Annotated in this window: 56 protein-coding genes and 1 tRNA gene (1 of these 57 cut by a window edge); 32 read left to right on the forward strand and 25 right to left on the reverse strand. The window is 60.2% G+C overall.

The annotated features are described in order from the left end of the window. The first annotated feature begins 70 nt into the window (after window positions 1-70). From LOL23_RS16355 to LOL23_RS16375, 5 genes are all read left to right on the forward strand, one after another. A complete protein-coding gene (locus LOL23_RS16355; protein WP_237173934.1) occupies window positions 71-1,507 on the forward strand; it encodes an aromatic ring-hydroxylating dioxygenase subunit alpha in 1,437 nt (478 codons plus the stop codon). Between the two features lie 21 nt (window positions 1,508-1,528). Beyond that, window positions 1,529-2,485 carry a PDR/VanB family oxidoreductase gene (locus LOL23_RS16360; RefSeq protein WP_237173935.1) on the forward strand — a complete coding sequence of 319 codons (957 nt, stop codon included), beginning with the start codon at window positions 1,529-1,531 and terminating at the stop codon, window positions 2,483-2,485. A gap of 22 nt (window positions 2,486-2,507) precedes the next feature. Next, window positions 2,508-4,103, forward strand: a complete 1,596-nt coding sequence (locus tag LOL23_RS16365; protein WP_160981991.1) for a GMC family oxidoreductase — start codon at window positions 2,508-2,510, stop codon at window positions 4,101-4,103. Window positions 4,104-4,105: 2 nt separating this feature from the next. Then, the gene (locus LOL23_RS16370; protein ID WP_237173936.1) at window positions 4,106-4,894 is read left to right on the forward strand and encodes a GntR family transcriptional regulator; all 789 of its coding nucleotides are present in this window, start codon (window positions 4,106-4,108) and stop codon (window positions 4,892-4,894) included. A 181-nt stretch (window positions 4,895-5,075) separates the two neighbouring features. Further along, entirely contained in the window at window positions 5,076-5,852 is a 777-nt protein-coding gene (locus tag LOL23_RS16375; RefSeq protein WP_237173937.1) for a GntR family transcriptional regulator, read from the forward strand. A 146-nt stretch (window positions 5,853-5,998) separates the two neighbouring features. Here LOL23_RS16375 and LOL23_RS16380 read toward each other — a convergent pair whose 3' ends face one another. The 4 genes from LOL23_RS16380 to LOL23_RS16395 all read right to left on the reverse strand — a co-directional run bounded on the left by LOL23_RS16380 (window position 5,999) and on the right by LOL23_RS16395 (window position 11,136). Continuing rightward, window positions 5,999-7,282 (reverse strand): TRAP transporter large permease, encoded by a 1,284-nt coding sequence (locus tag LOL23_RS16380; protein ID WP_160981996.1) that lies wholly within the window; start codon window positions 7,280-7,282, stop codon window positions 5,999-6,001. Window positions 7,283-7,401: 119 nt separating this feature from the next. Then, on the reverse strand, window positions 7,402-7,950 hold the full coding sequence (locus LOL23_RS16385) for a TRAP transporter small permease (protein ID WP_237173938.1): 549 nt from the start codon (window positions 7,948-7,950) through the stop codon (window positions 7,402-7,404). A gap of 56 nt (window positions 7,951-8,006) precedes the next feature. Next, window positions 8,007-9,023 (reverse strand): TRAP transporter substrate-binding protein, encoded by a 1,017-nt coding sequence (locus LOL23_RS16390; protein ID WP_160982000.1) that lies wholly within the window; start codon window positions 9,021-9,023, stop codon window positions 8,007-8,009. 331 nt (window positions 9,024-9,354) lie between these two features. Then, window positions 9,355-11,136, reverse strand: coding sequence for a M61 family metallopeptidase (locus LOL23_RS16395; protein ID WP_160982001.1), 1,782 nt, complete (start codon window positions 11,134-11,136; stop codon window positions 9,355-9,357). A gap of 29 nt (window positions 11,137-11,165) precedes the next feature. On the opposite strand from LOL23_RS16395, the gene LOL23_RS16400 reads away from it, so the two are divergent. The 14 genes from LOL23_RS16400 (at window position 11,166) to LOL23_RS16465 (ending at window position 26,274) form a co-directional block, all read left to right on the forward strand. Continuing rightward, entirely contained in the window at window positions 11,166-11,939 is a 774-nt protein-coding gene (locus LOL23_RS16400) for an enoyl-CoA hydratase (RefSeq protein WP_160982003.1), read from the forward strand. A gap of 134 nt (window positions 11,940-12,073) precedes the next feature. After that, entirely contained in the window at window positions 12,074-12,544 is a 471-nt protein-coding gene (locus tag LOL23_RS16405; RefSeq protein ID WP_160982005.1) for an ATP synthase subunit I, read from the forward strand. A 58-nt stretch (window positions 12,545-12,602) separates the two neighbouring features. After that, on the forward strand, window positions 12,603-13,481 hold the full coding sequence (gene atpB / locus LOL23_RS16410) for a F0F1 ATP synthase subunit A (RefSeq protein ID WP_160982007.1): 879 nt from the start codon (window positions 12,603-12,605) through the stop codon (window positions 13,479-13,481). Window positions 13,482-13,587: 106 nt separating this feature from the next. Then, complete coding sequence (gene atpE / locus LOL23_RS16415) at window positions 13,588-13,830, forward strand: F0F1 ATP synthase subunit C (protein ID WP_003815363.1); 243 nt, start codon at window positions 13,588-13,590, stop codon at window positions 13,828-13,830. Between the two features lie 126 nt (window positions 13,831-13,956). Further along, window positions 13,957-14,427, forward strand: coding sequence for a F0F1 ATP synthase subunit B (locus LOL23_RS16420; RefSeq protein ID WP_160982009.1), 471 nt, complete (start codon window positions 13,957-13,959; stop codon window positions 14,425-14,427). Between the two features lie 14 nt (window positions 14,428-14,441). After that, window positions 14,442-14,981 carry a F0F1 ATP synthase subunit delta gene (locus LOL23_RS16425; RefSeq protein ID WP_160982011.1) on the forward strand — a complete coding sequence of 180 codons (540 nt, stop codon included), beginning with the start codon at window positions 14,442-14,444 and terminating at the stop codon, window positions 14,979-14,981. A 34-nt stretch (window positions 14,982-15,015) separates the two neighbouring features. Further along, the gene (gene atpA, locus LOL23_RS16430) at window positions 15,016-16,557 is read left to right on the forward strand and encodes a F0F1 ATP synthase subunit alpha (RefSeq protein WP_160982013.1); all 1,542 of its coding nucleotides are present in this window, start codon (window positions 15,016-15,018) and stop codon (window positions 16,555-16,557) included. A gap of 95 nt (window positions 16,558-16,652) precedes the next feature. Beyond that, window positions 16,653-17,564, forward strand: a complete 912-nt coding sequence (atpG, locus tag LOL23_RS16435; RefSeq protein WP_160982015.1) for a F0F1 ATP synthase subunit gamma — start codon at window positions 16,653-16,655, stop codon at window positions 17,562-17,564. 97 nt (window positions 17,565-17,661) lie between these two features. Next, entirely contained in the window at window positions 17,662-19,083 is a 1,422-nt protein-coding gene (gene atpD, locus LOL23_RS16440; RefSeq protein ID WP_160982017.1) for a F0F1 ATP synthase subunit beta, read from the forward strand. 9 nt (window positions 19,084-19,092) lie between these two features. Beyond that, window positions 19,093-19,515 carry a F0F1 ATP synthase subunit epsilon gene (locus tag LOL23_RS16445; protein WP_160982019.1) on the forward strand — a complete coding sequence of 141 codons (423 nt, stop codon included), beginning with the start codon at window positions 19,093-19,095 and terminating at the stop codon, window positions 19,513-19,515. Window positions 19,516-19,712: 197 nt separating this feature from the next. Beyond that, window positions 19,713-20,564, forward strand: a complete 852-nt coding sequence (locus LOL23_RS16450) for a helix-turn-helix domain-containing protein (RefSeq protein ID WP_160982021.1) — start codon at window positions 19,713-19,715, stop codon at window positions 20,562-20,564. Window positions 20,565-20,609: 45 nt separating this feature from the next. Then, a complete protein-coding gene (gene hemE, locus LOL23_RS16455) occupies window positions 20,610-21,689 on the forward strand; it encodes a uroporphyrinogen decarboxylase (RefSeq protein WP_160982023.1) in 1,080 nt (359 codons plus the stop codon). Between the two features lie 350 nt (window positions 21,690-22,039). Beyond that, window positions 22,040-24,115: a primosomal protein N' gene (locus tag LOL23_RS16460; RefSeq protein ID WP_237173939.1), complete on the forward strand. Its 2,076-nt coding sequence runs from the start codon at window positions 22,040-22,042 to the stop codon at window positions 24,113-24,115. Between the two features lie 5 nt (window positions 24,116-24,120). Next, window positions 24,121-26,274, forward strand: coding sequence for a UvrD-helicase domain-containing protein (locus LOL23_RS16465; protein ID WP_160982027.1), 2,154 nt, complete (start codon window positions 24,121-24,123; stop codon window positions 26,272-26,274). 114 nt (window positions 26,275-26,388) lie between these two features. Here the strand turns inward: LOL23_RS16465 and LOL23_RS16470 are convergent, their stop codons facing one another. Beyond that, on the reverse strand, window positions 26,389-26,622 hold the full coding sequence (locus tag LOL23_RS16470) for a hypothetical protein (RefSeq protein ID WP_160982029.1): 234 nt from the start codon (window positions 26,620-26,622) through the stop codon (window positions 26,389-26,391). Window positions 26,623-26,894: 272 nt separating this feature from the next. Between LOL23_RS16470 and LOL23_RS16475 the strand changes: the two genes are divergently transcribed. Beyond that, window positions 26,895-28,121, forward strand: a complete 1,227-nt coding sequence (locus LOL23_RS16475) for a CaiB/BaiF CoA transferase family protein (protein WP_160982032.1) — start codon at window positions 26,895-26,897, stop codon at window positions 28,119-28,121. 180 nt (window positions 28,122-28,301) lie between these two features. Then, window positions 28,302-29,825 carry a 3-hydroxyacyl-CoA dehydrogenase gene (locus LOL23_RS16480; protein ID WP_237173940.1) on the forward strand — a complete coding sequence of 508 codons (1,524 nt, stop codon included), beginning with the start codon at window positions 28,302-28,304 and terminating at the stop codon, window positions 29,823-29,825. Window positions 29,826-29,940: 115 nt separating this feature from the next. Here the strand turns inward: LOL23_RS16480 and LOL23_RS16485 are convergent, their stop codons facing one another. After that, complete coding sequence (locus LOL23_RS16485; RefSeq protein ID WP_237173941.1) at window positions 29,941-30,876, reverse strand: c-type cytochrome; 936 nt, start codon at window positions 30,874-30,876, stop codon at window positions 29,941-29,943. Between the two features lie 305 nt (window positions 30,877-31,181). Here LOL23_RS16485 and LOL23_RS16490 point away from each other — a divergent pair. Then, window positions 31,182-31,256: transfer RNA gene (locus LOL23_RS16490), tRNA-Arg, on the forward strand. 72 nt (window positions 31,257-31,328) lie between these two features. Here LOL23_RS16490 and LOL23_RS16495 read toward each other — a convergent pair. After that, window positions 31,329-33,212 carry a GGDEF domain-containing protein gene (locus LOL23_RS16495; RefSeq protein ID WP_237173942.1) on the reverse strand — a complete coding sequence of 628 codons (1,884 nt, stop codon included), beginning with the start codon at window positions 33,210-33,212 and terminating at the stop codon, window positions 31,329-31,331. 267 nt (window positions 33,213-33,479) lie between these two features. Here LOL23_RS16495 and LOL23_RS16500 point away from each other — a divergent pair, with 267 nt between their 5' ends. After that, window positions 33,480-34,223: a flagellar brake protein gene (locus LOL23_RS16500; protein ID WP_160982038.1), complete on the forward strand. Its 744-nt coding sequence runs from the start codon at window positions 33,480-33,482 to the stop codon at window positions 34,221-34,223. A 16-nt stretch (window positions 34,224-34,239) separates the two neighbouring features. Here the strand turns inward: LOL23_RS16500 and LOL23_RS16505 are convergent, their stop codons facing one another. Beyond that, window positions 34,240-34,668, reverse strand: coding sequence for a PaaI family thioesterase (locus tag LOL23_RS16505; RefSeq protein ID WP_237173943.1), 429 nt, complete (start codon window positions 34,666-34,668; stop codon window positions 34,240-34,242). Between the two features lie 219 nt (window positions 34,669-34,887). On the opposite strand from LOL23_RS16505, the gene LOL23_RS16510 reads away from it, so the two are divergent. After that, window positions 34,888-35,784 (forward strand): Rossmann-like and DUF2520 domain-containing protein, encoded by an 897-nt coding sequence (locus LOL23_RS16510; RefSeq protein ID WP_237173944.1) that lies wholly within the window; start codon window positions 34,888-34,890, stop codon window positions 35,782-35,784. 92 nt (window positions 35,785-35,876) lie between these two features. Here the strand turns inward: LOL23_RS16510 and LOL23_RS16515 are convergent, their stop codons facing one another. From LOL23_RS16515 to gshA, 4 genes are all read right to left on the reverse strand, one after another. Further along, window positions 35,877-36,656: a BON domain-containing protein gene (locus LOL23_RS16515; RefSeq protein WP_160982044.1), complete on the reverse strand. Its 780-nt coding sequence runs from the start codon at window positions 36,654-36,656 to the stop codon at window positions 35,877-35,879. Window positions 36,657-36,783: 127 nt separating this feature from the next. Continuing rightward, window positions 36,784-36,975, reverse strand: a complete 192-nt coding sequence (locus LOL23_RS16520) for a DUF3008 family protein (RefSeq protein WP_160982046.1) — start codon at window positions 36,973-36,975, stop codon at window positions 36,784-36,786. Window positions 36,976-37,069: 94 nt separating this feature from the next. Then, complete coding sequence (locus LOL23_RS16525) at window positions 37,070-37,870, reverse strand: Crp/Fnr family transcriptional regulator (RefSeq protein WP_160982048.1); 801 nt, start codon at window positions 37,868-37,870, stop codon at window positions 37,070-37,072. Between the two features lie 227 nt (window positions 37,871-38,097). Continuing rightward, window positions 38,098-39,663 (reverse strand): glutamate--cysteine ligase, encoded by a 1,566-nt coding sequence (gshA, locus tag LOL23_RS16530; protein ID WP_160982050.1) that lies wholly within the window; start codon window positions 39,661-39,663, stop codon window positions 38,098-38,100. A 64-nt stretch (window positions 39,664-39,727) separates the two neighbouring features. On the opposite strand from gshA, the gene LOL23_RS16535 reads away from it, so the two are divergent. Next, on the forward strand, window positions 39,728-40,231 hold the full coding sequence (locus LOL23_RS16535; RefSeq protein ID WP_160982052.1) for a hypothetical protein: 504 nt from the start codon (window positions 39,728-39,730) through the stop codon (window positions 40,229-40,231). Here the strand turns inward: LOL23_RS16535 and LOL23_RS19005 are convergent. Further along, complete coding sequence (locus tag LOL23_RS19005) at window positions 40,128-40,442, reverse strand: helix-turn-helix domain-containing protein (protein ID WP_160982054.1); 315 nt, start codon at window positions 40,440-40,442, stop codon at window positions 40,128-40,130. The genes LOL23_RS16535 and LOL23_RS19005 overlap by 104 nt on opposite strands. Before the next feature lie 232 nt (window positions 40,443-40,674). Here LOL23_RS19005 and metX point away from each other — a divergent pair, with 232 nt between their 5' ends. From metX to LOL23_RS16555, 3 genes are read left to right on the forward strand one after another with little or no spacing between them, the layout of a single operon-like run. Further along, entirely contained in the window at window positions 40,675-41,934 is a 1,260-nt protein-coding gene (gene metX, locus LOL23_RS16545; RefSeq protein WP_160982056.1) for a homoserine O-succinyltransferase MetX, read from the forward strand. Then, entirely contained in the window at window positions 41,931-42,554 is a 624-nt protein-coding gene (metW, locus tag LOL23_RS16550; RefSeq protein ID WP_160982058.1) for a methionine biosynthesis protein MetW, read from the forward strand. The genes metX and metW overlap by 4 nt, the downstream gene beginning before the upstream one ends. 2 nt (window positions 42,555-42,556) lie before the next feature. Continuing rightward, window positions 42,557-43,810, forward strand: a complete 1,254-nt coding sequence (locus tag LOL23_RS16555) for a muropeptide transporter (protein WP_439652104.1) — start codon at window positions 42,557-42,559, stop codon at window positions 43,808-43,810. Window positions 43,811-43,853: 43 nt separating this feature from the next. Here the strand turns inward: LOL23_RS16555 and LOL23_RS16560 are convergent, their stop codons facing one another. Next, entirely contained in the window at window positions 43,854-44,573 is a 720-nt protein-coding gene (locus LOL23_RS16560; protein WP_202411825.1) for a glutathione S-transferase N-terminal domain-containing protein, read from the reverse strand. Between the two features lie 213 nt (window positions 44,574-44,786). On the opposite strand from LOL23_RS16560, the gene LOL23_RS16565 reads away from it, so the two are divergent. The 3 genes from LOL23_RS16565 to LOL23_RS16575 are packed head-to-tail and all read left to right on the forward strand — an operon-like array spanning window position 44,787 to window position 47,121. Continuing rightward, window positions 44,787-45,089 (forward strand): iron transporter, encoded by a 303-nt coding sequence (locus LOL23_RS16565; protein ID WP_160982062.1) that lies wholly within the window; start codon window positions 44,787-44,789, stop codon window positions 45,087-45,089. After that, window positions 45,086-46,810, forward strand: coding sequence for a PepSY-associated TM helix domain-containing protein (locus LOL23_RS16570; protein ID WP_160982064.1), 1,725 nt, complete (start codon window positions 45,086-45,088; stop codon window positions 46,808-46,810). Before LOL23_RS16565 ends, LOL23_RS16570 begins: the two co-directional genes overlap by 4 nt. Next, window positions 46,807-47,121, forward strand: coding sequence for a DUF3325 domain-containing protein (locus tag LOL23_RS16575; protein ID WP_160982066.1), 315 nt, complete (start codon window positions 46,807-46,809; stop codon window positions 47,119-47,121). Before LOL23_RS16570 ends, LOL23_RS16575 begins: the two co-directional genes overlap by 4 nt. A gap of 111 nt (window positions 47,122-47,232) precedes the next feature. Here the strand turns inward: LOL23_RS16575 and LOL23_RS16580 are convergent, their stop codons facing one another. Beyond that, on the reverse strand, window positions 47,233-48,021 hold the full coding sequence (locus LOL23_RS16580) for an exodeoxyribonuclease III (protein WP_160982068.1): 789 nt from the start codon (window positions 48,019-48,021) through the stop codon (window positions 47,233-47,235). A gap of 38 nt (window positions 48,022-48,059) precedes the next feature. Further along, window positions 48,060-48,467: a DoxX family protein gene (locus LOL23_RS16585; protein WP_160982070.1), complete on the reverse strand. Its 408-nt coding sequence runs from the start codon at window positions 48,465-48,467 to the stop codon at window positions 48,060-48,062. A gap of 263 nt (window positions 48,468-48,730) precedes the next feature. On the opposite strand from LOL23_RS16585, the gene pyrE reads away from it, so the two are divergent. Continuing rightward, the gene (pyrE, locus tag LOL23_RS16590; protein WP_160982072.1) at window positions 48,731-49,402 is read left to right on the forward strand and encodes an orotate phosphoribosyltransferase; all 672 of its coding nucleotides are present in this window, start codon (window positions 48,731-48,733) and stop codon (window positions 49,400-49,402) included. A 107-nt stretch (window positions 49,403-49,509) separates the two neighbouring features. On the opposite strand, the gene ureG is transcribed toward pyrE, so the two are convergent. From ureG to LOL23_RS16635, 9 genes are all read right to left on the reverse strand, one after another. Then, on the reverse strand, window positions 49,510-50,163 hold the full coding sequence (ureG, locus tag LOL23_RS16595) for an urease accessory protein UreG (RefSeq protein WP_160982074.1): 654 nt from the start codon (window positions 50,161-50,163) through the stop codon (window positions 49,510-49,512). 47 nt (window positions 50,164-50,210) lie between these two features. Continuing rightward, window positions 50,211-50,912 (reverse strand): urease accessory protein UreF, encoded by a 702-nt coding sequence (locus LOL23_RS16600; RefSeq protein WP_160982076.1) that lies wholly within the window; start codon window positions 50,910-50,912, stop codon window positions 50,211-50,213. Then, complete coding sequence (gene ureE / locus LOL23_RS16605) at window positions 50,909-51,676, reverse strand: urease accessory protein UreE (RefSeq protein WP_160982079.1); 768 nt, start codon at window positions 51,674-51,676, stop codon at window positions 50,909-50,911. Before ureE ends, LOL23_RS16600 begins: the two co-directional genes overlap by 4 nt. Before the next feature lie 2 nt (window positions 51,677-51,678). Further along, complete coding sequence (gene ureC / locus LOL23_RS16610) at window positions 51,679-53,394, reverse strand: urease subunit alpha (protein ID WP_202411831.1); 1,716 nt, start codon at window positions 53,392-53,394, stop codon at window positions 51,679-51,681. Continuing rightward, the gene (locus tag LOL23_RS16615; protein ID WP_160982093.1) at window positions 53,394-53,699 is read right to left on the reverse strand and encodes an urease subunit beta; all 306 of its coding nucleotides are present in this window, start codon (window positions 53,697-53,699) and stop codon (window positions 53,394-53,396) included. The genes ureC and LOL23_RS16615 overlap by 1 nt, the downstream gene beginning before the upstream one ends. 29 nt (window positions 53,700-53,728) lie before the next feature. After that, window positions 53,729-54,340 carry a HupE/UreJ family protein gene (locus LOL23_RS16620; protein ID WP_237173945.1) on the reverse strand — a complete coding sequence of 204 codons (612 nt, stop codon included), beginning with the start codon at window positions 54,338-54,340 and terminating at the stop codon, window positions 53,729-53,731. Between the two features lie 128 nt (window positions 54,341-54,468). Beyond that, on the reverse strand, window positions 54,469-54,771 hold the full coding sequence (locus LOL23_RS16625; RefSeq protein ID WP_160982097.1) for an urease subunit gamma: 303 nt from the start codon (window positions 54,769-54,771) through the stop codon (window positions 54,469-54,471). Between the two features lie 191 nt (window positions 54,772-54,962). After that, window positions 54,963-55,817, reverse strand: coding sequence for an urease accessory protein UreD (locus LOL23_RS16630; protein ID WP_160982099.1), 855 nt, complete (start codon window positions 55,815-55,817; stop codon window positions 54,963-54,965). Window positions 55,818-56,108: 291 nt separating this feature from the next. After that, window positions 56,109-56,144, reverse strand: partial view of a peptidoglycan DD-metalloendopeptidase family protein gene (locus LOL23_RS16635; RefSeq protein ID WP_237173946.1) — the end only. Its footprint extends 573 nt past the window's final position; 36 of the gene's 609 nt are visible here — the last part of the coding sequence; the start codon falls outside the window, past its right edge — the gene reads right to left on this strand; its stop codon occupies window positions 56,109-56,111.

Genomic DNA, 56,144 nt, shown 5'->3' on the forward strand with positions numbered 1-56,144 from the left:
CCGCCGGGCAGCCATAACGGGCGGCATGACGCGAACCACATCCTCTCACAGGAAAGAAAGGAGACAAAAAATGAGCGATACACCCCAACAGATGGTGGCAACCCAGTTGAAATATTCGGGCTACCGCAAGCGCGATGTTCCGCGCCACGATGAAGAGCTGACCAGCACCATGCCCAGCACGCCGCTGGGCGAATACATGCGCTTGTTTTGGCAGCCTGTCTGTCTTTCGGAAGAGTTGACCGATGTGCCCAAGGCGATTCGCATCATGGGTGAAAACCTGGTGGCGTATCGCGATAAAAGCGGCAAAGTGGGCGTGCTGCATCGCCATTGCGCGCACCGCGGCGCGTCGCTTGAGTTCGGCATCATTCAGGAGCATGGCATCCGCTGCTGCTACCACGGTTGGCATTTCGACAACGATGGGTCGCTGCTGGATGCCCCCTGTGAGCCAGGCGAAACGCGTCTGAAGCAAACCGTCAGCCAAGGTGCCTATCCCGCCTTCGAGCGCGACGGTCTGGTGTTCGCCTACATGGGGCCGCCCGAGAAACAGCCGGCTTTCCCCGAGTACGATACCTATTCGCTGCCGAAAGGTACGCGCCTGGTGCCGTTCTCCAATATCTATCCCTGCAACTGGCTGCAAGTCCATGAAAACATCATGGATCACATGCACACGGCAGTGCTGCACAACCACATGGTGGTCGAGGGGGTCGATGCGGAAACGTCGGCGGGCGTATCGCTGGACGGCTTTGGCGACATGCCTGTGATGCAGTGGCAGCCGACACGCAGCGGCAATGGCTGCATGTTTATTGCCGGCCGCCGCTTGCCCAGTGATCGCGTGTGGGTGCGCATTACAGAAATGAACCTTCCCAATTACCTGCAGATCGGCTCGCTGGTGCCAACCGCCGCGCGCGAGCGTCATGCCACGTCGGGCTGCACACGCTGGCATGTTCCGGTGGATGACACCAACATGATCATCTTCGGCTGGCGTCACTTCAACGACGAAGTCGATCCGGATCACATCGGCTGCGCGGAAGACTGCGGCGTGGACAAGATTGATTTCTTGGTCGGCCAGAGCGGCAACCGATCGTACGACGTTGCACAGCGCGCACCGGGCGATTGGGAAGCGCTGACGAGCCAGCGCCCTATTGCGGTGCACGCGCTGGAAAACCCGGGCACTTCAGACGTAGGGGTCTATATGTTCCGCAAGCTGCTGCGCGAGGCGATACGCGGCAACACGGCGCCCGATGCCAAGCAACAAGCGGCCCTCCGGGCGGGCGAGTCGCTGCCATTGTGTTCGCAGGATAGCGTTCTGTATGCGCCCGTGCAGGACACCGTCGATGCGGATCGCAAATTGATTTTGAAGCTCGGCAAAGAAGTGGCTGCAATCATGCTGCGAAGCGATGATGTGCCGGCCGCGCAGCGTGATGCATTTGTCCGGGCGGAACTCGACAAACTCGACGACGGCATAGGCAAGGAAATCATTGCCGCCAATGCCGTGGCCGAGGTGTGATAGCCAGAACGAGAGGTCATCATGCTGACGCTATGTGTACGCTCCATTACGTACGAAGCTGAAGGAATACGGTCGTTTGAATTGGTCGATCCGACAGGCGGGGAGCTGCCGGTGTTCGAAGCCGGCGCGCATGTAGACGTGCATGTTCCCGGCGGCTACACACGGCAGTACTCGCTCTGCGATCCGGCGTGGCAACGCCGGCACTACCGGATCGCCGTACTCGAAGACGTGAAAGGGCGGGGCGGTTCGCGTGCGCTGCATAGCGCAGTGCGGGCCGGCGACCTGGTCGAGGTATCGGAGCCGCGCAATCTCTTTCCGCGCAGCAAGGCGGCGCGACGCAGCCTGCTGCTGGCGGGCGGCATAGGCATTACGCCTGTGCTGGCCATGGCGCACGAGTTGCTGCGGGAAGATGCGGCCTTCGAACTGCACTATTGCACGCAGACGCCGGCGCGAACGGCCTTTCGTACGCAGTTGGAAGCAATGGCCGAATTACGCAAGGTCGTGTTCCATCACGACTACGGCGACCCCGCCAAGGGGCTGGACATCCCGGCGCTGCTGACGGGTTACGAAGAGGGCACGCATCTGTATTTTTGCGGGCCGCCGGGGTTCATGCGCGCGGTAAAGGAAGCAGCGAGCCACTGGCCCGCCGACGCGGTCCACTTCGAGTATTTCAGCGCGCCTGCGCCGGCGGCTGCGACGGCGACGCCTGGCGAGGCGGGACACACAGAGGTGCGGCTGGCGCGGTCGGACAAAGTGCTGCAGGTCGCGGGCGGGCAGTCCATTCTGGAAGCGCTGCGCGATGCGGGTGTGCCCTGTGAGTCCTCGTGCGAAGCCGGTGTCTGCGGTTGTTGCAAAGTGCGCTATCTGGATGGCGCGCCCGAACACAACGATTACGTGCTGTCGGACGACGAAAAAAATGAGTACGTACTGGTGTGCTGCGCCGGCGTAGGCAGCCGCGAACTAGTGCTCGATCTGTAGAGAACAACGAGGCAAACAGAAGATGGAGACGTTCGATTACATCGTGGTGGGTGCCGGGTCCGCCGGTTGCGCATTGGCGGCCAGGCTTGCTGAACGCGGCGCGGGTTCCGTGTTGTTGCTGGAGGCGGGCCCGCGTGATCGGCATATGTGGATACACATCCCGATCGGCTATGGCAAGACCATGTTCGATCCGCGCTATAACTGGCAGTTCTATTCCGAACCCGAACCTGAACTCAATGGGCGCCGCATCTATCAGCCGCGCGGCAAAACCCTGGGCGGATCCAGCTCCATCAACGGGCTGGTCTATATACGGGGCCAGGCGCAGGATTTCGATGAATGGGAGCGCTTGGGCAATGACGGATGGGGCTGGCGAGATGTGTTGCCCCTGTTCAGGCGATCAGAGCGCAACGAGCGCGGCGAGAGCGAACTGCATGGCGGCAGCGGCAGGCTCGGGGTTTCCAATATACGGGGCCGCCATGAGCTGGTGGAGGCGTTCATCCGATCGGGTGAGGCCCAGGGCATACCTCGCAACGAGGATTTCAACGGTGCCAGGCAGGAAGGCGGCGGTTACTATCAGCTGACCACGCGCAATGGTTTGCGCTGCTCCGCAGCCAAGGGTTATTTGCGCCCTCTGCGTGCCAATCCCAATCTCACCATCGAAACCGATGCCAGAGCCACCAGCCTGGTGTTCGAGGGCAAGCGCGCGGTGGGGGTGAACTATCTGCAAAATGGCAAGCCGCGGCAAGCCACCTGCCGCAAAGAAATCATCCTGTCTTCTGGTGCCTTCCAGTCGCCGCAGTTGCTGATGCTGTCAGGGGTCGGCGATGCCGAAGCGTTGAAAGCGCACGGCATACCCGTAGTGCATCATCTCCCTGCCGTGGGCAAGAATCTTCAAGATCACCTGCAAGTGCGGCTTATATACAAGTGCACCAAACCCATCACCACCAATGATCATCTGCGCACCGTCTGGGGCAGGGCGTCGATAGGCCTGCAATGGCTATTGCGCAAGCGCGGGCCAGTGGCGGCGGGGATTCAGCTTGGCGGCATGTTCGCGCGGGCGCGGTCCGACGCCACGCGTCCGGATGTGCAGTTTCACTTCGGTACAATCAGTGCGGATATGGCGGCCGGAAAACCGCACGACTTCTCCGGTTTTACCTTGTCAATGTGCCAGCTGAGGCCAAAAAGCCGGGGCGCCGTGGTACTGAAGTCCGCCAATCCGCTCGATGCACCAGGCATACATTTGAATTTTCTGTCCGAACAAGAAGACCGCGACACAATGGTGGCGGGCGTGCGCCTTGCGCGGCGCCTGATGGAAGCCGAGCCGATGCGGCCATACGTGGCCGAAGAATACCGGCCGGGGCCGCACATGCGCACCGAAGACGATATGCTCGATTTCGTGCGTCAAAATGGCACAACGATCTTCCATCCCGTGGGCACCTGCCGCATGGGCAGCGACCCGGGCTCGGTGGTTGATACGTCGCTCAGGGTGCGCGGCCTGTCCGGCTTGCGGGTGGCGGATGCATCAATCATGCCATTGCTGCTGTCGGGAAACACAAATGCCGGTTCGATCATGATCGGAGAAAAGGCGGCGGATCTGCTGGTCAGCGCAGGAGGATAGTGATGAGTGCGGAATTGCAGGAGGAGATCTTTGGCACGTTGTGGCGTGCCGATCGCAGCGGCCTGCCCAAGTACCAGCGGGTCGTGAATGCGATCGTCGAGGCGCTGCGCCGGGGCCTCTGGCTGCCCGGCGACCAGCTCCCGCCAGAAGAAGAGCTGGTCAATCTCACGCCGTTCAGTTTGGGCACCGTCCAGCGGGCCTTGCGCGACTTGGTCACACAGGGCCTGGTAATCCGGCGGCACGGCCTGGGCAGCTACGTTGCCGAGCTTCCCCGGCGCCTGCAAGATCCCTGGCATTGCCGCTTTGCGGCAGACGATGGCGTTGGCACCGTGCCCATCTATTCCAAGGCTACCGCGCGCCGCATCGTCGCTTGCGATGGGCCCTGGAACAAGTATCTCGACATGGCATCCGACGAGATCATGCAGCTTGACCGCATCATCGATGTGGCAGATGAATTCAAGGTATACAGCCGCTTCTATGCAGGGCGCTCTGTCTTGCGCGCGCTATGGGAAAAGCCGATGGACATGCTTCATGGCATGAATTTCAAGAAGCTGATTGCCGAAGAGTGCGGCCTGCCCATCACCGAAATGGTTCACCATGTGCAAGTGGCCCAGTTTGATGAGGGCGTCGGCGAGGCGATCGAGGTTGCGTCCGGTACGACCGGCCTGCTCCTGCAAGCGATCGCGCATGCGGGTACGCGGAAAGTGGTCTATTACCAAGAGTTCTACATCCCGCCCGGGCAGCGGGCACTGCAGTTGTTCGAAAAAACCCCCGCCGCCGTTCGGGCGTGAACGGCACTTGCACCACTGCGCCACACGGCGCGCCCACTACCACACCGCACTTATAGGTGCGGTTTTCGTTTTTCCGGCATATGCTGGCCTGGGCAGCGGCGCGCGCCGCCTGCGTCAGCCTGTGGGCCGGCAATTATTCGCGCTATCATGCGCCAGTAGCTGATTGAGATGAGTCGCGAATATGACAAAGAATGCGCTGCCAGAAGTATTTGCCAAGCTGCACAAAGAAGACTATAGCGGCGTGCCCAAGTATCGCCTGGTGCTCAACGCCATTACCGAAGGTATCAAGTCAGGCCACTGGAAGCCTGGCGAACGCTTGCCAACGGAAGAAGAATTGGTGCAGATGATCCCTTATAGCCTGGGTACCGTGCAGCGCGCACTGCGCCTGTTGGTCGATCAAGGTATCGTGGTGCGCCAGCATGGCCTGGGGTCCTTCGTCGCCAAGCAGTCTTTGCAGATCAAGAACCCATGGCACTGCCGCTTTATTGCCGACGATGGCCACAGCTTCGTCCCGGTCTATTCCAAGATTCTTGGTCGTGATGCGGCCCGCGAGCCCGGCCGCTGGTCCAGCTACCTTGGCACAGGCGCCGACACCACCGTGCTGGTAGAGCGCGTCATCAATATCAACCATGAGTTCGACGTCTACTCGAAGTTTTACTTCGACCGTCGCGTCCTACCCCGGCTATGGGAGGTATCACTGGATCGCCTGAATGGTCTGAACTTTCGCGCGCATATCCTGGGTGAGCTCAACATGCCGATCACACATGTCGATCATTACGTGACCCAGGTTCCCATCGAGAACGACATTGCCGGCCACATCAATGTAAAGCCTGCCACGGTGGGTATGCGGTTGGATGTCCTGGCGGGGATGGGTCGTGATACGCCCGTCTATTACCAAGAACTCTACATACCGCCCACGGATCGAACACTGGCCTTGCCTGGTCAGATGCTCGACTGAGCAGCAAGAAGAAAACGGCTCAAGTGAACTGCCCCCCAAAGGTTGGATAGGTGTCCAACTTCTGGGGGGCAGTTCACTTGAGCCGTTTTTTGTTCCGCACCTTCTCCGCTTCGCCGCCCTGATACGTTGATAGGGCGGCGGCGTGTTCAGTAGCCCAGCATTTTGGGCAGCCACATATAGGTCGAAGGCACATATGTCACGATGCCCAGTACGACCAGCAGCCACGCCAGGAAGGGCAGGCTTTCCTTCACCACCGCTTCTATTGGCGTTTTTCCTATACCGGCGGCGATGAACAGACACAATCCCACAGGCGGCGTCACCAAGCCGATAATCAGGTTGACTGTGAAGATCAGGCCAAACTGCAAGGGGTCAATGCCGAACTCGGCCGCCATCGGTATCAGCAGCGGGCCGAACATTACCATGGCGGCGACCGTATCCAGGAACAGGCCCGCGATCAGCAAGATGATGTTAACCAAGAGCAAGAACACCAGCGGGTTGGTGGTGATGGCGGACAATGCTTCCGCGGCAGCCTGAGGCAGTTGCTCGGTCGTCATGATCCAGCTGGCGACGTTGGCCACGCCCATCATCAAGAACACCACCGACGAAATCACGCCTGTGCGGCGCAGCGCCGACCAGATCATAGGGGCAGTCAGCGTGCGGGTCACGAACAGGCCTATCAGCAGGGCATACAACACGGCAACCGCCCCCGCCTCGACCGGCGTGAATACCCCAAACATGATGCCCCCCACCATGATCACCGGCAGAAACGCCCCCACAGCGAACTGACGCGTGATCGCAAGCCGTTGCAACAGGCTGTACGAACCTTTCTCGGCGGGGTAGCCGCGCTTGCGAGCGATCAGGTAAACGATGCCCATCAGGCCGCCGCCTATCAATACCCCAGGCACCACACCGGCCGCGAACATCGCGCCCACCGATACGTTCTGCGCGACCAGTGCGTAGATGATCATCGGGACACTGGGAGGAATAATCGGCCCAACCGTTGCCGAACAGGCCGTGACGGCACAAGCAAAGCCCTTGTTCTTGTACTCGGCCTCCATTTTTGGGATCAGCATTGATCCGACCGCGCTAGCGCCGGCAACGCCCGAGCCATTGATCCAACCGAAAATCATACTCACCAGCACCGTAACCTGTCCCACGCTTCCGCGCACATGGCCGACCAGCATGCGCGAGAAGTTCAGGATGCGGTCCATGATGCCCGAACCGCCCATCAGCTCACCCGCGAGAATGAAGAACGGTATGGCGACGAGGGCGAACATGTCCAGGCCAGTGAAAATGCGCTGCGGCAGCAGCGGCAGAAAATCAGGGTCAATCAGCAGAAACGCCGCGATTGTTGCCAGGCCGAGGGCGAAGGCCACCGGCACCGCAAGCGAAAGCGCGGTAAAGAATGTGAGAATAAGCGCAGCGCTCATCATTGTCTCCTGCGGCGCCATTGCCGTTTGTGTGCGGCTTGGCGTCTATGTTCTGATGGCTGGCAAGTGGCCCGACGGTTGTCTCGGCCCGGTCCGCCAGCCTTCTTTGTGAATGGATTTCAGCTCAGGCTTGCTTCATCCGATGAAAGCGCATGCTCCACACCCTTGCGAGCCACTAGCAGCAACTGCACAATCATCAGCAAGCAGCCAACGGGGATGGCGGCATAGGGGATAGACAGGCTCATGTCCCAAACCATGGGGTCTATCTGGCCCCGGATGTTGTAGATATAGATGAAGCCGTAGGTCATGCATGTCGTCAGGAAAACCAGATTCAGCAGGATGACCAGACAGGCAAAGACTTTTCGTACTTTGGGTGGAAACAAGCCGACAACAAGGTTCACCGAGATATGGGCTCCTTCGCGCAGGGCCAGGCTGGAACCCAGGAACGCAGCCCAGATCATCAAGTACTTGGCAACCTGCTCCGCCCACGGGATTGGGTCTTCCGATACATATCGGGTGAAGACCGACAGCCAAATCACCACCGTCATTGCGGCTATCAGCGCTACGACCAGTGCGCAGGTTCCGTGCGTGACGAGCTTTTCAAAGGGAAGATCGGGGATCAAGGGCAACGTTGCCTGCTTGTCGAGTTGAGCGATGTTTGCTTGCATGAGGGCTCCTTCGCCGTGGCGCCGAGGGCGCCAGTTTCATTGATGGCGCGGTGGGGTCATTCCGTTGCGGTTTTATGCACCAGGTCGATCAGGTCTTGCGGTACATTCGCATTCGCCCATGTCGATTTGCCCAGCTTCACCCAGGCTTGGCGCTGCTCGGGTGTGAGCGTGGTCACCTTGCCGCCCGCTTTGATATAGGCTGCTTCGGCTTTCTTGTCCTCTTCCGCCCAGATTTTCCGGTGGTAGGTTTCAGCTTCCCGGGCTGCGTCCTCCAGCACTTTCTTGACGCTGTCCGGATACTTGTTCCATTGATCGATACTGATCAGCCCGACAAAGCCGTAGTACTGCCAATTCACATCCAGTGTCTGTCGTAATACTTCCTGGTGCTTGGCGCTTACCAGTGTGCCGAAAGGCTGGGCTTCACCATCGACGATCTTGAAGCGCAAGGCGTTGTAGACCTCAGGCCAATCCACCGTCACGGCTGCGGCGCCGAACGATTCCAGGCCGGCAATTTCCAGCGGCGAGCGTGAAGCGCGCAACTTCAGCCCTTTCACGTCCTTGGGCTGGGCAACCTCCCGGCTGGTTGTGTTGATGTCGCGAAAGCCGTAATCGAAGGTAAACAGCCAGCGCAGGCCCACCTTGGCCAGTTCCGCGTTGATGCGTTCGCGCACAGCGGGCGATTGCAAGGCTTTGTGCACTTGGTCAAGATCACCAAAAATAAAAGGCAGGTGCAGCACCTCGAATGCGCGGGTAATGGTCACCAGGTTGGCCGATGAGCCGCTCGCGATCTGGATCAGGCCCTGCTGCGCCGCGCCGAACGTTTCGTTGTCGCTGCCCAGTTGCCCGCCCGGAAAATGTTGCATCTTGATGCTGCCATCCGACTTTTCCTTCACAAGCTTGGCAAAATAATCGACCGCCTTGCTGGTATCGTGGGATGGCGCCATCACGTTGGCAACCTTGATTTTGTATGTATCGGCAGCATGCGCTGTTCCGTTGGACAGCGGTAGCATGAACGTTGCGCTGGCCAGTGCAAAAGCCCCGGCACATCGGGTGAAATATTTATATGTCAGCATGGAACTCCTCCGTATCATTGATGATTTTTAGTCTGGATGAGGATGTCCCGATCACTGTAGACATCATCCTCTCCGGATGTGTTTTGTTTGAGCTATATAGGACTACAGTACAGGCCGTCAATAAAAAATCGACACTTTAAATAAAGCCGCGCTGCAAGAGGCTGGATTGATATCCAGCCTCTTGCAGCGCGGGTGATGGGCGCCAATTTCTTGTTAGGGATTGTGCTGAGTTTTTATGGTCGCCCGCTCATTTGCGCGCGTATGGCGCGCAACAGTAGGCGCCCCGATCATGCCTCCCTTGCGCCCGCCGATGGCGGGCGTATGGCCCCCATCAAGCAGCTTTTCTTTCGAGCGCGCATTGGTTCTGGCGTGGTGACGCAAGCCCAACGGTGAAAGCGCGCAGTTCGTCGCGGCGGAACACATGCAGCACTACGTTCGCCCCCGGCTGGTACGCGCCCAACAGGCGGTCCAGCGATGCGGGATCGGTGATGCGCAGGCCATTGATGGCCACCAGCAGGTCACCCGCCGATAGGCCGCCCCGATGTGCGGCTCCGTCTTCAAAAACGGTTGCCACGTGAGTCGCCCCATGCTCGGCGCGCACGCGGATATCCAATGAGGGCAGGTTAGAGGCCGCTTTCCAGCGCAGCGTGATGCCCTGATGCTGCAGCAAACTGTCAAGCGGCACATCTTCTCTACCGTAGACATAGCGTGCCAGGAAATCGCTGACATCGACACCCGTGGCCTCGCGGATCAGGCGCACCATGGCGCCTTCGGGGATGCCGCGCGCACCGCCGCCTTGGTAGAAATCGCGGCCGAAGCGCGCCCAAAGCAGCCGCATGACGTCGTCCAGCGATCGCGCGCCATCCGTCCCGCGCCGAAGCGTAATATCAAGCCCCAGCGCGACCAGCGAACCCTTGGTGTAGTAACTGACCAGTGCGTTGGGCGAGTTCTCGTCCTGCTTGTAATAGCGCGTCCAGGCGTCGAACGAACTCTCGGCCACGCTTTGCTTGAAGCGGCCGGGTGCCGCGTGCACCGAGGTGATGGTCTTGGCCAGGAGGCGCAGGTAGTCGGCTTCTCCGATAACGCCGGCGCGCAGCAGCATCAGATCATCGTAGTAAGAGGTAAACCCTTCAAACACCCACAGCAGCGAGGTATGGTTGCTTCGATCCAAAACATAAGGCGCGAAGGCCGCGGGCTTGATGCGTTTGACATGCCAGGTATGAAAATACTCATGGCTGACCAGCCCCAGAAAGGTCTGATAACCTTCGCCCGCGTTTGCCTGTCCCAACACGGGAAGATCGCGGCGGGCCGTCATCAGCGCCGTCGAGGCGCGATGCTCCAGGCCGCCATAGCCGGTGTCGGTGACCATGGTCATGAACACATAGCGGTCAGCGCTGTCCAGAAATGGTGCCGCTTTGGTCTCTGGTTCGAACAGCGCGATCTGCTCGGCGCAGATGCGGCGCACATCCGCCGCGATACGCTTGAGATCCAGATTAGGGGCCACGCCCGTAAACACCATTTCGTGCTCCGCGCCGTGCGCCTTGAAGCGCACAACCTGCGGTGTGCCCATTTCGACGGGGTGGTCGATCAGCGCATCGTAATCGGGGGCCAGGTACATGCCGAAGCCATGGCGCGCGGCAGCCTCCGGATGGCCCTGCGCCTCGGGCAGGCTGGTGTATACCTTCCATCCGCGAATACGCGCGGGAGGGCACAGCTTCACGTGGCAGGGCGTGCCTTCCTGGCCCACTGCGCATAAATAGACACTGGTGCCGTTGAAAAAAGCATGGCTTTCGTCCACATGTGCGCCCCGAACAGACAAGTCCCAGGCATAGACTGTGTAGTCGATCACCAGTGGGCCATCGACAGGTTCGCATCGCCATGCATGGTCGGAAATTTTTTGAATGGCCACGTTCTGCCGGCGGTTGCTCGCCTGGATCGACTCGATCTGCCGGGAAAAATCCCGGATCAGGTAGCTGCCCGGTATCCACGCAGGCATGGACAGCACCTGCCCCGTCGCGGAGGGGTTTTGTATCAGCAGCCGCACACTGAGGCGATGGCCGGCCGGATCCGTGGGCGTTACGGTATAAAGTAGAGCTTCTTTTTTCATCCTCATATATTAATGAACTTTAGGAGACCGACGGTATGGAAGCCATGATCAAAACCGAAACCCGCGGCCGCGTGGGCTTGATCACCCTAGATCGTCCCAAGCAATTGAACGCACTCAGCAACGAAGTCATCGGCCAGGTGGCAACGGCGCTGCGCACGTTCGAGGCTGACGATGGTATTGGCGCTATTGTCATTACCGGCAGCGAAAAGGCCTTTGCCGCCGGTGCCGACATTGCCGCCATGCAAGGCTGGAATTTCGTCGACGTCTATATGCAGGATTACATAGGTGGCGAATGGCAATACATCCGCCAAGTCCGCAAACCCATCATTGCCGCGGTCGCGGGCTACGCCCTGGGCGGTGGCTGCGAACTGGCGATGGCGTGCGACATCATCATTGCCGCCGATAACGCCAAGTTCGGCCAGCCCGAAATCAAGCTGGGTGTCATCCCGGGCTTTGGCGGAACGCAGCGCCTGCCTCGGGCGGTGGGCAAGGCCAAGGCCATGGATCTTGTCCTCACTGCCCGCATGATGGACGCCGTCGAAGCCGAGCGCGCCGGCCTGGTGTCGCGCGTGGTGCCCTTGGAGAAGTTGATGGAAGAAGCCATGGATGCGGCCGCCGTGATCGCATCCATGTCGCTGCCCTCAGCCATCATGGCCAAAGAGTGCGTCAACATGGCATACGAAGGCTCGCTCAACGACACACTGTTGTATGAACGCCGCAATTTTCATGCGCTTTTTTCCACCGAAGACCAGAAGGAAGGGATGGCTGCTTTCGTGGAAAAGCGTAAGCCTGGCTTCAAGCACCGCTAGCCAGGGTACGCCGCGAGATCTGTAGGCAGCGCCCCACACGGGGCGCCTGACAAGTTGCTTACGGCTTGAAAAAAAAGCTATACTTCACGGGTTTAACGCCTCGCGGTAATTAATCAAGGTCTGCATTTCGCGCCATGGATACAAACACGGTTGCGGGCAGCGGCAAACCAGGCGAAACAAGGGGATTTGGCGCTGAAAAGCTCGTGCTAACAGAGCAGGATCGCGCTGCCATACATCTGAGAGCAAGTACCGGCCTATTGCGTACGCTGGCTGCCCAGGCGGTCATGCTGGCTGTCGCAGTGCTGGTGTGCGGTCTGGTGGCTGGAAGCGGCGCGGCGATATCCGCGCTGATCGGTGGCGGTGCGTATCTGGTTCCCAATTCCTTGTTTGCCTTGCGTCTGCTCGCGGGCCTCTGGGGGCCGGCAAGGTCTGACCCGCTCACTTTTTTTTGGGGCGAAGCCTTCAAGCTCGCCTCGTCATTGGCGGTGCTTGGTTTGGCCGGCTGGCTGGGTTCAGGTTGGCTTTCATGGCCGGCCGCGCTGGTGGGGTTGCTGTTCGTATTAAAGGGCTATGTGCTGCTGTTGCTGTTTCGCAAGCTGCCATAGCCATGTTTATGTGATTCACGGGCGCCGCGCGTCCTCTTTACGATAAAGGTTCATTCAGATGGCTGCTAGTGATATTTCGCCACAGTCCGCGTACATTCAGCATCACTTGGTTCACCTGAATAACGTTGGCGAGAAGCAGTCGGTCATCGCAGACTTTAATATCGTCAACTACGACTCCCTCTTCTGGGCGATTCTTGCCGGCCTCGTTGTTATTTTCTTCCTCTGGCGCGCAGCGCGCCGCGCCACCGCCGGTGTTCCTGGTCGCTTCCAGGTTGCCGTCGAAATGCTCGCCGACATGGTCGAAGAGCAGGCAAAAGCCATTATCCCCAGTGAAACCACCCGCCGCTTCATTTCCCCGCTGGCGCTTACGGTTTTCCTCTGGATTATCCTCATGAACGCGCTCGATCTGGTGCCGGTCGATTTCCTGGGCTGGGTATTCATCAATACCGGTCTGGGAGACAGCCACCACGATCCGCTCTACTTCCATCGTATCCTCCCCACCGCCGACCTGAACGTGCCCATGGGCATGTCGTTGGGCGTGCTGCTCCTGATGTTCTACTACGGCATCAAAATCCATAACCCGGGCGGCTTCGTGAAAGGCCTGTTCACCGCGCCTTTCCATGCGCACGGCGTTTTCGGTCTGCTGCTCGCGCCGTTTAACTTCCTGCTGAACTGCATCGAGTACGCCGCCAAATCGGTTTCGTTGGGTATGCGGTTGTTCGGCAACATGTTTGCCGGCGAACTCATCTTCATGCTGATTGCCCTGCTGGGCGGTGCATGGTCTGGCTTTAATGGCTCAAGCCTGGGCTTGGGTATCGGTCATGTATTGGCCGGTTCGGTGTGGGCGATCTTCCACATCCTGATCGTGCTGTTGCAGGCCTTTATTTTCATGATGTTGACCCTGGTGTACGTGGGTCAGGCTCACGAAAGCCATTAATGGGTTTCGGCCGGGTGGGCGCCGCCCGCCGGTCGGGGTGCAGGATTTTCTTGCAATGCAGTTTCTTTGACTTTTTGATTACACGGTTATTAACCAAGGAGTTGTCATGACCAACGTTGCTTTCGTTGCTCTTGCTTGCGGTCTTATTATTGGTCTGGGCGCTATCGGTGCTTGCATTGGTATCGCTCTGATGGGGGGCAAATACCTGGAAGCTTCGGCTCGTCAGCCTGAACTGATGAACGCTCTGCAAACCAAAATGTTCCTGCTGGCCGGTCTGATTGACGCCGCCTTCCTGATCGGTGTGGGTATCGCCATGCTGTTCGCGTTCGCCAACCCCTTCGTCGGGTAAGCAGCGCCGCCCGCCACGTGTGGGCCTAGCAGCCGCAACACCCGCCATTGGGCGGGCTTGCGGCTTGGATATCAGGTGTCGTGCGGCCATGGCCGCCTGGCACTAGAGGTTTAAAGGGAAACGACCGTGAATTTAAACGCGACTCTCTTTTTTCAGATGATCGTGTTTTTCGTGTTGGGTTGGTTTACGATGAAATTCGTATGGCCGCCGCTCACGAAAGCAATGGACGACCGCCGCCAGAAAATCGCCGATGGCCTCGCCGCCGCCGATAAAGGCAAGGCAGATCTCGCCCAGGCGCAGGCGCGCATCAGCCTGATCGAAGCTTCCGCCAAAACGGAAAACCATGCACGCATGGTCGAGGCCGAGAAACAGGCCGCTGTATTGATCGAGCAGGCTCGGCGCGAAGCCGAGGCCGAGAAGGCGCGCATTCTTGCCCAGGCCCGACAAGACGCCGAGCAAGAAGTCCAGCGCTTGCGCAACGACCTCCGCGACGACGTTGCCACCCTGGCCGTCAAAGGCGCCGAGCAGATCCTGCGCCGCGAAGTTGACGCCAACGCGCATGCCCAGCTGCTGGATCAGCTCAAGGCTCAACTCTAGACTCAAGGCAAGCCATGGCTGAATTATCGACTATCGCCCGACCGTACGCCGAAGCGCTGTTTGCGGCGGCGCTGAACGACCAGGCGGGCCTCGAGAACTGGTCCGCGCTGCTGTCCGAACTGGCCCAGGTTGCCAGCATGGGCGACGTGCGCGAGGCGCTTACCGATCCGCGCCTGAACGCCGACCAGCGTATCGACCTCTTCACCGGGTTGATCAAATCCCCGCTTTCGGCCCAGGCGCGCAACTTTATCGAGCTGCTGGTCGGCAACAACCGCATCCTGTTGTTGCCGCAGATTGCCGAGCAGTTCGAAAGCCTCAAAAACCAGCGCGAGGGTACGGCGCTGGCGCAGATCACCAGCGCTTTCGAGTTGTCCGACGCACAGGTGGCGGAACTCGTATCCGGGCTGGAAAAGAAGTTCGGCCTCAAGCTCAAGCCGTCCGTTACCGTGGATCCCGCCCTCATCGGCGGCGTGCGCGTGCTCGTCGGCGACCAAGTACTTGACACTTCCGTGCAGGCCCAGCTGGCCCGCATGCGCGATGCTCTGGTCGCCTGACGCGGCCAGTTAACAGGATTCCAGGAGTCTGAACATGCAACTTAACCCGTCAGAGATCAGCGAACTGCTCAAGAGCCGCATTGAAGGCCTGGGCGCGTCCACCGACGTTCGCACGCAAGGCACGGTCGTCTCCGTGACCGACGGTATTACCCGCATCCACGGCCTGTCGGACGTGATGCAAGGCGAAATGCTTGAATTCCCGAACAACGTCTTCGGTCTGGCGCTCAACCTCGAGCGCGATTCCGTGGGCGCGGTGATTCTGGGCGACTATACCGGCGTTTCCGAAGGCGACCCGGTCAAGACCACCGGCCGCATCCTCGAGGTGCCGGTTGGCCCCGAACTGCGTGGCCGCGTCGTCGACGCGCTGGGCAACCCCATCGACGGCAAGGGTCCCATCAACGCCAAGGCAACCGACATCATCGAGAAAGTCGCGCCCGGCGTTATTGCGCGTAAATCGGTGACTCAACCGCTGCAAACCGGTACCAAGGCCATCGACGCCATGGTGCCCATTGGCCGTGGTCAGCGCGAACTCATCATCGGCGACCGTCAAACCGGTAAAACTGCCGTTGCGGTGGACACCATCATCAACCAGAAGGGCCAGGACGTTACCTGCGTGTACGTCGCCATCGGCCAGAAGGCTTCCACGATCAACAACGTGGTGCGCAAGCTCGAAGAGCACGGCGCCATGGCGTACACCATCGTGGTTGCCGCGCCGGCGTCTGAATCGGCCGCCATGCAGTACCTGGCCGCCTACTCCGGCTGCACCATGGGCGAATACTTCCGCGACCGCGGCGAAGACGCCCTGATCATCTACGACGATCTCACCAAGCAAGCCTGGGCCTACCGCCAGGTCTCGCTGCTGCTGCGCCGCCCGCCCGGTCGCGAAGCCTATCCCGGCGACGTGTTCTACCTGCACTCCCGCCTGCTCGAGCGTGCCGCCCGCGTCAACGAAGAATACGTCGAGAAGTTCACCAACGGTGAAGTCAAAGGCAAAACGGGCTCGCTCACCGCGCTGCCCATCATCGAAACGCAGGCTGGCGACGTGTCGGCATTCGTGCCCACCAACGTCATCTCCATTACCGACGGCCAGATCTTCCTCGAGACCGACCTGTTCAACGCCGGTATCCGTCCCGCCATCAACGCCGGTATCTCGGTGTCCCGTGTGGGCGGTTCCGCACAAACCAAGGTCATCAAGAAGCTCTCGGGCGGTATTCGTACCGACCTGGCCCAGTATCGTGAGCTGGCTGCCTTTGCGCAGTTTGCGTCCGACCTCGACGACGCCACCCGTCGTCAGCTCGAGCGCGGCAAGCGCGTGGTCGAACTGCTCAAGCAGCCCCAGTACCAGCCCAACCCGGTATGGGAGCAGGCCGTTTCGCTTTTCGCCGTCAACGGCGGCTATCTCGACGACATCCAGGTCGAAAAGATCCTGCCGTTCGAGAAGGCGCTGCGCGACTTCCTGCGCAGCAAGCACGAGGCGCTGATCCAACGCATCCAGGACAAAAAAGAACTGTCCAAGGACGACGAGGGCGAACTGGTAGCCGCCATTCAAGAGTTCAAGAAGCACGGTACTTATTGAGTGATGGCACGGGCATCCGGGCGGCCGCCCGGGCCCGCGCGTAAGGCGGGGCAGGCGCAAGCCGCTTCGCTATAACGCCCTTTCAGGAAAGAGCGATGGCCGGAATTAAGGAAATTCGAACCAAGATCAAGAGCGTGCAAAACACGCGCAAGATCACCAAAGCCATGGAGATGGTGGCGGCGTCCAAGATGCGCAAAGCGCAAGAGAGGATGCGTGCTGGCCGTCCCTATGCAACCAAGGTGCGCGATATCGCGTCTCACCTGATGCAGGCGCATCCCGACTACACGCACCCCTACATGATTGAGCGGCCCCAGTTGCGGGCGGCAGGGGTGGTTGTGGTCACCACCGACAAGGGTCTGTGCGGTGGCCTCAATACCAATATCATGCGTCTGGTTCTGGCCCGCCTGAGGGAATTCGAGCAGCAGGGCATCAAGACGCAGTTCACCGCTTTCGGCAACAAGGGCGCCGGTACGCTTACCCGTATCAGCGCCAACCTGGTGTCGCAAGAGGTCAACCTCGGTGATGCGCCCAACCTTGAACGCCTCATTGGCGCCGTCAAGGTCCAGCTCGACGACTTCGTTGACGGCAAAATCGACGCTGTCTACCTGGCGACAAACCGCTTCGTCAACACGATGAAGCAGGATCCCACCTTCATTCGTCTGCTGCCGCTTCCTAGCGGTCTCGAGGATCCTTTCCAGTCGCAGGCTGAGAACGCCGAGGCCGAGGCCGGACGCGTGCACTCGACCCATGGTTGGGATTACATCTACGAGCCCGATTCCAGAACTGTCATCGACGATTTGCTGCTGCGTTACGTCGAAGGCCTGATCTACCAAGCGGTGGCCGAGAACATGGCGTCCGAGCAATCCGCCCGGATGGTCGCCATGAAGGCGGCGTCCGACAACGCAAAGAAAGTCATCGGCGATCTGCAACTGGTCTACAACAAGACCCGCCAGGCTGCCATTACCAAAGAGATTTCAGAAATCGTGGGGGGGGCCGCAGCGGTATAAACCCCATCGCTCGGCTGTGCGGCGTCTGTCTCGCAGCCACTCACAGATGGCAATACTCGCAACGCATCCCGTCAAAGATATTTAGCAAGGACTAAACATGAGCAACGGTACCATCGTTCAGTGCATCGGCGCCGTGGTGGATATTCAGTTCCCCCGCGACTCCATCCCCAACATCTACGACGCGCTCACGCTCGCCGACGAAAGCTCCGCTTTCGCCGAAAAAGGCCTGACCTTCGAAGTCCAGCAACAGCTGGGCGACGGTGTCGTCCGTACCATTGCGATGGGTTCTTCCGACGGCCTGCGCCGTGGCATGGAAGTCGCCAACACGGGCGCCGCCATTTCGGTGCCCGTCGGCGAAGGCACCCTGGGCCGCATCATGGACGTGCTTGGCCGTCCCATCGACGAGCGCGGCCCCATTCAAAGCGAAGAGCGCCGCGCCATTCACCAGGACGCGCCCGCATTCGACGAGCTGTCTCCTTCGGTCGAGCTGCTCGAAACGGGCATCAAGGTTATCGATCTGGTCTGCCCGTTCGCCAAGGGCGGCAAGGTCGGCCTGTTCGGCGGCGCCGGCGTGGGCAAGACCGTCAACATGCTCGAGCTCATTAACAACATCGCCAAGGCGCACAGCGGTCTTTCCGTGTTCGCTGGCGTAGGTGAGCGCACCCGTGAAGGCAACGACTTCTACCACGAAATGGCGGAAGCCGGCGTCATCAAAATGGACAACCTGCCCGAGTCCAAGGTTGCGATGGTGTTCGGTCAGATGAACGAGCCCCCAGGCAACCGTCTGCGCGTAGCACTGTCCGGCCTGACCATGGCCGAGAAGTTCCGCGACGAAGGCCGCGACATCCTTTTCTTCGTCGACAACATCTACCGCTACACGCTGGCTGGCACCGAAGTGTCCGCGCTGTTGGGCCGTATGCCTTCCGCAGTGGGCTATCAGCCTACGCTCGCCGAAGAAATGGGCAAGCTGCAGGAACGCATCACGTCCACCAAAACGGGCTCAATCACGTCCATCCAGGCGGTGTACGTGCCTGCCGATGACTTGACCGATCCTTCGCCGGCCACTACCTTCCTTCACCTCGACTCCACGGTCGTGCTGTCGCGTGACATCGCTGCGTTGGGTATCTACCCCGCCGTCGATCCGCTCGACTCCACCAGCCGTCAGCTCGATCCCCAAGTTGTTGGCGAAGAGCACTACGGCATCGCACGTGGCGTGCAGCAAACGCTCCAGCGCTACAAGGAACTGCGCGACATCATCGCCATTCTGGGCATGGACGAGCTGTCGCCCGAAGACAAACTGGCTGTGGCCCGCGCCCGTAAGATCCAGCGTTTCCTGTCTCAGCCCTTCCACGTGGCAGAAGTCTTTACCGGCAGCCCCGGCAAGTACGTCCCGCTGGCCGAAACGCTGCGCGGCTTCAAGATGATCGTCGAAGGCGAGTGCGATGCACTGCCCGAGCAGGCGTTCTATATGGTTGGTTCGATCGACGAGGCTTTCGAGAAAGCCAAGAAGATTCAATAAGGATTAGACATGGCCACTCTGCATGTTGACGTCGTCAGCGCTGAAGAGTCGATTTTTGCCGGCGAGGCAAAATTCGTGGCGCTGCCCGGCGAATCTGGCGAGCTGGGCATTCTGCCCGGCCATACGCCGCTCATTTCCCGCATCAAGCCTGGTACGGTTCGTATCCAGCTGGTTGACGGCGGCGAAGTGGGTATCTTCGTGGCGGGCGGCATTCTCGAGGTGCAACCCGGGGTGGTGACTGTCCTGTCCGACACCGCCATCCGTGCCGAAGATCTCGACGAAGCCAAGGCGCTCGAGGCTCGTAAAAAGGCTGAAGAGGCCCTGCGCACGGCCAAAGACAAGGCAGATATTGCCGTTGTCGAGGCCGAGCTGGCCTTGCTGGCAGCAGAGGCCGCGGCAGCGCGGCGCCTGCGCCACCTGCGCCGCCACTAACGCGGTTTCGCGTGGCGACGGCCAGTTCTTACTAGCTGGTCAACGAAACCGGAGGCTTCTTACAGAGCCTCCGGTTCTTTTTTTCTTGCGCGCATAATTGTCTATTCGTAGTTTCAGAGATGTAAGTTCTGCCGATTGTCGGCGCATAGTCGGGTGTCTATTCTCCTCAGCACGTTTTCACGCATATGGAGAAAAGCATGAGAGAACGACTGGACTGCGCGGTATTGCTCACCACCGAGACCGCCTCGTGGGCTAATCCCGATCATCTAGCCGGCCATAAAGGCAGATTGCAGGTTTTGCCGCTATGTCCCGACATCGATACCCACGAAAGCTATGCATCCACGATCCTGGCGGCCAATGTCATGCAGTTGCGGCGGTTCGATGCATGCCTTTTGCCGGTGGCGCCGCAAAACCTCGCTTGGGCCCGCATGACGCTTTCGGCCGCGCGTACAACATTGCGTACACCGGTTGTGACACTGTGCCGTGATCTCAAGGCATGCGCGCTGCACGATCTTTACCTGTTGGGTGTTGCCGATTTTGTGCGTGTGCCAGTTTGCGTCGAAGAGTTGCGCGTAAGAATCGAACGGCTGTTGGATAAGCAGCGTCGTCCCGCGCCCGGCGCTGCCGCTTCAGGTGTGGGCACCACGGCGCCACAGCCTGCCGTCGCCGCGCTATATCCAGCTACGCAGCAACTGGCGTCTTCCTTGCCCGCTGTGGCCGAACCCTCATCAGACTATGCCATAATCAGTGCCGGTATGACGGCGAGGCATATGTGCGATACCATCCTCGAGCGCACCGGTACCGAGCTCGAGGCTTTCGCTATTGCATCGGCGTCGCGTTATGCCACCTCCGCCGAATCATTCCGGCGGGCCAAAAGCCAGGTTGTCGAGCGCTTCGAGCGCGCATACATCACGGCCGCACTCAGTCGTCATTCCGGCAACATCGCCATGGCTGCACGCGCCGCGCAGAAGCACCGGCGTGCGTTCTGGGCACTGATGCGCAAACACGACATCGATGCGGGCAGCTTTCGGCGGCCTCCCGCCCGGTAATCCCGCCTGAACGGTAAAATCAGCTTCTTGACCAAGAGGATCTCTGTGACACACCCACCCCTGAAGAACGATACGCTGCTGCGCGCGCTACTGCGCGAGCCGGTTCCATACACGCCGATCTGGCTGATGCGCCAGGCAGGCCGCTATCTCCCCGAGTACAACGCAACACGCGCGCGTGCCGGGTCGTTCCTCGGGTTGGCGCAAAATGCGGAATACGCCTGCGAAGTTACGCTGCAGCCTTTGCAGCGCTTCGACCTTGATGCCGCGATCCTGTTTTCCGATATCCTCACCATCCCTCATGCCATGGGCCTGGGGCTCGATTTCGTGGCAGGTGAGGGGCCGAGGTTTGCACATCCACTGCGCACCGAAGAAGACGTACGCCGACTGCGCGTGCCCGACATGAACGACCTGCGCTACGTGTTCGATACGGCCTCTCTGGTGCGCAAAGAACTGGCAGGCAAAGCGCCACTGATTGGATTTGCCGGCAGCCCCTGGACGGTTGCCTGCTATATGGTCGAAGGGCAGGGTACGCGCGAGTACCAAATCATTAAAACCATGCTTTACAGCCGGCCCGACTTGCTGCATCGCATTCTCGACATCAATGCCCAGGCAACAGTGCAGTATCTCAATCACCAGATCGAGGCAGGCGCCCAGGCAATCATGATCTTCGACAGCTGGGGCGGCGTACTGGCCGATGATGCATTCCAGGCGTTTTCGCTGGATTACACCCGGCGGGTGGTGCAAGGGCTCCAGCGTGAAAGTGATGGCCGCAGGGTTCCCATCATTGCATTTACCAAGGGCGGCTCGCCCTGGATCGAAGAAATCGCCGCCTGCGGCTGCGATGCGGTTGGCCTTGACTGGACGGCGAACCTGGCCCAGATTCGTCGGCGTACCGGTGATCGGGTTGCGCTGCAAGGTAACCTCGACCCCATGGTAATGTTCGGCGGCGAAGCAGTGATCCGCGAACAGGCGCGGCGCGTTATCGACGACTTCGGTCGGGTTGGCGGCGGTGGCCATGTGTTCAATTTTGGCCACGGCATTTCGCGCCACACCCCGCCCGACGCAGTGGCCGCGCTGGTTGACGAGGTTCATACCTACAGCCGTGCCCATCACCAATCCGCTTGATACATTTTGTCAAGACCCCCGGAATAAGGGTTATTCCGGGCTTATATTTATCCAGGTTGTACACAGTTCTTGCGGCTTCGCAGCATTTATCCAAATTCCTTAGTTACGATCTCAATATCTGCCATAAGCGTTTGATTTTAAAGAAATAAAAACAATATTTCAGTAATGAGGCGTTATTTTTAGGCCTTTCCTCATTGACTTTCCACATGTTGTCGGCCGTCTTTTCCCCAAAGTTATCCACAGCTAGTCGTTGGAGTGTGGAAAGCATGACGACAGGGGCTTTTCCAATCAAAACCCAGAATTCACTTTAAGTATTCATGCCCACCACGCCCGACTGTTCAGCGTCTGAGATGTCCGCAACGGGCGTCGGCGCAAACCCGTGCGCATGGGTAAGGGTTGCGCTGGACGTCCCGCTTGCCGGCCTGTTCGACTATCGCGCCGCCGAGCCTGTGGTGCCGGGTACCCGCGTGATTGTGCCTTTCGGCCGCCGCAAATTGGTCGGCATCGTTGTGGGCACACCCCTGCAACCTGCGCTGCCCCCCGAGCAGATCCGCGATGTAGACCAGATCCTGGACGATACACCGCCCCTGCCGCCCGACTGGCTGCGGCTGGCCGCCTTTGCCGCGCGTTATTATCAGCGCCCGCCGGGCGAAGTCATGCTGCCGACATTACCGGCACCGCTGCGCCGGGTGGGGGCTTACCAGGGTAAACGCTCCGCAGGCGGGCCGGTTACGCGCATGGACAAACGAGCAGCGCCTCCTGATCCCGCCGTCGCGCCCGACCAAACGCCGGTGTTGAATGATGAGCAGGCAAGTGCTGTGCAGGCCATTGTCTCGCAGCAAGGTCACAAGGCCATTTTGCTGCATGGGGTGACCGGCAGTGGCAAGACGGAAGTCTATCTGCATGCGGCGCAACATATGCTCGGCCTGGGGTTACAGGTGCTGTTCATGGTGCCCGAAATCAACCTTACGCCGCAGTTGGAGCAACTGTTGCGCGCGCGCCTTGCGGCCTTGCCGCATGGTGGCTCTCTGGCGGTGCTGCATAGCGGGCTGGCCGATGGCGAGCGGTTGCGCGCCTGGATGCGGGTGCAGCGCGGGCAGGCGAATGTGCTGCTCGGGACGCGCATGTCGGTATTTGCCCCCATGCCGAAATTGGGGCTGATTATTGTCGACGAAGAGCACGACACGTCGTACAAGCAACAGGAGGGGTTGCGCTATTCAGCACGCGACCTTGCCGTATGGCGAGGTCGCGATCTGGGTATCCCGGTTGTGTTGGGGTCGGCCACGCCTTCGCTGGAGTCCTGGCGCCACGCCGAAACAGGGCATTATATGCGCCATACACTCGCCCAACGGGCGCGGCAGGTCGAGCTGCCGCGAGTCAGTCTAGTGGATACGCGGCGCTTGTCGTTACAGCAGGGCTTCTCGCCACAACTGCTTGAAGCCATCTCGGCCCGCCTCGATGCCGGCGAGCAGTCGTTGGTGTTTTTGAACCGGCGCGGTTACGCTCCGGTGCTCAATTGCGCATCTTGTGGCTGGGTTAGCCAGTGCCCGCACTGTACGGCATACACTGTTTTGCACAAGGGCAGGGGGCGGCACATGCTGCAATGTCACCATTGCGGTTACCACGCGCGCGTACCGCACGCCTGCCCAGACTGCGGCGATCAGGATCTCAAGCCTATGGGGCGGGGCACACAGCGTGTCGAGGAATACCTGGCGGAGTCCTTTCCCGAGGCTCGCATCGCTCGCATCGACGCCGACAGCACACGGCTGAAGGGCAGCGCCCAGGCGCTGTTTGAAAAGGTGCATGCCGGCGAGGTAGATATCCTGGTTGGTACGCAGATGGTTGCCAAAGGTCATGATTTTGCGCGGCTCGGCCTGGTGGGGGTACTTAACGCCGACGCCATGCTTTTTGCGCACGATTTTCGTGCGCCCGAGCGGCTTTTTGCCCAGCTCATGCAAGTATCGGGCCGTGCGGGGCGCCATGTGCGCGGCGGCGAAGTCATTATCCAGACAGACTACCCCGACCAAGCGGTATACCAAGCTTTAATGCGCCATGATTACGTGGGTTTTGCCAACTATGGCTTGGCGGAACGCAAGGCGGTAGGCCTACCGCCCTATGCGTACCAGGCCTTGCTCACCGCCGAGGCACGCGCGTTGGCCGATGCCTTGGCTTTTCTGTCGGCCGCGAGGGAGCTTCCGATGCAGGCTGCCGAGCGCTATCCTGGCATGCACAAGGTTACGCTGTACGACCCTGTCCCGCTACGCGTTGTACGGGTGGCGCAAGTCGAGCGCGCACAGCTACTGGTGGAGAGCGCCAACCGGGCGGTGCTGCAACACTTTCTGGCAGCTTGGTCTGCCGACCTGGCCGCGTGCGCCCGGCACTTTAATATGCGCTTTTACCTTGAGGTCGATCCTCTGGAAATCTGAACACCATGGATACCGCACTTCCCGCAAGGGGCAGTACCGTCCCGACCGATCTCAACCCTGCGCAGCGAGAGGCCGTGCTTTACCTGGATGGCCCCTGTCTGGTTCTGGCGGGGGCGGGCAGCGGTAAAACGCGGGTTATTACGCAAAAAATCGCGTATCTGCTGCGAGAATGCAATTATCGTGCGCGAAACGTGGTTGCGCTCACGTTCACCAACAAGGCGGCGCGTGAAATGAGCGAGCGCGTCAAGCAATTGGTCGACCCCAAGCTGGCCAGGGGGCTCACCATCAGTACTTTCCATTCGTTAGGCTTGCGCTTTTTGCGCGAAGAGGCAGCGCATGTCGGGTTCAAGCCCCGGTTTTCGATTCTCGATGCAAACGACGGCCTGGGCATCATCCAGGAACTACTGGCTACGACCGACAAGGCCCGTTTACGGACAGTGCAGCAAAACATTTCGCTTTGGAAGAATGCCCTGATGGATCCGGATGCGGCCGATCAGGCGGCCGCATCGCCCAGCGAGGCCGAAGCGGCCAAGGTATACCGCAGCTATAGCGCTACCCTGGCCGCCTACCAGGCTGTGGATTTTGACGATCTCATTCGCCTGCCTGCGATGCTGATGCGGGACAATGCCGAGGTGCGCCAGCGCTGGCAAAACCGCGTCCATTATCTGCTCGTCGACGAGTACCAGGACACCAATGTGTGCCAATATCAATTGGTACGGTGGCTTACCGGCTCGCGCGCAATGTTCACGGCTGTGGGCGACGATGACCAGGCTATTTACGCGTGGCGTGGCGCTACGGTTGAAAACCTCGCAAACCTCACGAAAGACTACCCGTCGATCAGGCTTATCAAGCTGGAACAAAACTATCGGTCCGTGCATACGATACTGGCCGCGGCTAACCAAGTGATCAGCCACAACCCGAACATTTTCGGCAAAAAACTCTGGTCAGATCTTGGGGCGGGGGAGCCCATCCAGCTCACGCCCATGGATAATGACGAAGCCGAAGCGGAGTCTATTGCCATGCGGCTGTCGGCCGCCCGTTTCGAGCGTCGCGCAGAGTGGCGCGATTTCGCGGTGCTGTATCGTAGCAACCAGCAGGCGCGTGTCATCGAGCAGGCGCTTCGCAACCTTCATATTCCGTACACCATTTCGGGTGGGCAAAGTTTTTTTGACAAACCCGAGATCCGCGACATCCTGTCCTACATCCGCCTCATCGCCAACGATGACGACGATCCGGCATTTATCCGGGCGATTACCACCCCCAAACGGGGTATTGGCCAGGCTACCCTACAGGTGTTGGGCCAGTTTGCCGCCGAGCGCAAGCTATCGTTGTTCGCTGCGCTATTCGAAATCGGCGAAACAGATCGTCTCGCCGACCGGCAGTTGGAGCCGCTACAGGTGTTTGGCACCTTCATTCAAGGCCTTCAGGCTCGTGCTGGTCGAAAGGGGGCGGCCCGCACGCTGCCAGTGCCTGCTCAGGCCAGCCTGCTGGGCGCCGATACGCGCAGCGGTGACGATGCACGCGTGGGTGCGGATGGTGCGGTAGAGGATTCCGCGGGTGCTGTGCTGGATCATCTTCTCGGCGTCATCCAGTACGAACGCTTTCTGTACGACACGTTGGAGGAGCGGCCGGCACAGAATCGCTGGCAGAATGTACTCGAGCTGACTGGCTGGCTTAAGCGCAAAGCCGATGAAGACGACTACACACTGGTGGAGCTGGCCCAGCACGTGGCACTGGTGACCATGCTTGAGCGCGGCGAGGAGGATGATCCAGACGCCGTCAAGCTGTCCACGCTGCATGCGTCAAAAGGCCTGGAATACCCACATGTTTATCTGGCGGGCGTGGAAGAGGGCTTGCTGCCGCATCTGGGCCGCGACGACGAGGACACCGACCCCGAAAATGCCGCCGACGCGCTGGCATCGCGTATCCAAGAAGAACGGCGCCTTATGTACGTGGGTATAACCCGCGCACGGCGCAGTCTGCACTTGTCATGGTGCCGCAAACGCCGCCGTGCGCGCGAAGATGTTGTGCGCGAACCTTCGCGATTTATTGAAGAAATGGGGTTGGCGCTTCCTGTGGGCGGCGAGCCGGAAGCGGGCGGTGCAATAAGCCCGAAAGAACGCCTGGGGATGCTGAAGGCGCTGCTCACCAAAAAGTAGCGCAATATTTGAGGCCAGACGCACAAAAGCCTGCCGTTGAGGGCAGGCTTCAGCTTTTACAACATGAATGAGCGGGCGGCGATGTAACGCTGCCGCGTTTTATTCAGCTGTGGGTTACCACTGCGAGCCGGAGAAGCGGCTGTCTTTTGCACGCGCTTCGTTGAGCGCCTCGGCGACCTCAACCATGTAATCCCAAAAGGCGACGGTACCGCGTTTAAAAGCAGCCAGCACATTCTTACCCAACTCGATCGCGGAAACGGTCTCGCCGTTGGAGAGCGCCTGCTGTACCAGTTCGCGTTCCATTGCATCGCTGAGACGAGGAGATTGGTTCAAAACGGATGCCGACATGTTTAGCCTCACTATCTAGGTGTCATCAACAAATCCAAATGTTTGTACTGACAAACACATTATAGGGTAAACCCTAGGTCAAAAGCAAGGGTAAACCCTAGTATTTAATAATACCTATGATGTGTGGCGCTTTTGCTACGCTGCACAACAAAAATCCGTCAGGCTGCGGTTTTGCGTTGTGGATCATACGTGACCGTCATGCGGACGCTCGTGGCGACGGTCCGTGCACCTTCAGGCAAAATAGGGTTTTTACTCTTCCAAGTGCGGTTTTCATGTCGTCCCCCCGCCCCGCGCCCTTGACGGGCATCAAAGTGCTGGATCTGACCCGTGTGCTCGCGGGTCCCTGGTGCACCCAGAACCTCGCCGACCTGGGCGCCGAGGTCACCAAGATCGAGCGGCCAGGCACAGGCGATGACACGCGTGGTTGGGGGCCTCCTTATATTCGTGACCAGAACGGCGCTGATACCTCAGAGGCGGCCTATTACGCGTCGGCCAACCGCAACAAGCAGTCGGTGGCACTAGACATCGCCAGCCCGCGCGGCGCCGAATTGGTACGTGAGCTGGCCAAGCAGAGCGATATATTTGTCGAAAACTTCAAGGTCGGTGGGCTGCGCAAGTACGGGCTCGACTACGAAAGCCTAAAGGCCGTCAACCCGGCGCTCATTTACTGTTCCATCACTGGTTTCGGCCAGACAGGGCCATTTGCCAGCCGCCCAGGTTATGACTTCATGATCCAGGGCATGGGGGGCCTGATGAGTATCACCGGTGAACGCGATGACTTGCCAGGCGGCGGCCCCCAGAAGGCGGGCGTCGCAGTCGCCGACCTGATGACCGGCATGTACGCGACGGTGGGTATTCTTGCCGCGTTGCACGAGCGTACCCGCAGCGGCCTGGGGCAACATATCGATATGGCGCTGCTCGATTGCCAGGTGGCCATGCTTGCCAACCAGAATCTCAATTACCTGGCCAGTGGCGCTGCGCCGCGCCGTGCCGGCAATGCGCACCAAAATCTTGTGCCTTACCAAGTATTCGCGGCGGCAGACGGGCATCTTATCGTGGCGGTTGGCAATGACACGCAATTCCGCAGCTACTGTAATGTCATCGATCGGCCCGGGCTGGCGGACGACGTGCGCTTCAAGACCAATTCTGGGCGCGTCATCAACCGCGATCTCCTTATCCCCATGCTTGCCGATGCCATGAGGCTGCAAAGTCGTGATTACTGGCTTCAAGCGCTCGAACGTGCGGGGGTGCCAGCGGGGCCTATTAATACGATCGACCAGGTTTACGATAACCCGCAGGTCAAGGCGCGTGGTCTACGCCAGAGCCTGCCGCATTCGCTGGCCGGTCAGGCGCCGAATGCCGCCAGTCCGCTGCGGCTGTCCGCCAGCCCGGTGGTGCTGCGCCGCTCAGCGCCCCTGTTGGGCGAGCATACCGCGGCAGTGCTGAAAGCCAAGCTTGGCCTGTCCGACGAAGAAATCCGACAACTTTCCGCCAAATAGGCGCTTGCCACGCCCGCCATGCGGCGATGGAGCGGAGCATGCCCGCCGTCTCAAGACGGTGCTACTTGCCCACGCGACGCCTGTGTCCGCGGGCTGGCGCTCACGGTTCGCCGTGAGTAATGCGATTCCGATTTTCAACATCAACGGCGCGGTTTGCGCCACGGCATGCAGGAGACACTCATGCAAATCGATATTGTGGGTATTGTTGGCGCGGGCGCGATGGGCCGCGGGATTGCACAGATTGCCGCCCAGTCGGGCCGCGAAGTGCTGCTGTTCGACATGAGCGCGCAGGCGGTAGAGTCGGCACGCGAATCCTTGAAACAGGTTTGGGCGAGGCTTGTGGAAAAGGGCAAGTTGAAGGCCGAGGAGGGCGCGGCGGCACTGGCGCGCGTGAAGGCGTGCAGTCGGCTGGAGGACATGGCGCCGGCGCAGTTGATTGTCGAGGCTATCGTCGAAAGGCTGGACGTCAAGCAAGATCTCTTTCGCCAGCTTGAAGGGATTGTTTCCGAGGAGTGCATTCTCGCGTCCAATACGTCGTCCTTGTCCATCACCGCCATTGCCCAGGCCAGTAAACGGCCGGGCAGGGTGGTGGGTTTCCATTTTTTCAATCCAGTGCCGCTGATGAAGGTCGTGGAGGTCATTGATGGCTTGCGCGGTAATCGTGAAACAGGCGATGCACTGATGGCACTGGCCCAGGAAATGGGGCACACGCCGGTGCGCGCAGCGGATATGCCAGGGTTCATCGTCAACCATGCGGGCCGGGGCATGAACACGGAAGGCCTGAGGGTTGCCCAGGAGTCTGTTGCTTCGTTCAGCGATATCGATGACATCATGCGTGAGCAGGCGGGTTTTCGCATGGGGCCGTTCGAGCTGATGGATCTCACGGGGCTTGATGTTTCCCATCCGGTCATGGAATCCGTCTACCGGCAGTTCTATGACGAGCCGCGCTACCGCCCTTCGCCGTTGGCGGCCGTGCGGGTTGCGGGCAAGGTGCTCGGTCGCAAGACGGGGGCGGGTTTCTATGATTACCCCGATGGCAAACAACAGAGGCTCGCACCAGCTGTCGTGCCGCCTTTGCCAGCAGGGTTGAAAATATGGCTCGCACCCTTCCATCCGCTGGGCCACCGGCGGGCGGCGACATTGCTCAAGGAGTTGGGTGCGCATGTCAGCTCGGCAGACCAGCCGCCGAACGATGCGCTGATTGTTGTCACGCCGTTTGGCGAGGATGTGTCGACGCTGGTCTACATGCACGGCCTGGATGCATCGCGTACTGTGGCGCTGGACACGTTCTTTGGTCTGGAGCAAGGGCGTCGGCGGGTTGTCATGTGCAGCGCCGCGACGGCGCCGCAGTGGCGGGATGCTGCGCACGCGCTGTTTGCCGGAGACGGTACATCGGTGACTGTCATCCACGATTCGGCCGGCTTTGTAGGCCAGCGCATGGTTGCGATGATTGTGGCGGTGGCCTGCGATATCGCTCAGCAATCCATTGCTACGCCAGACGACATCGACCTGGCGGTATCGCTGGGGCTGGGCTATCCCAACGGCGGCCCGCTGTCGATAGGCGACAAACTGGGTGCGTCTTTGATTCTGGAAATTATGCGCGGCATGCAAGGGGTAACAGGCGATATGCGTTACCGCCCGAGCCTGTGGCTGCAGCGTCGTGTGCAACTGGGCCTGTCGCTTAAGGCGACGGCCGTACATTGACGCTCCGGTACTAAGCTAAAAAGAAACAGGCTCGACATTGTCGAGCCTGTTTCTTATAGGGAGGGCTACCTAACGTGTTCAACCGTGTTCAACCCGCCATATTGCAGTGCAGCGTTTACTGGGCTGCATGCACCATATATTGGATGGCGGCCTTGAGCTCGGCGTCGCTGGCCTGCGAGCCGCCGCGTGGCGGCATGGCACCCACGCCATTGATGGCCTTGGCCAGCATGGCGTCGAGGCCGGTCGCGATGAAAGGCGCCCAGGCTGCCTTGTCGCCAAATTTGGGTGCGCCAGCAACGCCGTCGGCGTGACAGGCAAAGCAGATCGACTTGTAGAGCTTTTCGCCGGCCGGGTCGATGGCTGCGGTGTCTTTGGCAGGCTGGGGCGCGGCGGCAGCCTGCGGTGCCTGTTGTGGCGCGGGGGCGGCGGCAGGCGGCGCAGCAGGTGCGGCGGCTGGGGCTGCGGCAGCTGTTGTAGCCGGTGCGGAAGCAGGGGCAGGTGCCGCTGCATCGCTCTTTTCGCCAGCGGTGGGTTCTTTGGGTTCTTCGAACGAGGCGCCAGACTGGTTTGCGATATAGACAACGGCGCGAGCGACTTCGAAATCATCGAGCGCTGGGTTGCCGCCCTTGGGCGGCATTGCGTTGATGCCGTGTATGGCGTTCTTCACCATTTCTTCGTAGCCCTTGGCGATGAAAGGCGCCCAGGCGTCCTTGTCGCCCAGCTTGGGGGCGCCGGCAACACCAGCCGTATGGCACGCCGTACAGGTGGACTCGAAAACCTGCTGGCCTGTTTTGAAGACTTTAGGTGCGTTGGCATCGACGAGCTTGAAGCCTGCCACCGGTTTGATGCGGTTGGCAATGGCCTCGCCGGTTTGCGCATCGGAGCCTGCATTGTCCCGGATGCCCGCCGTCACCAGGTTGGCCAGCATGATGATGACGACGACCGGCACGATGAAGGCCAGGATCACAGTGACGATAAGCTGTTTGGGCGTTTTGATGATCCCTTCGTGATCCTCGATATGCTCTTCGATGTGCGCTTCCGTGTTGTTCATAATCGAATCCTGCGTATTCCTGTTTTGAGGGGCATCAAGGCCTGTGAGGCGGTGCCGGTTTTATACTGGAAACTGCAGCGGGACAAGCCCGCAAGAAGCGCCGCCCGCATACTGCGGCCGCGGCCCGAAGCCGACGCCCGCGCACACACTTACGCCGGTGGCGCTCCGAATCACGGATTATAGCCAGACTGCCCACTGTATGCATATTCCAGCGGCATTGCACGGTGTGAATTCAAGGCACGCGGGGCGGCTTGTGTGTCTACGTTGGCGCCAGCATCCACAAAACACGCTACAATGTCGCCCTTGCGCCCGTAGTTCAATGGATAGAATGAGAGTTTCCGAAGCTCTTGATACAGGTTCGATTCCTGTCGGGCGCGCCAGTCACATATAAGCCGGGGCATCTCTATTGAGATGCCCCGGCTTGTTTGATCACCCATCAGCCGCCCTGGTTTTCACTCTACCTGATCAGTCCGTGTCGCATGAGGAAGATCGGGGGCGCCCATGCCCAGCAGCGAACGGCGTTCTATGAACATGGCATTGCCAGGGATCTTCTTGGCCTCGATCTTGGCCTGGGCGGCAAACTCGGCGATGCGGTAGCTCGAGTACCCCTGGGCGGCGGTGATTTGCACCGCACCCAGTGAGACCGATACCAAGTTGTGGAACACCTGATTGCCGCGCCGGTCTTCGCCCATATAGCCACCGGCGGCGATATGTTCAGGTTTGTACAGGTGCATGGTGGCGGCAGAAAATTCGTCCAGGACGCGCTGGCAACGCTCGCGCCAGTCGGTGCTCGTGTACACGGCGATGAAGTCATCGCCGCCAATATGGCCGACAAAGTCGGCCTCTGGGTCGCTATGGCTGCTCAATAGGTTGGCCATGATTTGTATAACTTCGTCGCCTTTCCGATAGCTGTACAGATCGTTGAAAGGTTTGAAGTGGTCCAGGTCGAAATAGCAGACCGCAAAGGGTATTTCGCTGTGCAGCAGCGATTCGATATGTTCGTTGATGGGCACATTGCCCGGCAATTGCGTCAGCGGGTTTGCGTAGCGGGCCGCATGAATCTGTATCTGGGTGATTTCGCGGATGAGGTCAAACCCTGTGCCGATACCAATGAAGCGGCCGTTCTCGGTGATGATGAACCCATCATACAGGTCATGGGCGCTGCCATCGGCAATCAATGCACCCAGCTCCTTCAGGCCTGTTTGGTGATCCACGATAAGGGGCATGCGCTCAATGAGGTGCGAGCACGGCTTGTTGCCATACAGCTCGCGATAATACGGGCGGGCGAGTTGATCCAGCAGGCGAATACGTGAGATCAACCCGATCGGTGCGCTATCGCGTACGACGGCCAACGCCTGTAAATCAGGGCTGGCTTCGAAGATCCGGTAGACCTCGTTCGTCAGCGTTGTATCGGCAACGCTTGGTACAGTGCGCAATATGGAATGCGCTGTCGGCTGGCTTTTTTTAGCGGGCTTCATGAGTACACGCGTTTTGGTGAACGTCGATGTGAATAGTTGCCGTGCTTCGACCGATAAGGCCGGCATGCGGGCCGCTGCCGGGCGGCCGAACAAATAACCCTGTCCGTACTGGATGCCGACTTCGCGCAGAAGGTTGAACTGCGCCTCGGTTTCGACGCCCTCGGCGATGACCTGCGCCCTCGACTGGCGCGCGATTTCCAGTATCGAGCGTACGAACTGAACCTTGACGGGATCTAGCTCTATGCCTTGTACAAAATGTTTGTCTATCTTGATGTAATCGGGCCGCAGCTCTGACCACATGCGCAGGTTCGAGAAACCTTCTCCTAGATCGTCGAGGGCGATCTGCAGGCCGCGCTCCCTGAATGCCATGGCAGCCTGCCGCAGGGCGGCATAGTTCGAATTGGCGTAGGCCTCGGTGACTTCGATGACGACACTCGCCGGCAGGGTATCGATCGCATCGCAGCACGTGCAGGAGCTGCTGTCGCAAAGGTGCCGCCGCAGCAGTGCATCGGGGCTCATGTTCAGGAACAGTTTGCCTGGCAGTGCCGCCTCTGCATAGGCTTCGATCTGTTTCTTGCGGCAGAGGCTTTCGAGCTCCAGGTTTCTTTGAGACTGGTGCGCCGCGCGAAATAGCGCCAGTGGCGAATGCAGCGATGAGTTGGCAGGGCCGCGAATCAGCGCTTCGAAGCCGAGGACGCTGCCCGAGCGAAGGTTGACGATGGGCTGGAACACGGGCGTTACCATCTCGTTGCGCAAGATGCCGTGAATGCATGGGATGTCTCTTGTGCTTTGTTCGTAATGCGGCAGACCGGTACCGTCAGTGCTGGTACCGGAGGCTGACAACCTCGCTGCTTCCATTGTTCGTTCCGTAAGGCTGGCCATAAATGGCGTTTCATTGTGGGCGCCGGAAACGCAAGATAGCAAGCATATGTTACTTCCGCGTTTCCTCTTGCAACGCCTAACGGCTGCGGAATTGCTGATCTTTAACATTTGCGGCGCTACATCATGCGTCATGCATCAACAATTGGCTATTGTTGACATTTTCAAGGTAGAAGCAGGCACCGATTTTGAGTAGCATTTTTTCGTGCCGCGCGTAAGTTGCTACGCGCCTGTATGGAGCTCTCCGTGTCTGTTTCGCCTTCCTCCCCCGAAAGCCGCTACGCATTGACGACGGTGCCCGAGATCACCGATGTGCTGCGTCGCGTCCATCAGCAGCGGGTTTTGCTCCAGATGAGCGTCAGCCCCGGTGCAAACGCCATTGTCACCACGTTGCTGCACATCGACGCTCCCAACCGCAGGCTGATTGTCGATGATGCTCCGGGCGCCGATCTCAATGCCCGCATTCTGGCGGCCAGGGCCGTGCGCTTCGAGGCTTCGCTGGATAACGTGCGCGTCAACTTCAGCACGGCCGGCGGGGCGGCATGCAGCTTCGAAGGCGCGCCGGCGCTGTCGATGCCGTTTCCTGATGTACTGATGCGGATCCAGCGCCGCGATTACTTTCGCGTGGCGACGCCAGTCGCCACGCCGGTAATATGCCGCATACCCGTGAAGGGGGAGGCTAACCCCGTACAGCTTCCGCTCGACGACATCAGTGGCGGTGGGTTGTCAATGTTCGACGATGGCGCCGGCCTGGCGCATGAGCCGGGCACTACCTACAAAGATTGTGAAATCGATCTGCCCAGTGTGGGTATCGTCAAGGTCGATCTGCGTCTCACCAATGCGCGCCAGGTCAGCATGCCGAGCGGTCGTGTACGCTTTCGCCTGGGTTGCGCCTTTGTGCCGCCCAGTGGGCCTGCGGTCAACCAAATACAGCGCTATGTCACGCACCTTGAGCGCGAGGCTATGGCACGCAGGCGCGGCCTGGGCTGAACGGGTAGGGCGCCGTCTAGCGCCTTCCTTCTGGCTTGATGATCGCGAATATCCCGGTGGCGCGGAAAATTTCCTTGTTATCCACCTGCAGCACACAATGTGCGAAAGCAAGTCGGCGGCCGGCGCGCGTAACATTGCCCGAGCCGATTACCCAATCTCCAGGCTTGGCTGGCTGCAGGAATTCACTGGTAAGCGATACGGTCACTAGCCCAGTGGGCGCTTCATAGCAGTCGGCAATCAAGTCACCCAGCAGGGTATCGGCCAGCGTCATGAGTGCACCGCCATGCGTGACGCCGCGCAGGTTGCGATGCTTTTCTTGTATCAGCATTGCGAGGGCCGTCAGTTTGCCGTTTTCGAATTTTTCATGGACGGGGCCAGTCAGGCTGATGTAGGCGCTGGTTTCGGTGCGTTCGCGAAAACCAGCAGGCGGGGTGGATAATGTCATGGCGCTTGTGTGCGGAATTATCATCTGGCGCTTGGCCGCGTGCTGTACGCTGCGGATTGAACCGAAGAGCGAAACGCGCCGCCTCACCGCGCCGGCGAGTTGAGTCAAACAGTGCGCGAATTGTAGCGCGCTCATGGGTAATGCCCGGCTCGGTAGAGCCGCGGCTATGGCTGCATGTGGCGTGCAGGGCTCTGCGTATGGGAAAAGCATGGAGGGGGTATGGCAGTCGATGAGGCAATGACAATCAAGGTAGGTTTTATTGGTGCGGGCCGGCTTGGGCAAGCGCTGGCCTGGCGCCTTGCAGCGTGTGGTTTTGATGTACATGCTGTAGCGAGCCGTAGCGAAGCCAGCGCCCATGTATTGGCCGAAGGCGCTCCGGGGTGCCGTGTGGACACGGCCCAGGCGGTGGCAGACACTTGTGACCTGGTTTTCGTTACAACCCCTGATGCGGCGATAGAAGCCACGGCATGTGCGCTGCGTTGGCGTCCGGGCATGGGGGTGGTGCATTGCAGCGGCGCCACTGAGCTCGTGGCCCTGAAGGCGGCCGCCGCACAAGGTGCGCAGATCGGCGGCTTCCATCCCATGCAAACCTTTACAGACCCGCATGCGGCGGCCCGCACGCTATCTGGCTGTGTCATCACCATTGAGGCATCCGATCCGCTTTCCGCTACGTTGCATGATCTGGCCGCTCGCATGGGCTGCAGCGGCCATACCCTGCCAACGGGCATGCGAGGCCGCTACCATGCCGCAGGCGGTTATGCTTCGCAGTTTATCAATGTATTGCTGGCCGAAGCGGTGAAGATCTGGGGTTCATGGGGCGCCGACGAAGCGGATGCCTTGCGTGCGTTGCTGCCTTTGCTAAAGGGCACAGTCAGTGCGATCGAGGCCTCGGGTATTGCCCACGGTATGCCAGGGCCGGTTTCACGCGGGGACACTGCAACGGTGGCTCGCCATGTACAGGCGCTGCAGTCGCTGGATGGCGACGTTGTGGCGCTCTATAGTGCGTTGTGCCGCCGCAGCGTACCGCTGGCGAGGCAGGCGGGGCGCCTCTCCCCTGAAGGGGCGCAGGCTATCCTGGCCCTGCTGCCTGAATGCGGCGGCCCGAGCAGGGCGTAAGTGCACCGCATTGGCATGTCTGCTGCCTGCCGCTCGGCGGGATGCGTGCGTCGCCGGATTCGGGAGCGGCCCTTGGCCGTTGGCTGCATCGCTCAGGTGTCGCCGCCCGATTGGCCGCCTATCGACGTTTCGCCCGGTGTATAGGGCTCCACCACCCGTATCCTGTTGTCCACATCTTTCACCCCGCTGCTCGCATCGGCGCAGTCTTCGATGGCATGTTTGACGCGGCGGTTGCTCACCGTCCCGTCGAGCAATACCCGGCCGTCCTTGACCTCAACGGTGACGTCACGCACGTCCATGCCGCTGAATATCAACTGCTCGCAGATGTCTTCGCGAATACGGTCGTCAGAGCGTATGTAGCCCTTGGGTGCGTAGTGGGGCGTTGGGTCATGCCATTCATGTTGCGAATGATACGGTTGACGCCCGCCGGGCCCAACGGCACGATGCCAGCCGGCCTCGGGGCCGCCATAGGTTTCTTCGTGCCAAGGGCCGCGCTGCGGATACTGCTGGCGTTGAGCAGATTGGCTCCCGCCGCTTGCCATGCCGTGGCCCTGGCTAATGCCGCCTGCGGGTCGTGAGCCTGATTGGGACAGGCTCCGGTGGCTGCCCCAGTCTATATGTTCATCCATCACGTGGCCCTGCGGGTAGCCTGCCTTGTGTGTGTAGGCTCGTTCCGCGTTGAATTCCTGTCCCATGCCAAGGCGAGCAGGGTTATCGAACGGCCCTTCATAACCTTGGTCCTTGGTTGTATTGAGGCGCCGCCGCTCGCCGCGATAGGGTTCGCGGTAGGTGTAGTCTTCTTCGTCCGGAAGATTCTGGTAAGGCTGGCTGCCGCGGTGGCTAATATCACGAGGATCGTCATTGCGTGGCATGATCTGTCTCCTGTTGCCGCGTTTACCGTCCGACTGCGCCCATGATGGCGCGCCGCAAGGATGATGGGGCGGCCGCCCCGACGGTACCTTTACGGCCGTACTCAGCATATACCGTGCCGCCGCCGGCTCATTGCCGGTCTGATTTATGCTCAGGTTTATGCTTGGTGTCGGTCTCGGCAAATTCCCTCAGTTCCTTTTCGCTCATTGATTCATACATCGATTTGGCGGGACCTTTGAGTTCGCCGACTTTCTTTTCACCGCGTTTGGCCGCCAAGGCGATGGCGGCGGCTTGTTGCTGAGCCTTGGATTTTGCGGGCATGCCTGTTCCTCCAGTGATGTGGCGCCGTTTTGGCGCGGGATCCTGGGCATGCGTGGCAAGCAGTGTTCCTGCTGGTGGACGCAATATAGCGTGGCTAGATGTGCAGTTTGCCCAGAGGATGGTGCGTGCAGCCTGGCTGGGCGGTGGGGTGAGGCGTATTGCCAGTGCTGGCGGGCTCGCGGGGATCGTCTGAAGAGGGGGGCGCGGGAATGCCAACGAAGCGGCACAACCCAGGCACATCCAGCAGTATGAGCTGACGTTGCGGTTGCAGGGTGATGAGCCCCGCGCGCTTGAACTGGTTCATCTGCCGCGAGAAGGTTTCGGCGGCGATGTTGAGCTGCCGGGCGAGAATGCCTTGGCTTGATGGCAGCACCAGCGTGGTGCTGTGCTGTTGTATATAAAGATCCATCAGGAAGGTGACCAGCCGCTGGCCTGCGTTGCCGATGGTGAGAAGATCGACACGATTGAGCCAGTGGTTGAACCCGGTGGCAAGGCCTAGCGTCAGGGCGTACGAAAAAGCCGGCGAAGTCCGAGCCAACGATAGTAGCCGCTTGCGCTCGACGCAATATGCTTTGGTGGCCGCAGTGGCACGCGCTGACAATGGATAGCGGGCGGGCTCGAGAAACATCGATGCTTCGCCGACCACATCTCCGCTTTCCATGACACGGAAGATTTTGGTTTCGCCGTTGTAGCAAGGGCGATATAGCGACACCCTTCCCGACTGCACGACGTAAAAATGATTGGCCGGCATACCCATTTCGAAGAGATGGGCGCCATTGGCGACGCTGACCAGGCGGGCTTCGTAGGCCAAGTGTGCGAGTGCATTGCGATCGGCCCTGGAAAATACAGGCGAGGTGGCAAGATGTTGCACCAGCGCTGCGTCAGGTGTCGGCAAGGACGGGCAATTCATCAGTAGACAAAAAATGCACGAGGGATGCGCGAGCGTGAAGCTGGAGATTGTAAGTGTTTCATAACATCTTCCCTATGATAATTATCATGATTCACGATATGGCGGCATACGACCAGGCATGATTATTGTGTTCCGCCGGACGTCGAGGTCCGGCGGTTGCTTTGTGCGCCAGAGTTGGTTGGCGCGTCGAGCTGTGTAGCCGCCTGGTGCCGTCAGGGTCGGCGCAGGGCGGCGTGATACCGTTCGACGTAAGTGTCGAAGCTTTCCGTGTCGCTGTCTTCGAGTTGCTTCTGGGCAGCGATGGAGTCGTCCGCCATCATCTGGTAGCTGCGCAGGGTGGTTGCGTCCAGCGAAGCCGCGCGCATGGCATCGCGATGCGCGAAGCTTTGTTGCAGCGTAAAGCCAACCAGCCCTAGTTTGCTATCGTGGATGTCCCTCAGAAGGGTCGCTGACGGTGTGTTTTCGGTGTCGTCGAGCTTGGGCTGCTGCGCTGCCAGCGCTTGCCGGTAGGCATTGCCGCCATGCGCGGCATCCAGCAGCTCGGCATAGGGAAGGATTCGCTCGAGCAAGTCGCGGCCCCAGTCTGCCAGCGCGATGGGGGTGCCTTCGTCGTTGAGCTTGAGGCCGGGTTTACGGCCTTCTTTGGCGACTCGACTGAAATTATGGCGGCTGTTGGTGCAGAAACCGTTGTTGGGAAAATCGGCGCTGGACTCTGCCGCGCAAAATAGCAGAAAGGCGTCCATGAAATGGGCTGTCTGCACCGAAATGCCGGTTGGCGAGTAAGGGTCGATATCCAGGCAGCGCACTTCGACATACTCGACGCCGCGCTCGGCAAGCGCTGTTACCGGCCGCTCACAACGGCCTGTGGTGCGCTTGGGACGGATACTGGAGTAGTACTCGTTTTCGATCTGGATGATATTGGTGTTGAGCTGTATCCACTCGCCGTTGCGGTGAGTGCCAATGGCCTCATAGGCGGGCCACGGCGTGGTGACCGCCGTATACATGCGCTGCAAAAATGTTTCGAGGTCGTTGTAGCAGAGTTGCAGTTCGGACTGCGCGCGGTTGCTCTGATACCCCATGTCGCTCATGCGCAGGCTGGTGGCATGCGGCAGGTACAGCGTGGTGTCGTCCAGTTTCTCGAGCGCGCCCGCGGGCATGCCGTGCAGAAAGCTGCTGGACAGCGCTGGCGATGCACCGAACAGATACATCAGCAGCCAAGAATAGCGGGTGAAGTTGCGAATCAGCGCCAGGTAACCGCGCGAGCGGCGCTGTTTGTCGTCGCCTTGCATACCCAGCAGCGGCCACATGGCTTCGGGCACCGAAAAATTGTAGTGCACGCCCGCAATGCATTGCATGGTTTTGCCATAGCGCACGGCCAGGCCACGACGATAGACGTGTTTCAGCATGCCGGTATTGGAGGTGCCATACCACGCGATGGGAATATCCGCGTCGGGGGGCAACAGGGCGGGCATGGATTGATTCCACAAGAGTTCGTCGCGCAGCGTGGCGGCCACATAGCGGTGCGTCTGCTCGAGTTCGCTGATCAGGCTTTCTGTAGAATGGTGCGCTGCGGTAATGAGCTCCAGCAGCGACTCTGAATAGTCTGTGGTGATGCGCGGGTGTGTGAGCGCCGCACCCAGCGCGGGAGGGTGTGGGGTGCGTGCCAGCTCGCCGTCGAGCGTGACCCGCAGGCCTTCTTTTTCGATGCCGCGCTTAATCCCCTTGATGAGGTCGGCTTGGCCGGCAAGCGCGTTATAGCCTGGTTTGCGAGTTGTCATGAGGCGAGCATGCTGCTAAGAGTTAATCCCCGAGGATTTTAACTGAGGTATAAGGGTGAGACATTTGATTGCGATTCTGGCCTTGGCCGCGCTTCTGGCGGGCTGTTCGCCCGACTATAACTGGCGCCAGGCCCAGTTGGCCGATGGTGCCGTTACTGCGTTCTTTCCGGATCGGCCCTCGACGCAATCGCGCCAGGTGTCCTATGCAGGGCACGACATCATGTTTACGTTGACCAGTGCGTCGGTTGGGGATGCGCTGTTTACGGTCGCGTATGCTTCTTTTCCGCCTATCATGGCGCGCGACGCCGCCCTGCGCGCTGGTTTTGCCGAGGGCGTGATTGAGTCGCTGTACCGCAATCTGGGCGTGGCGCCGCCGCTTGAAAGGCTCGCTTATGGTGTGCCGTTTACCATTGACGGCAAAGCGCCATCGGGCAAGCCGCTTCGCCTGCAGGCAACGCTATGGCTTACCGAAGGCGCCGTGGTCGAGGCACTGGTAACTTCTGGCACAAGCGCGTTCCCACAGGCTCAGGCGGATGAATTTTTACGCGGGATAGATATGGCTCGCTGATGCCGGGTACGAGGCCGGCGTTCAGCACGATTGTGATCGCGGCCTGCCTGCCATGCACGCCCAACTTGCGGCACGCATTCTGTATATGAAAATTAACTGTCCGCTCGGTAACGCCGAGGATAACGCCGGTTTCCCAGCTCGTCTTGCCCACTGACGCCCACTGCAGGCATGACAATTCCCGTGTGGTAAGCGCTTTGTTTGGTTTCTCCATTGCTATACCTTAATCCTGTAGTCGGTATCAGAATGTATCTGAAGTAGACAGGTTTTATTCATTAAACAGGATGAATTTGCACTGGCAGATCGTTTAATTGCCATCGCAATTCCAGCCGGCGCCGGCCGGAGTGATAAACTATGCAGGCAACTTGTTTTCTGATTCCCCAGTAGTGCGCCGATTTGCTTGATCCGCTTGCGGGCGCCTCATAAATCCAGCTAAAGAGGTCCATATGGCCAATATCACTGCTGCTCCCGTTTCCGACGATTCCGTTTCAACGCCTGTGCCGCCTGCTGCGGTTGCGGTTGAAGTTCCTCCTGGTTCGGTGGGTGTCGTTTCTCCCCAGTTCATCGCGTTCGACGAACCCCTTGCACTGACAAGCGGGCAGGTGCTCCCGTCTTACGAGCTTGCCGTCGAAACCTATGGCACACTCAATCAAGCACGCAGCAATGCGGTGCTGATCTGCCACGCGCTGAATGCGTCGCACCATGTCGCAGGCATTTCGGCCGACAATCCCAAAGACATCGGTTGGTGGGACAACATGGTCGGGCCGGGCAAAGCGGTGGACACCGAAAGGTTCTTTGTCATTGGCATCAACAATATTGGTTCGTGCTTCGGCTCCACCGGGCCTGCCAGCATCAATCCTGCGACAGGCAAGCCTTGGGGGGCGGCTTTTCCCATGCTTACCGTTGAAGACTGGGTGCAGGCGCAGGCGCGTGTAGCGGATTATTTCGGTATTCAGAAGTTCGCTGCAGTCATGGGGGGGTCGCTAGGCGGCATGCAGGCGCTAAGCTGGGCCATCACCTGCCCCGAGCGCGTCGGACACTGTGTCGTCGTTGCCAGCACGCCACGATTGTCGGCGCAGAACATCGGCTTCAATGAGGTAGCGCGCCGTTCCATTATCAGCGACCCCGAGTTCCACGGCGGCGATTATTACGCGCACGGTGTTGTGCCGCGCCACGGCCTGTCAGTTGCGCGTATGGTCGGTCACATTACGTATCTGTCCGACGAAGACATGGCCGCCAAGTTCGGCCGCACCCAGCGCGAGCCAGGGCACAATGGCGATTTTCACTACGGCTACGACGTCGAATTCGAAGTCGAGTCCTACTTGCGCTATCAGGGCGAAAAGTTTTCACGCTATTTCGACGCCAACACCTATTTGTTGCTGACACGCGCGCTCGATTATTTCGACCCCGCGCGTAGCCATGGCGGCGATCTGGCCAAAGCACTCAGGCCAGCACAGGCCGACTTCCTGCTGGTGTCGTTCACCACTGATTGGCGTTTTCCACCCGAGCGCTCACGCGAGATCGTCAGTGCGCTGCTCAAGAACGAGCGCCCCGTTACATACGCGGAAATCAACGCGCCGCACGGCCACGATGCCTTCCTGCTGGATGACGCACGGTATCACGCCGTGGTGCAGGGTTATTACGATCGCATTGCGGCGGGGCTGGGTCTTCCCGAGCGCAAGCACATCACGGGGGTGCTGGCATGACCACATCCGTCGGGGTTCCGAGCCATCTGCGCGCCGATCTGATTCGCATCGCCAGTTGGATAGAGCCTGGCAGCCGGGTGCTTGACCTGGGTTGTGGCGACGGCGCTCTGCTCGCCTACCTGCAGGCCAACAAACAGGTGATCGGCGCCGGCGTCGAACTGAAAGACGAGCTTGTGATTGCATCGGTGCGTCGTGGTGTGAACGTGGTGCAGCAAAATCTCGAGGATGGGCTGGCGCTGTTCGGCGATCAGCAGTTTGATACGGTGGTGCTGTCCAAGACGCTGCAGTCCATGCACCAGACGGAGCATATTCTGCTCGAGATGGCGCGTGTCGCGCGTTATGGCATCGTGTCGTTCCCCAATTTTGGCTACTGGCCCCATGGCTGGTCTATCCTGCGTGGCCGCATGCCTGTCACAGGCGAAATGCCCTATCAATGGTTCGATACCCCCAACATCCACCTGTGCACACTGAAGGATTTCGAAGATTTGGCGCAGGCGTTGCAGTTGAGGATTACCCATCTGGCTACTTTCAACCGCAACAAAGAAGTTAAACTCATGCCGGGCTGGCGTAGTACGCTGGCCGTGTATCGCTTCGAGTCGCCGCACCACCAGGAGTCCTGACCATCGCTGTGTCCCGCCTATACACCAGCCCCCGCGTCTTTCCGCTGCTGATTCTGGGTTTTTCCAGCGGGCTGCCGTTGGCGCTGACGAGCGGCACGTTGCAGGCATGGGCCACGGTCGAGGGTATTTCGCTGCAGAGCATAGGCTTTCTCACGCTCATCGGCACCGCCTATACCATCAAGTTCCTGTGGGCGCCTCTGGTCGACCGCTATGCGCCACCGGTGCTGGGGCGCAGGCGCGGGTGGGTGTTTTTTACGCAATTCCTGCTCGCCGCCGCGATCGCCGGCATGGGTTTTCTGCAGCCGTCGGCGCATCTGGGCCTGCTGGCCGCCGTGGCCGTCATGGTGGCATTCTTTTCGGCCACGCAGGATATCGCGTTCGATGCCTACAGCACTGATGTCCTGCGCCACGAAGAGCGCGCTGCGGGAGCGGCGGTGAAGGTGCTGGGCTATCGACTTGCCATGATTGTGTCGGGTGGGCTGGCGTTGGTGCTGGCGGATCAGTGGCTGGGCTGGCAGGGTATGTATGTCGCCATGGGCGGCCTGATGGCGCTGTGCGCCATTGCCACCGTGCTGGCGCCCGAGCCAGAAGTGCTGGCAAAAGCGCCCCGTAGCCTGCGCGAGGCAGTGGTGGAGCCACTGGCCGAGTTCTTCGGTCGCCCCGGCGCACTGACGGTGCTCTTGCTTATCGTCCTTTACAAGCTGGGCGACGCCTTTGCTGGGGCGCTCTCTACCACCTTTTTGTTGCGTGGCGCGGGGTTCAGTGTTTCTGAGGTCGGCACGATCAATAAAGTGTTCGGCCTGGCTGCCACCATATTAGGGGCGCTGGCTGGCGGCGCCATCATGGCGCGCCTGGGTCTGTACCGTTCGTTGATGCTGTTTGGCTTGCTTCAGGCAGCATCCAATTTCGGCTATTGGTTACTGGCGGTCACCCCGCCGCACCTGTACTTTATGGCATTGGTGGTAGCGGTGGAGAACCTGTGCGGCGGGCTGGGCACCGCTGCTTTTGTGGCGTTGCTCATGGCGCTGTGCAAGCATGAGTTTTCTGCAACGCAGTTCGCACTGCTGTCAGCACTTTCAGCCGTAGGGCGCACCTATTTGGCCGGGCCATTTACGCCGCCCTTGGTCGAAACGTTGGGCTGGCCCGGGTTTTTCGTGCTGACGATCGCCATCGCGATACCCGGCCTGCTGCTGTTGCGGCTGCGGCGCGACGACGTCATACGCCTGGACACGGATGCAGAGCCGCCCGCTGGGTAACCGCATGGTAAAGATGGTCTAGCGCGGGCGTTGGCTGGGCGTGTCAGCTGCGCGGAGGGATGTTCAGCCCTTTTTGCACCGCTGGCCTGGCCACGAAGGCATCCAGGCTGCGGGCCACGTTGCCGAAATCATTGAAGCCCACCAAGTCGCCGGCCTCATAAAAACCGATCAGATTGCGCACCCACGGGAAAATGGCGATATCTGCGATCGTGTAGTCATCGCCCATCACCCACTGGCGCCCCGCCAGCCTGCCGTCGAGTACACCGAGCAGCCGACGCGATTCAGCGACATAGCGGTCGCGCGGGCGCTTGTCTTCATAGTCTTTACCTGCAAAGCGATGAAAAAAACCCAGCTGGCCGAACATGGGCCCGATGCCGCCCATCTGGAACATCAGCCACTGAATGGTTTCGTAGCGGCGAGCGGCATCCCGAGGCAACAGTTTGCCGGATTTTTCCGCCAGGTAGATCAGGATCGCACCGGATTCGAACAGCCCCAGCGGCTGGCCGCCTGGCCCGTTTGGATCGAGAATTGCAGGGATTTTGTTGTTGGGGTTTAGGGAAAGAAATTCTGGCGACATCTGGTCGTGGCGGTCGAAGCTGACCAGGTGCGCCTCGTAAGGCAGGCCGGTTTCTTCGAGCATGATGGAAACCTTGACGCCGTTGGGCGTGGGCAGCGAATACAGCTGGATGCGATCCGGGTGCTGCGCAGGCCATTTTTTGGTGATCGGGAAGGCTGACAACGAGATATCTGACAACGCGTTCATCTGCGGGATCCTGTTAATGCGTTAAAGGGACCATGAGAAAGGTGGAGCCGTGGCCCATTGCGGCAGAGGCACGGTACTACCCGATGGTAACGCGTTACATGCCGCCGGGCGATGGCGCGCGGCTGGGGTGAAAAAGATGATGCGATGGTGCCAGATACAAAAAAATAATAATACAATTGAGACTGGTTCTCATTAGCAAAAATAGCTCAAGACATGCTCAATGCGCAAAATCCAGGCGTACCGCTTTCCTACCGCCTCAACGTCGCTTCGCGGGCCGTGCTGGCAATCGGGGGTGGATACGTGCTGTCGGCCCTTGTAGCGGCAAGCCTGGGTGCAGCGCTTCCTCTGCCCCGCATACAGGCGGCGCTCGCCGCTACACTGCTGGCATTTGTCGTCCACGCCTGCTTTGCCATCTGGGTATTTTGCGTCGGCTCCACCGCACGCGCGTGGCTGGGCTGGCTTGTACTGGTCTTGGCACCTGCGTTGCATGTGTGGTGGCTGAGGGCCGCATCATGAAGGGCATGGGCTTCCGGCAGTCCAATGCCTGGCTGCATACATGGGCCGGCCTGGTGTTGGGGTGGTTGTTGTTTGCGGTGTTCGTTACTGGCACACTCAGCTTCTTTCGCGACGAAATCAGTGGCTGGATGAGGCCCGAGCTGCACGCCTCGCAGCCTGATGCGGGCTCTGCCATGCGCGCTGTGGCTGCCGTGCAGCACGTTGCGCCAGGGGCAACCGCTTGGTCAATCACCCTGCCCAACGAACGTAGCCGTGTCATCCAACTGCAATGGAACGACGCCGAATCACCGGCTGACAAGTCGCGCGGCAAGCATGCCGTGCTCGACGCCGCGACAGGCGAGCAGTTGCATGCGCGCAATACACGCGGCGCGGATTTTTTCTACCGCTTTCATTTCGAGCTTTATGGTATGCCCTATTGGGCGGGGCGCTGGGTGGTGGGCACGGCGACCATGTTCATGCTGGTTGCGCTGCTCAGCGGCATCGTGACGCACAAAAAAATATTTGCCGACTTCTTCACTTTCCGCCGCCGAAAGGGGCAGCGCTCCTGGATGGATGTGCATAACGTCTTGGGTGTGCTGGCGCTGCCGTTTCATTTGCTTATTACCTACAGCGGGCTGATCCTGTTGATGGCTACGCTGATGCCCTGGGCAATCCACACGGTCTATCGTGGCGATGCGTCCGCCGCCTATTCGGATCTGCGCGGCGATATCTTTCGCGTCACCGAGTTCCGCCGGCCGTCGCCACCGGGGTCGGTGCCGCTTACCGATCTGGCTCCTCTCATTGAACAGGCGCGGCAGCGCTGGCCACACGGTATTGCAAGCATTGCCGTTGCGCATGCTGGCACGCCGGGCGCCATCGTTGAGTTGCAGGCGCGTGTCAACAATACGCTCTCGGGGCGAGGCTGGGGCGAGCGGATGCGCTACAGCGGCGTTACGGGCGAACCGCTGGGCGCGCCACAGCCGCCGGCTCTGGGTGGTGCCGCCAGTGTTTACAACGTCACGACTGCGCTGCACATGGCCCATTATGCGGGGGCTTGGCTGCGTTGGCTGTGCTTTTTCAGTGGCGTGTTGGGCTCGGCCATGGTTGCAACGGGGTTGATACTGTGGGTAGTCAAGCGCCTGCCACAGCAGCGCAAGGCGGGCCGGCACTTTGGGCACAGGTTGGTCGAGTGCCTGAACGTCGGCGCCATCGCCGGCTTGCTGGTCGCCGTCGCAGCCTATTTCTGGGCCAATCGGCTGTTGCCGGTCGGCTTGGCGGGGCGGGCAGGTTGGGAAGTCAACATCTTTTTTCTCGCGTGGCTGGTATGCGCGGTGCATCCTTGGTGGCGTCCGCACCGCACGGCATGGAAGGAGCAGTGCCTGGCCATTGCTGTGCTGTATGCAGGGCTGCCCTTGAGCAATATCCCTTACCCTAACAGCCACCTGCTGGCCACGTTGTCGCACGGCAATTGGCTGGTGGCAGGTGTCGACTGCGTCTTTCTGGCTGTGGCGCTGCTGGCCTTGATGGCGCAATGGTATTTGCGTGTGCCTTCTGCGGCTGCCGCAGTTGCGGCGCGGGCACAGCGGGGCAACGCAACACCTATGCCCGCCTCGGTCCCTGCGGTGGGCGCGCCATACCCGCGGGTGACGCCGGGCGCGATCGTGCGCGTTGCACCAGGTGGATCGGCCGATGGGGCTGCCGCTGGCGGCAATCAATACTCCGGCGGGGTAGGTGCTTCATGACGATAGCATTGGCGATGTCGGGTATGGCCGCGCTCAGCCTGGGTATGGCGCGCCATTACGGGCAAGTATTCGGTGGCGTGCCGGCGTGGGGGTGGGCCCGGCTACTCAAGTGCGTTGGTTGGTCGCTGGTGCTGGGGGCGTTGGTGCCTGCGGTGAGTGCCGAAGGGGCTTCGGTGGGGGCCGCTCTTTGGGTTGTCGAGCTTACCTTTGCTGCATTGGCCGTTACGTTGCTGCACAGTTACGCGCCACGCTTGGTGGCGCCCGCCGGGTTGCTGGCGCTTGCCCTGGCGGTGTTGCAGGCAGGCGCGTAGGGTTGCAAGCGATACGGCAATATGTTGCCGGTCGGCCAGCTTTGCGTTACGGTGACACAGGCGCGGCACTTCAGCGTTGCCGCGCCGTTAACGCTGAACTGACGCCTGCGTTCAACCCGCCAAGGTTGTGTCGTAGTCTATTGTCAGCGGCGCGTGGTCGCTAAAGCGTTCATCCTTGTAAATACTGGCCTGGCGGGCGGTGGCGGCAATATCGGTGGTGGCAATCTGGTAGTCGATGCGCCACCCTACGTTCTTGGCCCAAGCCTGCCCGCGGTTGCTCCACCAGGTATAGGCTTCGCCGGTGGCGTCGGGATACAGGCCCCGGTATACGTCTTTCCAGCCGATGTTATCGAACACACGCGTCAGCCAAGCGCGCTCTTCGGGCAGAAAACCGCTGTTTTTCAGGTTGCCCTTCCAGTTCTTGAGGTCGATTTCTTTGTGTGCGATGTTCCAGTCGCCGCAAAGGATTACCCTTCGGCCGCACTTGGCGAGGTCTTCCAGGTGTCCAAAAAAGTGCTCCATGAAAACATACTTCGCGGCTTGGCGGTGGTCACCGCTGGAGCCTGAGGGCAGGTAGAGTGAAATGATTGAAAGGGTGTCGTACACCAGCTCCAGGTAGCGGCCTTCGGCGTCGATTTCAGGCACGCCCAGCCCTTCAATGATCTGCAGCGGTTGCTGGCGGGCGTAGATCCCCACGCCGCTATAGCCTTTTTTCTCGGCGTAATGAAAGTAGCCGTAATAGCCATCGGGGTTTAGCATTTCCGCCGTCATGTTGTCGGCCTGGGCCTTGAGCTCCTGCATGCAGACGAAATCTGCGTGCTGTTGAGGCAACCATTGCAGAAAGCCTTTGTTGACGGCGGAACGGATGCCATTGAGGTTGGCGGAAATGACACGAAGCATACGGCGGGGGATCTCGATAAAAGAATTGTGAAAGATGACTATGATTTGCCGCGCATGGCATCAAGGCTCCACGGACCAGGGCCCGCAAAGATGATGTAGAAGAACACAAAGCAGAACAGCACCGCTGCTTCGCCGCCATTAAGAATGGGCAGAAGCAAGGAGCCGCTGGCTGCGACGTGCCCAATGAAGTATGCCGCAGCGCTGAAGCCTGAGGCGACGAAAGCCGCCAGGCGTGTGAATAGCCCAAGCACCAGGAGGATGCCGAAAACGAGCTCAATGATACCTGCTACGCCGTACAGCGAAGCGATCTGCAGCCCATCGAACATTTTCACATGAGGTATGCCGAGCAGCTTGGCCGTGCCATGCAGGAGAAGGAGATAGCCACCAACGATACGCAAAATGCTCAAGGCGCGGGGCGCCCAGGTAGTGCAAGCATCTGAAGTCATGATGTTCCTCGTCTGATTGCGCAAGGCACGCCGCCTTACGCCGAAAAGTGTAATGCAAGTCATGTGCAAATACATGGTCGGCGAATATATGGAGCACGAGTTTTGCCATGAAGGGGCGCCGTGCATGGCGTCGCGCTGCGTCGTTTTGCCCCGCGTCCTTCCAGTGGGCCAATGCGCGATCCAAACGCCTGGAATGCCCTGAAAGCAACGTTTTACGGACTTCGGCGATAATGCACATTTCCCGATACTTCCATCCGTCCATCATGAGTATTTCCTCGCACCGCGCCGATTTCGTCCGTTTTTCCCTCGAGCAGGGAGTGTTGCGTTTTGGCAGCTTTAAGGTCAAATCGGGGCGGATCAGCCCGTATTTTTTCAATGCAGGCCTGTTCAATACCGGCCGTTCGGTTGGCCGGCTGGCGGGCTTTTATGCCCAAGCGCTGATCGATTCGGGGGTTGAATTCGATATGTTGTTCGGCCCCGCATATAAAGGCATCCCGCTGTCGACGGCAACAGCAATTGCGCTGGCTGGCCATGCGGGTATGCAGGGCAGGGATGTGCCGTTTGCCTTCAACCGCAAAGAGGCCAAGGATCACGGCGAAGGCGGGACGCTGGTGGGCGCGCCTTTGCAGGGTAAGGTGGTGATCATTGATGATGTCATTACCGCCGGCACCTCGGTGCGCGAGTCGGTGGACATCATTCGGCAGGCGGGGGCGGAGCCCGCCGCCGTGCTGATTGCCCTCGATCGCATGGAAAGGGCGGGGCCCGATGATGCCTTGTCGGCGCATTCGGCGGTGCAGGACGTTACCGCCACCTATGGCATCCCTGTTGTGAGCATTGCATCGCTCGCGGACATCATGGCGGTGTTGCAGGACGATGCCGCGTTGGCGGAGCACCGCGGCGCGGTGGCGGCGTATCGGGAACGCTACGGCGTGTGACGTGCGCCACAGCGGCCGCGGGTGTCAATCGGGTGCCGCCCGCCATGTGGCGGGGTTCTGCCACGTTGCCTGGGCCGCTGCTGCCGCCATATCATCGGCGGCAGCAATCAATCCGACTGGATATTCAGCATGCCTTCCTTTTTCAAGAAGGCCACGATCTTATCCAGGCCTTGGCCGGTCTTTAGATTGCACATTACAAAAGGCTTGTCGCCGCGCATGCGGCGGGTGTCGGCCTCCATTACGTCCAGATTGGCACCTACATAAGGCGCAAGGTCGGTCTTGTTGATGATGAACAGGTCCGACTTGGTGATGCCCGGCCCACCCTTGCGCGGTATCTTCTCGCCGCTGGCAACATCGATGATATAGAGCGTCAGGTCTGAAAGCTCGGGGCTGAAGGTGGCAGCCAGATTGTCGCCGCCGGACTCGATGAACACGATATCCGCATCCGGAAACTTGCCCAGCATGCGGTCGATGGCCTCGAGATTGATGGACGCGTCTTCGCGGATGGCAGTATGGGGACAGCCGCCGGTTTCCACGCCCAGGATGCGCTCGGGCGGCAGAGCACCGGACAGTGTCAGCAGGCGCTGGTCTTCCTTGGTGTAGATGTCGTTGGTGATGGCGATGAGGTCGTACTCGGGGTACATGGCCTTGCAGACCATCTCGAGCAGTGTCGTCTTGCCCGAGCCGACCGGCCCGCCAACACCGACGCGCAGGGGCGGCAGCTTCTTGCTGCGTCCTGCCAGTGTGGAAATATCATGCATGGTGATTCAGCCTGTGTAGGGTAAAGGGTTGGAGGCGTTCATGGTCGTCATGATCGGAACAGCCTCGAAAACTGCGTTTCGTGCCGTGAGGACACAATGGCGTACTGTGGTGCGAACGTATGCAGGGCGGGTGGTTCGGCCCTGGCCCGTTGCTGGGCGTTTGCCACGACACCCTGAAGTCGCGGGCGCAAGCCGGTGATGATGCGTTGGCCGGCCGATTGCCCGAGTGGCACGCTTTTGATGGCTGCGGCCACTTGGTTTTCGAGCCAGGTAAACAGATAGGCGGCCAACCCTGCTTCTTCGGGCAGGCGCAGGGCGGCGCATACACACGCGTGCACCAGGGGTAGCGTCATAGGGCGCATGGCGGCCAACGATGTGCGCTGGTCGGCACTGCACCATTGCATATCGTGCACCAAACGGGCCAGCGATGCGCCCATCTGCTCAGTCTCCTGGCGCAGCTCGCGGGTTTCGCGCGAAGCCAGGAACCATTGGTTCCATTCATCGGCCGCCTGGTGCTCGCCGTCGCGCCATGCCCGGTACAGCAGTAGCCAGACGGGTGCCTCGCAATGTGCCATCACCGTTTCCAACTGAGACTGTATCCACACGCGCGCGGAATCTTCGTCGTACACCAGGCGCAGTTCAACAGCCGCCTCCAGACCCTGGGAGTAGCTGAACCCGCCGATAGGCAGGGCGGGCGAGGAAAGCTGCTGTAGGGCGGCAAGTTGGCCGATATCCAGCGCCAGCGTCATGAGCGCGGCGCCTTCTTGCCGTGGCCATGGGGGTGGTCGTGCTCGTGATCGTGATCGTGGTTGTGGTCGTGATCGTGGTCGTGATCGTGGCTGTGATCGTGGCCGTGGCTGTGATTCCCACCGTGATCGTGGTTGTGGCCGCAGTCATGCGTGTGCGCAGGGCGGGGAGGGTGGTTGTGCTTGCAATCATGGTTGTGCGTATGGCCATGGGCATGGTCGTCGTGCCCATGCGTGCTGGCTCGTCCCGGCTCATGTGCACGGTAGGCCGCCTGTGCCAGCGCGTAGTCTTCGCCGAAGGTCTCGTCATGGCCGTGGCGGTGCCCACCGCCATAGGCACCGGATTCGGGCTCGAACGGCGCATGCACCTGTGCGACGCGTAGACCGCCCAGGCGTTGCAGCATGTCGACCAAGACCGAGTCGTACTCGAGCTGTAGGTAACCTTCGCCCACTTCAAGCAGGACATGGCGGTTGCCCAAATGGTAGGCGGCACGGGCAAGCTGCCGAGGTGTGGCCGCCGTGACCCGCGTCACGGCTTCGTCTGCTGCCTTCACGACCGCAAATCCGCCATCCTGCGCCACCAGCACGTCGCCGTCATGCAAGACCACGCCGCGCTCGATGGACAGTGCCGCTTCTTCGCCATTGTCCAGCGTCAGCGGCTGGCGGCTGCGACGCCGCGCGGAGAGCGTGAGGGTGACAGCCGGTGCTGCTCGGAGCAGCGGTCGGGCGATGCGTCCCGCACGCTGGTATTTGTCGAAAATTCTCATATTTAGAACAGAAAATAACGTTGTGCCATGGGCAATTTTGCGATGGGTTCGCAGCTCAGCAGCTCACCGTCGGCATACACCTCATAGGTTTGCGGGTCGACGGAAATCGTAGGCAGCCAGTTGTTGCGTACCATGTCGTGCTTGGATACCGTACGGCAGCCGCGCACGGCTTCCAGGCGTTTGTTCAAACCCAGGTCGTGCAACGCCGTGTTGTTCAGCCCACTTTGTGAAACAAACAGCACGGAGGTGCGCAGCGCTTTGCCCAGGCTGCCCCACATTGGCCGCAGCGCCACCGGCTGCGGCGTGGAGATGGACGCGCCCATGTCGCCCATGCTGGCCAGCACAGCCATGCCACCCTTGAGCACGATATTGGCCTTGACGCCGAAGAAGGCCGGCTTCCATAAAACCAGGTCAGCCAGCTTGCCCACTTCGATCGAGCCGATGATATGGCCCACACCATGCGCCAATGCCGGGTTGATGGTGTATTTGGCGACATAGCGTTTGATGCGTTCGTTGTCTGAACGCACGCTGTCGCCCGCCAGCGCGCCGCGCTGCACTTTCATTTTGTGGGCAGTCTGCCAGGTGCGCAACGCCACCTCGCCCACGCGGCCCATCGCCTGCGAGTCGGAGCTCATGATGGAAAACGCACCCAAGTCATGCAATACGTCTTCGGCGGCGATGGTTTCGCGGCGTATTCGGCTTTCGGCAAAAGCCAGGTCTTCCGCAATCGACGGGTCTAGATGGTGGCAGACCATCACCATGTCCAGGTGCTCGTCGATGGTGTTGTGCGTGAACGGCATGGTCGGGTTTGTGGAGGCGGGCAGTACGTTGGCCATACCCGCCGCCCGGATGATATCGGGTGCATGCCCGCCGCCTGCGCCTTCGGTGTGGAAGGAGTGGATAGTACGGCCTTTGAAGGCAGCAAAGGTCGCTTCCACGAAGCCGGATTCGTTCAGCGTGTCGCTGTGCAGGGCGACCTGGATGTCGGTTTCGTCGGCGACGCTCAGGCAGGTATCGATCGTGGCAGGTGTGCTGGCCCAGTCTTCATGGATTTTGAGGCCCATGGCGCCCGCACGCACTTGTTCGAGCAGCGCGCCGCGCGAGCTGCTGCTGCCCTTGCCGAACAGGCCAATGTTGACAGGCATGCAGTCAGTTGCCTGCATCATGGCGGCTAGATGCCAGGGCCCGGGCGTGCTGGTGGTGGCCAGCGAGCCGGTGGCAGGGCCTGTGCCGCCGCCAATCAGTGTCGTGGTGCCGTTGGCCAGCGCCTCTTGTATCTGCTGCGGGCAGATGAAGTGGATATGGGTGTCGATGGCGCCCGCCGTCACGATCATGCCTTCGCCGGCAATGATTTCGGTGCCCGCGCCGATGACGATGGTGACGCCGGGCTGTGTGTCGGGGTTGCCTGCTTTGCCGATGCCGCTGATCAGTCCGTTCTTGATGCCAATGTCTGCCTTGACGATCCCTGTGACGGCGTCAATGATCAATGCATTGGTGATCACGGTATCGGCGCAGTCTGCGCTCAGGCGTTGGCTCTGGCCCATGCCGTCGCGGATAACCTTGCCGCCGCCGAACTTCACCTCTTCGCCGAAAATAGTATGGTCATATTCGACTTCGGCCAGCAGTTCGGTATCCGCGAGCCGTACCCGATCGCCCACGCCGTTGACGACGGTGGGGCCGTAGATTTCTGTATAAGCCTTGCGGGACAGTTGAGTCATCATAGCGCTCCCATGACGTCACCGTGAAAGCCGAACACCCGACGTTCGCCGCCCAGCGCAACCAGCTCGATGGTGCGGCGCTGGCCGGGTTCGAAACGCACGGCATTACCGGCCGGGATGTTCAGCCGATAGCCGCGCGCGGCCTGGCGGTCAAAGTCGAGTGCGATGTTTACTTCGGCAAAGTGATAGTGCGAGCCCACCTGCACCGGCCGGTCGCCGTGGTTCGTAACGGCCAGGCTGAGCGTGGGGCGCCCAACATTGAGATCGATCATGCCGTCTTCGGCCAGAATTTCACCTGGAATCATGTCAGTGTCCGTATGTTTGTCTGTTGCGTTTACAGCGTGGCAAGCAGGCTGGCGCCGTACACGGCGATACCCCCGCCCAATGCACGCGAAAGCCAGTGGCTGTGGTGCTTGAGACGAAAACCTGCAAACAGGCCCGCCACGTGCAGGGCAAGCGTGCTGAGCATAAAACCGGTGATGTAGGCCACAGCGGCGCCGCCCGCGGGCAATTCGGCCCCGTGCGCCAAGCCATGAAACAGTGCGAAGAAGCTGATGATGCCCATGCTGATCCAGGCCGGTACGCGCAGGCGAACGGCGACCATCAAGCCCAGCACCAGCAGCGATGCCATGATCATGGGTTCAACCGCCGGAAGCGTCACTCCGGCGATGCCCAACAGCGCCCCGGCCAGCAGCAGGGCCAGGAAGACGAAGGGTGCATACAGTGCCTGACGGGCGGCCCCGTGTACAAGCGCACTCCAGAGGCCTACGGCAACCATGGCCAGTAGGTGATCGGCGCCGGTGAGCGGGTGGATCAAGCCCTCTGCGAGCATGTTTGTTTCGTGGCCTGCGTGGCCAGGGTGCGCCAGCGCAGCGCCCGACAGGGCCAGCAGCGCGCTTCCGGCGAGCGCCCGGAGCAAGATATTGAGTACTGAGGCGTTCTTCATGGTTTCTCCGTCAACGTCAATAGGGTGATTCAGTGGATGAGGATATATTCGCTTATGCGTTTGTTTGCGGCTGTAGCTGTGCTTGAACATACATTGATGTGTGGTGGGATGCACAGCCAGGAAAAAGCTTAAATGATGGGGTGGTGCACGGTGACCAGTTTGGTCCCATCGGGAAACGTGGCCTCGACCTGGATGTCGGCGATCATCTCGGGCACGCCTTCCATAACATCGTCACGCGTCAGGATGCGGGAGCCTTCGCTCATGAGTTCGGCGACCGTCTTCCCGTCGCGGGCGCCTTCCATCAACGCAGCGGTGATAAGTGCGACTGCTTCGGGGTAGTTGAGCTTGACGCCGCGTGCCCGTCGGCGTTCAGCAAGCAGGGCGGCCGTGAAGATCAGCAGTTTGTCTTTCTCGCGAGAAGTCAGTTCCATAGCGTTGGTGTCCAGGTTAAGGGTGGCCCCGGTATGGGTTCCGGGGCGGGTTGCAGTGAGCACGGCACAGCGTATACGCCGCCAGCCGCACAGGTGCGTTCAGGCAAAATTACAGCAATGAAGAAGGACGTGGCAATTAGCCTGCCCGTTCACGAGTTGCCGTGGCGGGGCGGGTCGGAGCGGATGGGCGCTCAGGTGTCCCAGAGCCTGAGCGGCAGGCCTTCGGTGCGCAACAACTGTGGGCGCAGACGCGTCCATGTTCGGATCATCAGGTGACGGACATCTTCGGCGTGCGCACCCACCGCGCGAACCAGGTAGAGCGTTTGCCCGTTTTCATGGGGCAGCGCGGTAAGGCCTGCGCGTAGTTCACCTGCCCAGGGCATGTCGGCCGCCAGCGATTCGCAGGTGAAGGGATCCAGCGTCGGGCCGAATGCCCAGAGCGTGGCATGAACCGTAAACCCGGCCAAGCCCGCGACATCGTCGCGCAGCGGGGTGTCGGCCTGGAGCAGCCCCTTGTCGACCCAGAAAAGCCGTCCATCGATGACAAGTCGTGTATCCATGCCAACGCGACCATTCGCCCATTGCGGCGAACGCGTGACTGACCCCAATTGGGAGATATCCCAGCCTATTGCGGAGGCGCCGGATTCGAGTTCGATGTGATTGCGAGTGATGGCATCCGCGTCGTCGAAAAAGATGTTTTCGAGCGGCAACCAGTCGAGGCGGGCACCAGACTGCACGCGCAGCCGCACGGCTTGGCTGGCTTGCCGGCCGTTGGCTTTGTACCAGCGCGTGGCGCCGGGCGTGGACAAGGTGGCATGTGCACCCGCGCTGACATCGATATCGATATCGAGCACATCACCCCCGGCGATACCGGAGGGCGGATGCAGAATGACGACATGGCAGGTTTGATGCCCTTCTGGATAGAGCGGGCGCTGCACCAACAGCGGGCCGGTGTGCTGACGCGAGGACAAGACGGATCGACCGTTGTCCTGCGCTGAAAAGCCCAGCCTTAGGCTGGCCCGCCACAAAGGTGACGACCCGACCATTTGTAACGCCTCCAGAATTCTGCGTGTTGGTTTTTGATGCCGCGGGAAATGTATAGCGGCGGCGCAAGCCGTGGCATTTTTTGCCGCATTAGAGCGTGCCGCGACGCGTACATTGCGGCTTTATAGTTGATGCGAATGAATACCGCGCTTGTGCCGCGGCGATGTGTATGGCGCGTTAGCGCGACGCGTTAATGCGTACGGCAGCGTTGCCATTATATGTATTTTGGTGAAAAAACCAAGTGCCTTGTTTTATATGCATATTTTTGCACCCTATGGAATGTGAGCGAGGCGTTAGGCGCCGGGTAGGTAGCGGCGGGCGCTCACTGG

The sequence above is a fragment of the Paracandidimonas lactea genome (assembly GCF_021653995.1).
GTDB lineage: Bacteria > Pseudomonadota > Gammaproteobacteria > Burkholderiales > Burkholderiaceae_B > Allopusillimonas > Allopusillimonas lactea.

Bases quoted from the DNA above. Each gene is read 5' to 3' on its own strand.
- LOL23_RS16565 (WP_160982062.1), top strand. From the start codon at position 44,787: ATGCTCAATGCGCAAAATCCAGGCGTACCGCTTTCCTACCGCCTCAAC.
- LOL23_RS16480 (WP_237173940.1), top strand. From the start codon at position 28,302: ATGCAAATCGATATTGTGGGTATTGTTGGCGCGGGCGCGATGGGCCGC.
- LOL23_RS16580 (WP_160982068.1), bottom strand. From the start codon at position 48,021: ATGCTTCGTGTCATTTCCGCCAACCTCAATGGCATCCGTTCCGCCGTC.
- atpA (WP_160982013.1), top strand. From the start codon at position 15,016: ATGCAACTTAACCCGTCAGAGATCAGCGAACTGCTCAAGAGCCGCATT.
- LOL23_RS16425 (WP_160982011.1), top strand. From the start codon at position 14,442: ATGGCTGAATTATCGACTATCGCCCGACCGTACGCCGAAGCGCTGTTT.
- ureE (WP_160982079.1), bottom strand. From the start codon at position 51,676: ATGAGAATTTTCGACAAATACCAGCGTGCGGGACGCATCGCCCGACCG.
- LOL23_RS16385 (WP_237173938.1), bottom strand. From the start codon at position 7,950: ATGCAAGCAAACATCGCTCAACTCGACAAGCAGGCAACGTTGCCCTTG.
- LOL23_RS16520 (WP_160982046.1), bottom strand. From the start codon at position 36,975: ATGCCCGCAAAATCCAAGGCTCAGCAACAAGCCGCCGCCATCGCCTTG.
- LOL23_RS16450 (WP_160982021.1), top strand. From the start codon at position 19,713: ATGAGAGAACGACTGGACTGCGCGGTATTGCTCACCACCGAGACCGCC.
- LOL23_RS16615 (WP_160982093.1), bottom strand. From the start codon at position 53,699: ATGATTCCAGGTGAAATTCTGGCCGAAGACGGCATGATCGATCTCAAT.
- LOL23_RS16575 (WP_160982066.1), top strand. From the start codon at position 46,807: ATGACGATAGCATTGGCGATGTCGGGTATGGCCGCGCTCAGCCTGGGT.
- LOL23_RS16585 (WP_160982070.1), bottom strand. From the start codon at position 48,467: ATGACTTCAGATGCTTGCACTACCTGGGCGCCCCGCGCCTTGAGCATT.
- LOL23_RS16630 (WP_160982099.1), bottom strand. From the start codon at position 55,817: ATGGTCGGGTCGTCACCTTTGTGGCGGGCCAGCCTAAGGCTGGGCTTT.
- LOL23_RS16360 (WP_237173935.1), top strand. From the start codon at position 1,529: ATGCTGACGCTATGTGTACGCTCCATTACGTACGAAGCTGAAGGAATA.
- LOL23_RS16400 (WP_160982003.1), top strand. From the start codon at position 11,166: ATGGAAGCCATGATCAAAACCGAAACCCGCGGCCGCGTGGGCTTGATC.
- LOL23_RS16355 (WP_237173934.1), top strand. From the start codon at position 71: ATGAGCGATACACCCCAACAGATGGTGGCAACCCAGTTGAAATATTCG.
- LOL23_RS16370 (WP_237173936.1), top strand. From the start codon at position 4,106: ATGAGTGCGGAATTGCAGGAGGAGATCTTTGGCACGTTGTGGCGTGCC.
- atpE (WP_003815363.1), top strand. From the start codon at position 13,588: ATGACCAACGTTGCTTTCGTTGCTCTTGCTTGCGGTCTTATTATTGGT.
- LOL23_RS16625 (WP_160982097.1), bottom strand. From the start codon at position 54,771: ATGGAACTGACTTCTCGCGAGAAAGACAAACTGCTGATCTTCACGGCC.
- LOL23_RS16485 (WP_237173941.1), bottom strand. From the start codon at position 30,876: ATGAACAACACGGAAGCGCACATCGAAGAGCATATCGAGGATCACGAA.
- metX (WP_160982056.1), top strand. From the start codon at position 40,675: ATGGCCAATATCACTGCTGCTCCCGTTTCCGACGATTCCGTTTCAACG.
- LOL23_RS16510 (WP_237173944.1), top strand. From the start codon at position 34,888: ATGGCAGTCGATGAGGCAATGACAATCAAGGTAGGTTTTATTGGTGCG.
- ureG (WP_160982074.1), bottom strand. From the start codon at position 50,163: ATGCATGATATTTCCACACTGGCAGGACGCAGCAAGAAGCTGCCGCCC.
- LOL23_RS16570 (WP_160982064.1), top strand. From the start codon at position 45,086: ATGAAGGGCATGGGCTTCCGGCAGTCCAATGCCTGGCTGCATACATGG.
- LOL23_RS16560 (WP_202411825.1), bottom strand. From the start codon at position 44,573: ATGAACGCGTTGTCAGATATCTCGTTGTCAGCCTTCCCGATCACCAAA.
- atpB (WP_160982007.1), top strand. From the start codon at position 12,603: ATGGCTGCTAGTGATATTTCGCCACAGTCCGCGTACATTCAGCATCAC.
- LOL23_RS16365 (WP_160981991.1), top strand. From the start codon at position 2,508: ATGGAGACGTTCGATTACATCGTGGTGGGTGCCGGGTCCGCCGGTTGC.
- gshA (WP_160982050.1), bottom strand. From the start codon at position 39,663: ATGACAACTCGCAAACCAGGCTATAACGCGCTTGCCGGCCAAGCCGAC.
- atpD (WP_160982017.1), top strand. From the start codon at position 17,662: ATGAGCAACGGTACCATCGTTCAGTGCATCGGCGCCGTGGTGGATATT.
- LOL23_RS16380 (WP_160981996.1), bottom strand. From the start codon at position 7,282: ATGAGCGCTGCGCTTATTCTCACATTCTTTACCGCGCTTTCGCTTGCG.
- LOL23_RS16505 (WP_237173943.1), bottom strand. From the start codon at position 34,668: ATGACATTATCCACCCCGCCTGCTGGTTTTCGCGAACGCACCGAAACC.
- pyrE (WP_160982072.1), top strand. From the start codon at position 48,731: ATGAGTATTTCCTCGCACCGCGCCGATTTCGTCCGTTTTTCCCTCGAG.
- LOL23_RS16445 (WP_160982019.1), top strand. From the start codon at position 19,093: ATGGCCACTCTGCATGTTGACGTCGTCAGCGCTGAAGAGTCGATTTTT.
- LOL23_RS16405 (WP_160982005.1), top strand. From the start codon at position 12,074: ATGGATACAAACACGGTTGCGGGCAGCGGCAAACCAGGCGAAACAAGG.
- LOL23_RS16495 (WP_237173942.1), bottom strand. From the start codon at position 33,212: ATGGAAGCAGCGAGGTTGTCAGCCTCCGGTACCAGCACTGACGGTACC.
- LOL23_RS16470 (WP_160982029.1), bottom strand. From the start codon at position 26,622: ATGTCGGCATCCGTTTTGAACCAATCTCCTCGTCTCAGCGATGCAATG.
- LOL23_RS16515 (WP_160982044.1), bottom strand. From the start codon at position 36,656: ATGCCACGCAATGACGATCCTCGTGATATTAGCCACCGCGGCAGCCAG.
- metW (WP_160982058.1), top strand. From the start codon at position 41,931: ATGACCACATCCGTCGGGGTTCCGAGCCATCTGCGCGCCGATCTGATT.
- LOL23_RS16460 (WP_237173939.1), top strand. From the start codon at position 22,040: ATGTCCGCAACGGGCGTCGGCGCAAACCCGTGCGCATGGGTAAGGGTT.
- atpG (WP_160982015.1), top strand. From the start codon at position 16,653: ATGGCCGGAATTAAGGAAATTCGAACCAAGATCAAGAGCGTGCAAAAC.
- LOL23_RS16395 (WP_160982001.1), bottom strand. From the start codon at position 11,136: ATGAGGATGAAAAAAGAAGCTCTACTTTATACCGTAACGCCCACGGAT.
- LOL23_RS19005 (WP_160982054.1), bottom strand. From the start codon at position 40,442: ATGGAGAAACCAAACAAAGCGCTTACCACACGGGAATTGTCATGCCTG.
- LOL23_RS16475 (WP_160982032.1), top strand. From the start codon at position 26,895: ATGTCGTCCCCCCGCCCCGCGCCCTTGACGGGCATCAAAGTGCTGGAT.
- LOL23_RS16390 (WP_160982000.1), bottom strand. From the start codon at position 9,023: ATGCTGACATATAAATATTTCACCCGATGTGCCGGGGCTTTTGCACTG.
- LOL23_RS16600 (WP_160982076.1), bottom strand. From the start codon at position 50,912: ATGACGCTGGCGCTGGATATCGGCCAACTTGCCGCCCTACAGCAGCTT.
- LOL23_RS16620 (WP_237173945.1), bottom strand. From the start codon at position 54,340: ATGAAGAACGCCTCAGTACTCAATATCTTGCTCCGGGCGCTCGCCGGA.
- ureC (WP_202411831.1), bottom strand. From the start codon at position 53,394: ATGACTCAACTGTCCCGCAAGGCTTATACAGAAATCTACGGCCCCACC.
- LOL23_RS16375 (WP_237173937.1), top strand. From the start codon at position 5,076: ATGACAAAGAATGCGCTGCCAGAAGTATTTGCCAAGCTGCACAAAGAA.
- LOL23_RS16465 (WP_160982027.1), top strand. From the start codon at position 24,121: ATGGATACCGCACTTCCCGCAAGGGGCAGTACCGTCCCGACCGATCTC.